Raw genomic sequence first — 57,671 nt, 5'->3', positions numbered from 1 at the left:
CTCCGTGTCATTGGCGCGGCGGATCACTTCCTCTTCATCGTCAAAGGTGAGCAGCGACAGGATCGGGCCGAAGATCTCCTCGCGGACGATGCGCATGTCATCGTCGCAGTCGGTGTAGACGGTCGGCGCGATCCAGGCGCCCTTGGCGAACTCACCCTCTTTCATACGTTGACCGCCGACCAGCAGACGCGCGCCATCCTGCCGCGCGATCTCCAGATAGCTTTCGACCTTCTCCAGATGCTCGAAGCTGACCAGGGGACCGAAATTCGTCTCCGGTGCCAGCGGGTCGCCCGCCTTGACGCGTTCGACGCGTTCGACGAGTTTCTTCTCGAACGCCGTCTTCACCGAGCGGTGCACGAATACGCGCGTGCCGTTAGTACAGACCTGCCCGCTGGAGTAGAAGTTGGCCATCATCGCGGCATCGGCGGCGCGGTCGAGATCGGCATCGTCGAAGACGATCAGCGGAGACTTGCCGCCAAGCTCCATGGTGACGTCCTTGAGCGTCGAGCCGGCAGCGGCGGACATCACCTTCTTGCCGGTGCCGACTTCGCCGGTGAAGCTGATCTTGGCGATGCCGGCGTGCTCGGTCAGCATCGCGCCCACCCGGCCGTCGCCGTGGACGACGTTGAAAAGGCCGTCCGGCAGCCCGGCTTCGGTGAAAATCTCTGCCAGCTTCATGGCGGTCAGCGGCGTGACTTCGCTGGGTTTGAAGACGACGGCGTTACCTGCCGCCAGTGCCGGCGCCGCCTTCCAGCAAGCGATCTGCACGGGGTAGTTCCAGGCGCCGATGGCGCCAACGACCCCCAGCGGTTCGCGCCGGGTATAGACGAAGGAGTCTTCGCGCAGCGGAATCTGGGTGCCCTCGATCGCGGGGGCCAGGCCGGCGAAGTACTCGAGCGCATCCGCGCCGGTGACGATGTCGACGCTCGCGGTTTCGCTGAACGGCTTTCCGGTGTTGAGCGTCTCCAGCTCGGCGAGCTCGTTGTTGCGCTCGCGTAGCAGCGCGACCGCCTTGAGCAGGATGCGCGAGCGTTCCATGCCGCTCATCGCGGCCCACTGGCGCTGGGCGCGGCTGGCGCTTTCGACCGCGGCGTCGATATCGGCGGCGCTCGCCTGCTGAATACTCGCCAGCGTCTCACCATTGGCTGGATTGACCACATCGAAGGTTTCATCGCTGGTCGCCGGCTGGCGGCGGCCGTCGATGTAAAGCGTCTGGGTCTCGAGTCGTGCCATGGTGCTTCTCCTTGAATAGCCGGTTGAACGCGCGGCTGTCGTCATTGCGCCGCCATTGAAATCGGTTCGCGCGGGTCAGAGCGCCCTTATAGGCGCCGGGCGGCCCTCAGTGGGACTGGGCGCCGCTGCGTTGTCGTGGGGCCGCCTGGGCTGACCGCTCCTCCGGGGTTTCGACCCGGGCCAGCTGTTCGCGCACGTAGTCGTAGGCCAGTCGCCGCGCCCGTTCCACATTGAGCCCTTCCGGTGCCAGCGCTCCTCGCAGCCACAGGCCGTCGATCAACGCTGCCAGTCCGCGTGCCGCATCGCGCGCCTGATGCTTGGGCATCACGCGATGAAACTGGGCGCACAGGTTCGAGTAGAGTCGCCGGTCGTTGACCCGCTGCAGCGTCTGCAGCGGCCGGTGATGCATGCTGCTGGCCCAGAACGCGAGCCAGGTCTTCATCACCGAGCGACTGGTCTGACTGCGATCGAAGTTGCCGTCGATGATCGCGTGCAGATGCGCTCGGGGCGGCGCATCGCCCAGCAGGGTACGGCGCTCGCTCACGGCCGTGCCCAGGTCCGTCAGAATGTGACGCATAGTCGCTTCCAGCAGGCCGTCGCGACCGTTGAAATAGTGGCTGATGATGCCGGTGGAAACGCCGGCACGCTTGGCGATGCGCGAGATGGTGGCGTCCGCCAGGCCGAACTCGTCGATAGTCGCCAGCGTCGCTTCGATGAGCTGGCGGCGGCGGATGGGTTGCATGCCGACCTTGGGCAAAGCGCGACTCCTTAATCTTGCTGTGATCCCGCGAGGGATCTTCTGTCTACCGGGCATTTCGCCGGGTCGCCCCGGGGGCCCGCTAACCAATGGTTGAATCTCACGCCCGATGTCGCAGCGCGTGCTCACCGTCTTATCGTAGTCGTTGCCTGGCACGCGTGACGATTGACGACAGGGCACTTGGCATCATCCTCAGCCTAGTCTTATTATGTAAATTCTTTATTGAACGGTCAATCAATAAAGAATCGATCATTTCTGTGTAAGATGCGAAAGGGGTTTTGAGATAACCCAGGTTTATTCTCGCGCCGATCGCTGGTGTGATCGGACGTGCCATCAACGACAAACAACCACAGGCGATATCGAGATGATGCAACGACAGGACAATCAATCCGTAGCCCCGAAGCGCCACGCGACCCCACGCCTGGGCTCGGGTGTCATGGGCACCACACTGCTTGGCGCCTCGCTGGCGATCGGCGTCGTCGGCTCGGCGCAGGCTGACGTGCCGGAAAGCTGCCGCACGGTGCATTTCGCCGAGGTCGGCTGGACCGATATCCAGTCGACCACGGCGCTGACCAGCGTGGTTCTCGAGGGGCTGGGCTACGAGGTGGATTCCGACACGGTATCCGTGCCGGTCGCCTACGCCGGGATGAAAAACGGTGACTTCGATGTGTTTCTGGGTAACTGGATGCCCTCCATGGCGTCGATCAGTGATCCCTACATCGAAGAGGGCGTCGTGGATCGCCCGCGGGCCAATCTCGAAGGTGCCAAGTACACGCTCGCCGTTCCCCAGTACGTGCTCGATGCTGGCGTGACGTCCGTGGCCGACCTCGACGACCACGCCGAAGAGTTCGAGCACAAGCTGTTCGGCATCGAAGCGGGTAACGATGGCAACATGATCATTCAACAGATGATCGACGACGACGCCTTTGGCCTCGGCGACTGGACGTTGGTGGACTCCAGCGAAGCGGGCATGCTTTCCGAAGCCAAGGCTCGCACCCGCGGTGATCAAAAGTGGATGGTGTTCCTGGGCTGGGCGCCGCACCCGATGAACACCGACCTGGACATGGGGTATCTCTCCGGCGCAGACGACTACTTCGGCCCGGATTTCGGGGGGGCTACGGTCTATACCAACACCCGCGCAGGCTATGTCGACGAGTGCGGCAACGTCGGCGGACTGCTCGAGAACCTCACCTTCACCCTGGATATGGAAAACGAAGTGATGGCCGCCATCATGAACGACGGGGAGGACGCCAAGCCCGCCGCTCGAGCCTGGCTCTCCAATCACCCCGAGACGCTGGATGCCTGGCTTGAGGGTGTTGAGACCGTCGATGGGGAACCCGGGCTGACCGCCGTGCGCGATTCGCTCGATCTCTAACGAGAAAAACTGTCTGGCGGGCTTGTGGTAGCACGAGCCCGTCGGTATAGTGCGCCCCCGTTGCCCTGGTGGTTCTCCCCGAACCCTCTCTTCAGGCATCGCTGGATGGCTACGTAGCTCAGCTGGTTAGAGCACATCACTCATAATGATGGGGTCCCCTGTTCGAATCAGGGCGTAGCCACCAATCCAGAGTTTTCCCCTCGCTTCCCGGTTCTTGCCGCTTGCCAGCATGCGTCTTCGATACAACGTTTCTCGTCGGTGTGTTGCGTTCCATGCGCAAAAATCGCTCAGATCGAACCCTCGTTGCTTGACGCCTTTTCGGCGTCCCGCTCGCGCAATCGACGCACGCTAGGCCGCCGTCCTAGGCTGGCGCTTCCACGACGCCGGATTGCTGTCGAGGTTCGTGCGGCAAGGACTATTCAGCGGTACCGCTTCTCGATCCCTAAGCGTGACTCGAAACGCGGGCGGGCTGATCGACTTGTGCAGCCCAGGGCCCGCGACTGGCGCGCGTTCGCCAGACCAGGGCGGCGCAGTGCATTGATTGTGGGCGAGATTTTGGCATGCGTTCAGAAATTGAAATGCCGTTGGGGCTTGACGCCTGAAAACGAGTACGTATAATTCGCCGCGTGTTGAAGACGGTCCCCGATAGCTCAGTTGGTAGAGCAAATGACTGTTAATCATTGGGTCACAGGTTCGAGTCCTGTTCGGGGAGCCAACGAATTCAACACACGGTGAGTCCGATCCCCGATAGCTCAGTTGGTAGAGCAAATGACTGTTAATCATTGGGTCACAGGTTCGAGTCCTGTTCGGGGAGCCATCGTTATCATCGTGACGAGAGATCGCTGCATCGATCCCTGATAGCTCAGTTGGTAGAGCAAGCGACTGTTAATCGCTGGGTCGCAGGTTCGAGTCCTGCTCAGGGAGCCAGTGACAGTCCAACGAAATTTTCATGCTCGATAGTCGCAGCCTCTGCACTCATTCCATTCACTATTGGATGAGGTGCAGCTATGCGTGTTTCAGCAACGGTTTGCTCCAAGGGCGGCGTCGGCAAGACGACTACGACAGCCAACCTGGGCGGCCTCCTGGCAGATGCCGGTCTTCGAGTCCTTCTCATAGATCTGGATTCACAGCCAACCCTTTCTTCCTATTATGAGCTGTCGCAGCCGGCCCCCGGCGGCGTGTACGAGCTACTCGCGACAGAGCTGGTCGACCTCGACCAGATCATCTCCCACACCGTTGTTCCTAGCCTCGATATCATTGTCTCCAACGACTATCGGAATCAGTTACAGCAGCTGCTGCTCAACGCTCCGAATGGTCGCTTCCGCCTGATCGATCTCCTTGATCGCTTCGCCGACCGATACGACGCCATCCTCATTGATACCCAGGGCGCGCGCTCCGTCGTCCTGGAGATGGCCGTGATGGCCGCCGATCAACTGATCTCTCCTATCGTTCCCGAACTGCTCACCGCCCGCGAATTCGTGCGTGGCACCCAGGGCATGCTCAACGAGCTACGCGAGCTGGCACGTTATACCCGTTTCGAGGTGCCGCCGGTCTCCATCCTGCTCAACAAGATGACCGACCAGCTTCGCGACGCCCGCGACATCGCCGACAGCATTCGCACCATGTATGCCGAGGTCGAAGATCATGGCATCAGCGTGCTCAAGACCCCACTGGTCAATCTCTCCGCCTATCGTTCGGCTGCGCTGCAGGGCTTGCCCGTCCATCGGGTCGAGCCGCGCAAGCCATACAGTCGCAAGGCACCGGCCTGTGCCGACCAACTCAAGGCCGTGGCCATCGATCTCTATCCCGAGTGGGTCGATGCCATCCGCGCAGTAGGCACGGTCACGCCTAACGGCAAACCGGGCACAGGTAAATCGGGGGCGGGTCATGTCCATTGAGGCCGCATCCCCGGCATCCGCAGACGCAGAGACCATGGGGCTTCTGCCACCGCATAGCATCGAGGCCGAGCAGTCCACGCTGGGCGCGTTGATGCTCGACAACACAAAGTGGGATGACATCTGCGAAATCGTCGATGCCGGCGCGTTTTATCACTACCCGCATCGGCTGATCTTCAAGGCGATGGAAGCGCTATCCCTTGACGAAAAGCCGCTGGATGTGGTGACGCTCTCCGAGGTGTTGGAGCGCGATGGTAATCTCGAGACCTGCGGCGGCTTGTCCTACCTGGCCGAGCTGGCCCGTAACACGCCGTCGGTAACCAATGTGGTCGCCTATGCCGGCATCGTTCGCGAGCATCAGCGTCGCCGGCAGCTGGTCAACATGGGGCGTGATCTCAGTCAGCGGGCGCTGGATGGACAGCAGCTCAGTCAGGCGTTGGTCGAAGCCACCGAGCGTCAACTGTTTGAGCTGGCCGAAAATCGGCAGAGCAAGGAAACCGGCATACGTCCAGCGTTGACCGCAGCGATCGATACTATTGATCGTGCCTTCAACGCCAAGGATGGCATTACCGGCACACCCACCGGTTACCAGGACCTCGACGCGCTCACCTGTGGCTGGCAGGCCTCGGACCTGATCGTCATCGCCGGTCGCCCATCGATGGGCAAGACCACGCTGGGGATGAACCTCGTCGAGAATGCGCTGGTTGCCACGGCGGGTCGCACCGAATTGGCCACCGCACCGATCTTCGTCTTCTCGCTCGAGATGCCCGAGGAGCAGCTGATGCTGCGTCTGATGGCGAGCATGGGGCGGCTGGACCTGAGCAAACTCCGCTCTGGCCAGTTGGACGACGGGGGCTGGGAGAAGCTGACCTCCGCCACGAATCGCATATCACCCATCTGCATGGCGACCATTCCGGTGGCTTGATCGTCGATGACAAGAAAGTGTTCCCGAACGCCGAAGTTTACGCAAGCCAGGCGGATTTTGATTACTTCCTGGATCCCGACAATGGCGCGGAGAGCGAAGGGCTCGAGGCCGTGAATTTTTCGGCCGCGAAGAAGACATTTTCGATTTACGAGGATCGAATCGAATCGTTCGAGGCGCCAGCTCAAATCATGCCTGGGATCCGTGCGATTCCGGCATCCGGCCACTCACCGGGGCATACCGTATTCATGGTCGAAAGCGAAGGCCAGAAACTATTGCTGATGGGCGATCTGGTGCACGTTCCTCAAATGCAGTTCGCGCACCCGGAGTACTCGATGGAGTTCGACCTTAATGAGGACCAAGGTGAAGTTACGCGTAAGACTCTGCTAGATGATGCCGCCGAGCAGCATTTTTGGGTAGCAGGCGCGCATCTGCCCTTCCCAGCGACTGGCCACATTCAGTCGAAGGGAACAGGCTTCGTGTATCTGCCGGCCGAGTCTGCCGCCAGTAAACCGTAGCCGGGCATCCACTTCATTCGTGCGGTCCAGACTCATGGTCTCGACCGCACATGTTTCTCTAAAAGTTTTTTTCCAAATGACGCTCGAAGCGTCCGAGATCCGCCTCGATATCGGGGTTCTTCAGCACGTCGTAGATCACGTAGGTCGGCATCGGCTCAAGGCCGATCCACTTGAAGTTGAGATGCATCGGGCGCATGAGCTCGTCTTCGCTCAATCCATCGAAGAACGTTTCTTGCGGATTGCTGAACGCCTCGCGTGGGGCATTGGCTGTCAGGGACATCATGTATTTGCCGCTGAGCTTCGGCCCCAGTCCGTAGTTGGACTTGGGATTCCTGGATGACCGGCCATCGCCGTCTGACAGATCGCCCCTCATGCCAGCGGTCCATACGTCATCGATATACTTCTTCATTCCCCAGCTCACGCCCATCCAGTTGATCGGCGACTGCAAGAGCACGACATCCGCCCACTTCAGCTTTTCGATCTCAGCGTCGATATTGTAATCGTCGGCGGTTGCCGTCTTGCGGACGTCATCACCGCGGCGCTGGAAGAAAGCCTCTGCGCGCTCCACGAAAGTCGCGTTGAGCGTGCCGGGGGAAACGGGGTGCGGTTGATGACCGTTGATCAAAAAGACGTTAGCCATATCTGATTCCTGCTGAGTGACTGAAGGTGACATCGTGGCGCTTCGTCAACCAGGCCGATGTGCTCAAACCCAGATGCGAGTTCTGAACCCCAGTATGAGACCCAATGCCTGGCGCACGCTTGCTAAAAGCGCTTCAATGATTGCCTGATTCGATCGGCTGCGATCGGTATTAGATCCGATCATTCGTCGGCCATGATAGGCTGAAATCTCGTCAATCAGGGCCTTGAGGCGAATTTTACGCAGTCTTCTGGAGGGTGTGCGGCAATGGCTCGACGACATTCCATGCTTGATGAGCTCGCGACGCTGGTCGCGGAAATTGCCCAAAACGATGGCGATTGCAGCACTCCGATTCCGGCGTTGAAGCTGAGCCGTTGCAGCACGACGACGGATCCCGTGCCTTGTATCTATGACATGGGCCTTGGGCTGATCGTTCAGGGAGGCAAGCAGGTCTCATTGGGCGACGAGATCCACGACTACGGCGCCGGACACTCGTTGATAACGACCCTGGATTTACCCGTTGTCTCCTATATCACGCATGCCAGCCATGAGGTGCCATATCTTGGCGTATGGCTGGCACTGGATGCACATGATATTGCCCAGTTGGCTGTCGAGCCCGCGCCCGCGGCTTTACCTCCGACGGCAGCGTTGAGAGCGATGTCAGTCGAGACCCTGGACGAAGGTACGATACTGGCACTCACTCGACTGCTTCGGCTGTCGTTCGAACCACAGCTGATGCCCCAGCTCGCCCCCTTGATTCACAAAGAAATCGTTATCCGCTTGCTGAATGGCGATCATGGCCCCTACTTGCGCCGGCTCGTGGCGACCGGCTCCCCGAACCAGCATATCGCCAAGGTCGTCGCCTGGCTGAAGCGCCACTACGCGCAGGACCTCTCCATGAGCGAGCTCGCGGCCAAGGCCCATATGAGCCCATCGACCTTTCGCCGCCATTTCCGGACAGTCGCCGGCATGAGTCCCCTGCAGTACGTAAAGAATCTGCGATTGCAGGATGCTCGCCAATTGATGCTCCACGACGATCTGGATGCTGGCAGCGCCGCGTTACGTGTCGGGTACGAAAGTGCCTCGCAGTTCAGCCGGGAGTACAGCCGGCTCTTTGGTGTGCCGCCGAGTCGCGACCGCAGAGAGATGAGGCAATCGATACAGGGAGGGAAAGGGCACCGCTACTGATGGGCCAGAGCGCCTGTCCAAGCACTGCGGGCACTGCCGATGCTCGACGAGGTGACTCTCTTACCGGCAGCATGCCGCGCCGGTTAGCAGTACACGGCAATCAGGTGACGACCTATGGTTATAGTCACCATTCGGGCTATGCTAAGCTGACTGGTTTTCAGAACCCGCACTCGGAAGGCGCTTTGCCCATGTCTCAGCCAATTTCTCCCGACGCGGCGCGTGGCCCGGCGGAACACGACGTCCGCGATCAGATCGTAGCAGCAGCGCAGGCGCACTTCAGCCGGCATGGCTATGACCGGACGACCGTCTCGGAGCTGGCCAAGGTGATCGGCATATCCAAGGCGTACATCTACAAGTTCTTTGCTTCCAAGCGTGCCATTGGCGAGGTGATCTGCAGCGAGTGTCTGCAGCAGATCGATCGGGATATCAGCGCCGCGGTGACTTCCACCGATCACCCGCCGGAACAGCTCCGGCGCCTGTTCCAGACGTTGGTGCACTCGAGTCTGCGGCTCTTCTCCGAAGACCGAAACCTCTACGAGATCGCCGCCGCTGCGGCATCCGAGCAGTGGCTGCCGGTCGAACGCTACGAGGCTCGCGTCAGGACGCTGGTCGAAGCGATTCTCGTCGCCGGGCGACGAAGCGGCGACTTCGAGCGCAAGACGCCGCTCGACGAAGTCACGGCGTCGGTTTGTCTGGTCATCCGCCCCTACATGCATCCCGTCATCCTGAAGCAAAGCCTCGAACACGTCGGCTCGGCTCCCGGCCTGCTCTCCAGTTTCATCCTACGCAGTCTCGCCCCCTGATTGCTTGCGGGTGTGGCCCTCTCGCTTGCAGGTCTGACTCTCTCGATTGTGGCTGTGATCATATCGATTGTGGCTGTGACTATTTTGCAATATAGTCACGCCAACATAATTTGGATGTAGCGATCACCATGACGGGTCTGCGACGAATGACCAGGCGCTCCAGGGTTTTGACGACGGCGGCCGCGTTTCTGCTGCTGACGACCACCGGCTGTCAACGGGACGAGCTCGCGGACCCGCGAACCGAGCCGCCGCTGGTGCGCGTGGCGACGGTCACGCCGGCCGAGCCCGGCGTGCGAGTCTTCACTGGCATCATCGCGGCGAGGGTCGAGAGCAACATCGGCTTTCGGGTCGATGGCAAGGTCCTGTCACGGCTGGTGGACGTGGGCGAGCAGGTCAAGCAGGGCGAACCGTTGGCGCGGCTCGATCCCGTGGATTTGACCCTGAGCGCGGAATCGGCGGCTCAGGCGGTGTCCGCCGCTCGGGCGCGTGCCAAGCAGACCGAGGATGACGAGCGTCGTTATCGCACGCTGCGCGATCGTGGTGTCATTGCGGTATCACGCTACGATGAAGCCAAGGCGGCGGCCGACGCGGCGCAGGCCGATCTCGAGGCGGCCATCGCGCAAGCGGAGGTCGCCCGCAACGCGACTCTGTATTCGACCCTCTTGGCCGACGCCGACGGCGTGATCACGGAGACGCTCGCCGAGCCCGGCCAGGTCGTCGCCGCCGGGCAGACCGTGATCCGACTCGCCCACGCAGGCCCTCGTGAAGCGCTCATCGCGCTGCCCGAAACACGACGCCCGCCGCTCGGGTCGATGGCGCAGGCCACCCTCTACGGCGAGACGGCCAGCGGGCCCGCCACGCTGCGCGAACTATCGGCCTCCTCGAATACGCTCACGCGCACGTTCGATGCCCGCTACGTGCTGGGCGATGAATTTGCCAGCGCGCCGCTGGGCGCGACGGTCAGCGTTCGGTTGACGACGAACCAGGCCAAGGAGGGGGGGCTGAAGGTTCCCCTCGGCGCCATTCATGACGCCGGTGCCGGTGCCGGCGCCGGCGTCTGGGTCGTCGATGGCGAGCCTGCCACGGTGCGCTGGCAGCCCGTCGACCTTCTCAGCGTCAGTGACGAGCAGGCCCGCGTGCAGGGTGCGCTCGAGCCCGGCGCGCGTGTCGTGGCGATGGGAGCACACCTGCTGCGCGAAGGAGAGACGGTGCGTCCCGCTGCAACGGGCTCTGCGGCAGGGCAGGAGTCGCTGCCATGAGCCGATCCCGCTTCAATCTCTCGGCGCTCGCGGTGCGCGAGAAATCCGTCACCCTATTCCTCATCGTGCTGATCTCGCTGGGTGGCGCACTGGCGTTCGTCGATCTCGGGCGCGAGGAAGATCCCGCCTTCACGGTCAAGGTCATGACGGTCATCACCGCCTGGCCCGGGGCGACGGCCCAGGAGATGCAGGATCAGGTCGCCGATAAAATCGAGAAGCGCATGCAGGAGCTGCGCTGGTACGACAACACCGAGACCTACACGCGACCTGGGTTGGCCTTCACCAAAGTGACGCTGATGGACAGCACCCCTCCCTCCCAGGTCCAGGAGCAGTTCTATCAAGCACGCAAAAAGATTGATGATGAAACGCCCAATCTACCCAGCGGCGTCATCGGCCCCATGGTCAACGATGAATATTCGGATGTGACCTTCGCGCTCTATGCGCTCAAGTCCCGCGATGAAGCGCAGCGGGTTCTGGTCCGAGATGCTGAGAAGCTGCGTCAACGAATGCTTCAGGTGCCGGGCGTCAAGAAGATCAACATCATCGGCGAACAGCCCGAGCGCATCTTCGTCGAGTTCTCCCACGAGCGCCTGGCAACGCTCGGTATCGGCACGGCGCAGATTTTTGAAGCGCTCGATGGCCAGAACGCCTTGACGCCGGCGGGGTCGGTCGAAACCGACGGGCCGCAGATCGTGATTCGCCTCGACGGCGGGTTCGATTCACTGGCGGCGATTCGCGACACGCCGATCACCGCGCAGGGGAATGCGCTGAAGCTTTCGGATATCGCGACCATCAGGCGCGGCTACGAAGACCCGGCAACCTTTCTGGTTCGCCACGATGGCGAGCCCGCGCTGCTGCTGGGCGTGATCATGCGCGAAGGGTGGAACGGTCTCGACCTCGGCGAGGCGCTCGAGCAGGAGGTCGGTGCGATTAATGACGCGCTGCCGCTGGGCATCAGTCTGAGCAAGGTCTCGGACCAGGCCGTGATTATCGATGCCGCCGTCGGCGAGTTCATGATGAAATTCTTCGCGGCGCTGCTGGTGGTGATGCTGGTGAGCTTCGTCAGCATGGGCTGGCGCGCCGGTATCGTCGTCGCGGCCGCCGTACCGCTGACACTGGCGCTGGTGTTCATTGTCATGCAGGCCACCGGCAAAAACTTCGATCGCATCACGCTGGGCTCGTTGATTCTGGCGCTGGGGCTTCTGGTCGATGACGCCATCATCGCCATCGAGATGATGGTGGTGAAGATGGAAGAGGGCTACAAGCGTGCCGCCGCCGCGGCCTACGCCTGGAGCCATACCGCGGCACCGATGCTGTCGGGAACGCTGGTCACCGCGATTGGCTTCATGCCCAACGGTTTCGCCCAATCTGCCGCGGGCGAGTACACCAGCAACATGTTCTGGATCGTCGGCATCGCGCTGATCGCCTCCTGGATCGTGGCGGTGGTGTTCACACCCTATCTCGGCGTCAAGCTCTTGCCTGAGATGGAGACGCTCGAGGGTGGCCAGGCCTCGATCTACGACACGCCGCGCTATCATCGCCTGCGGCGTGCGCTGGCCTGGGTCATCGCGCGCAAGTGGTGGGTCGGCGGGGGCGTCGTGGCGTCATTCGTCGTCGCCGTCATGGGCATGGGGCTGGTCAAGAAGCAGTTCTTCCCGATATCCGATCGTCCCGAAGTCCTGGTCGAGGTCCAAATGCCCTATGGCACCTCGATCGAGCGAACCAGCGACGCCACGGCGAAAGTGGAGCGCTGGCTGGCCGAGCAGCCCGAAGCCGATAGTGTCACCACCTATATTGGCCAGGGAGCGCCGCGCTTTTACTTCGCGATGGGGCAGGAGCTACCTGATCCCTCCTTTGCCAAGATGGTCGTGCTCACCGATGACCAGCAGGCCCGCGATGCGCTGCAGCACCGGCTGAGACAGGCGATCGCCGACGGTCTCGCGCCCGAGGCGAGAGTTCGAGCGACGCACCTAGTCTTCGGACCCTATTCCCCATTCCCCGTGGCCTATCGCGTTTCCGGCCCCGACCCCGACACGCTTCGCGATCTCGCCCGCCAGGTGGAAGACATCATGGTCGCAAGCCCACTGACGCGTACGGTGAATACCGACTGGGGCGAGCGCGTACCGACGCTGCATCTCGAACTGAATCAGGACCGGCTGCGTGCTATGGGGCTCTCGTCGCGCTCGGCATCCCAGCAGCTGCAGTTTATGCTCAGTGGCGTCTCGATGACCGAAGTGCGCGAAGACATTCGCACCGTGCAAGTCATGGGCCGCGCCGCAGGGGATGTGCGGCTCGACCCCGCGAAAGTGGCCGATCTCACCCTCATCGGCGAGCAGGGTCAGCGGATACCGCTGTCTCAGGTCGGCGAGATAGACGTGCGCATGGAGGATCCGATACTGCGTCGCCGCGATCGTACGCCGACCATTACAGTAGGGAGCGACGTCGCTCCTGGGCTGCAGCCGCCGGATGTCTCGACGGCCATCACCGCCGAGCTCCAGCCGCTCATCGACTCGCTCCCGCCCGGTTACCAAGTCGACGAGGGCGGCTCGATCGAAGAGTCCGGCAAGGCCCTGCAGGCGATGCTGCCGCTGTTCCCCATAATGATCGCACTGACCCTGCTGGTCATCATCCTGCAGGTGCGTTCGATCTCGGCGATGATCATGGTCTTTCTGACCAGCCCGCTGGGGCTGATCGGCGTCGTGCCGACGCTGCTGCTGTTCAATCAGCCGTTCGGCATCAATGCGCTGGTCGGGCTGATCGCGCTTTCCGGCATCCTGATGCGCAATACGCTGATTCTCATCGGGCAGATCAGTCAGAACCGCAAGGAGGGACTGGCGCCATTCGATGCCGTGATCGAGGCGACGGTTCAGCGCTCACGTCCCGTGCTGCTGACGGCGCTGGCGGCGGTGCTGGCGTTCATCCCGCTCACGTTCTCGGTGTTCTGGGGCACCCTCGCCTACACGTTGATTGGCGGAACCATCGCTGGGACGTTGCTGACGCTGCTGTTTTTGCCGGCTATGTACGCGATCTGGTACAAAATCACGCCCCGTGGAGCGGAGTCTGTCGTGCTTGAGAGGGAAGGTTAATCGTGATCAATGCTCAACTGTAAAAACCTACGTGGTTGGCCTTAACGTTTCGGCTTCCTCTTTTTGGGATCTCCTGTCAAACCTGATATCTGGACAACGCGACAGGAACCCCGAATGCTACGACGCTTCTTTACGCGATCGAGCCAGAAAATCAGGCAATCGGAATTCTTTACGCACCCTATTCCTAGTAAAGAACTGCTCGATACTCCGCGCCGCCAGCAGATGGTCAAGATGCTGTGGGACACGACGTCGCTGACCCACAGCGTTTTCGATGAGTTCTTATTGGGCCCTATCAGACGTTATGCAGAGCTAGTTCAGCTGCTCCCGGCATCGGAATCACATCACCACGCCTATTTGGGTGGCATGCTGGATCATGCGCTCGAGACAGCCTGCTACGGATTGCGCCTGCGTCAACAGCATCTCCTGCCTCCCAATGCAAAGCCCGAAGACCAAAGTTCAGCAGGTGAGCTTTGGAGTGCTGCAGTTATTTATGGAGCACTTATGCACGACGCCGCCAAAACGCTGGTCGACGTTGAGATTCATCTCGAGGGTGGGCGTGAGTGGAGGCTGTGGCACGGTCCTATCCCAGCTCCCTATCGTGTTCGGTACCGATCGGGTCGGGAGTATCACCTCCACTCTGTGATCAACCCATTACTGTGCGAGCGCGTCCTTGGGGTCAGTGTTCTCGACTGGATGATGACTCAACCCAAGCTCTTCTCACTGTTCATGTACACCATCTCTGGACACAGCGAGCGTGGCGGGATTATTGCTGAACTTGTCCATCAGGCGGACCGCGCTAGCGTCGCGAAGGCGCTGGGCGGAGATCCAGTGCGAGCACTATCGGCTCCTGTGGAATCAATACAGCGCAAGCTGTCCGAGGGGCTGAGGTACATGGTCAAGGAGCACTTCAAACTCAATCAGAAGGGCGGCGTCGCGTGGCTAACAGACGAATCTCTCTGGCTTGTGTCACCAAGAGCGGTCAATGAGCTAAAGACCCATCTGTACGCTCAAGGTATCAAGAGCATTCCCGCTGATCTCAATCGACTCTACGGCGAGCTAATGGCACACGGGTTGATCGAGGAAATTAGCGAGGGCAAGTCTGTCTGGAAATGTGAGATATCGGAGGGTGATTGGAAGCAGAGCTTCAATATGATCAAAGTGCTACCGACGCTGGTATGGGGGATGGAGGATAGACCAGCCTCATTCAGCGGCAAGCTTGTCATTCAGGAAGAACGGGCGCCGGATAAAGATGAATCGGTAGCCGACATGTTGGCACTTGAGAAGGAGGCTCTTCAATCTGACGGTCAGGCGGGCCAGCGCAACGCAAATCTTTCTAGTGAAAAGCCCGCACAGCCGCAGACGAAGGCAGCAGGCCCTACGCGCGGTGAGACTATCGACGAAGATATCATTGCTTTATTTCCTGAAGTAGAGGCCAAACAGCCGTCTGAATCTCAATTTAAACGTTTTGTTACGCCCGGGTTGCAAAATACACATACTTCTACTTTAGTTGTATCTGATAAAAAGGAGGGCGCGCGACAAAAGTCGGGCACGCATGAAATAAATAATAATTCGGATCTCGGGAAACGGTTCTGGCATTGGTTGAAGTTGGGTCTCGCTGATCATTCCATCGTAATCAATGACACCAAAGCGCCCGTTCATGTCGTGGGTGGCACTTATTTCCTTGTCAGCCCTGGCATCTTCAAACGCTTCAGCACGGAAGTGCTGAGTAATGAAGACCAATGGAAAGTGGTTCAAAAGCGCTTTCAGAAACTGGATATGCACATCAGAACGCAGGGACAAAATATCCATAGCGTTTCCGTCGAAGGGCCAAGCAAGACTGGGCTGTTGAAGGGCTATTTGGTCAAAGACCCGTACGAAGTGAGTCAAGAAATACCTCCTGACAATTGGGTGTTGACTCTTCTAAAAACCCAAAGTGAGAAGGATCATTCTGATGAATGATGTGTCATTTATGGAGTTGCTTAGTCGGTATTGCGCCGATACACATCTGCAGCCTAAATCGGTTGATAGCTACGCTGCTGCGGTCAGAGCGGCGCGTAGATATTTCGGCAAAGATGCGTTCCCTAGCATGATATCCCGTGAGAGCGTGTGCGCGTGGCGAAAAAGGGTCCTTCGCTCAAAAGATAACCCGAAAGGCATCGTCGAAGTAAGCTGGAATAATTATGTGAGGCATCTGGCTGCGCTATATAATTTTGGTATCAAGCATAGACTCATAATGGTTGAAGAGAATCCATTCAATGAAGTGCGTGTCAGGGAGCCTCGAAAACCGAAAAAAAACTTTGCAGCCGCTTGCTGTAAGGTATGTACGTGAAGTCATGGGCGTATGTCGTAGATTTGAAACCGCGCAAGATGACCCGTCGAAGCTCTATCCAGCATGGTTTTGGGAGGCAGTAATTGAGACCTTCTATTTCACAGGTATTAGGCTAAATCAATTGCTACACATTAAAGCTAAGGACGTTGATCTTAAAAGAATGATCCTGGTAACTTCGTTTGAAGGATCCAAAACTTATTCTGAGTCCGTGGTGCCGATCGCAGATGGATTGTATCCTTACATTGCAAAACTGATGCTTGCAGCTCATCGTGGAGGTTTCAAACGTGAAGATCAGCTGTTTAATGTAAACCGCTTTTCACGTAGGCATCGACGCAAGGAGATGGACATAAATCAGGTCGAGCATTTCTTTAAGAGGCTGTCAGGGTTTTGTGGCACGCGGGTCACACCTCATCGATTCAGGCACACTCTCGGGACCGATCTCATGGAAGATCCTGATCGTAACATCCGAGTCACACAAATGATCCTTGACCACTCAAGTATGCGTACAACTATGGAATACGTTCATCCTAGCGTTGACTCCATGAGGAAGGCGCTGAATCAACGTCGATGCCCCTAGATTTTAGGCGAGCGATGGGCGGCCAAGAGGCGGCCGCTCATTCTCGCTACGGCCAGCTTGACAATGATGATCTCGGAATTCAAGATCATGCATGCCAATGTAGTGCAGGTGCGGTAGGCAATAAGCCAGCACATCATATCAGGCATGTTTTTTTCTTAAGCGGCTGAAATTAGGGTGGTTTTCCGACTCAAATAGTCCAACTGACTGTTAATCATTGGGTCACAGGTTCGAGTCCTGTTCGGGGAGCCAACGATGTCCTGCCTCTCGGCCGACCGGCCAATCGTTACGATAAAATCTGAGCCAAGTCATCAAATCGCCGCTGGCGGTTTTTTTTGTGTCTGCGACATGTGCAGCGCCTTTGTCCCGCTTCCGGGCCATTTGAGTGTGGCGACGTATTCCGCCGCTTCGGTCCCAGTTTCCTCTAGCTGTATAGCATCGACATCGCCGACATCATGTAGGGGTAGAGCACTAAGCGCAGGGGGCGACTGGAGTTTTCGAAAAGGCTCTGCGTAGAATGCCGCACTCGATCCCGAGGATACACAGGTTCTTCGGGATCCTTCATGCGCTCAGTCAGGAACGAGCGCCGTGGCACACGTCAGGGATGATCATGGGAATCGACGCTTGGCTGAGTATGGCGACTGTCGTCGCTGTTTTGGGCACGCTGGTGATGACGCGCATCGCTCCCGACGCCGTCGTCGTTGCCGCGATGGTGTTTCTCATATTCACCGGTGTGCTGACCCCTAGTGAGGCGCTGGCGGGGTTCTCCAACACCGGTGTGATGACCATCGCTGCCCTCTACGTTGTCGCCGCCGCTCTCAAGGAAACGGGCGCCATCAAGTGGGTTGCGGGGCGCCTGCTCGGTCAGCCTGCAACGCTCCGTCGCGCGCAGTGGCGGGTGATGCTACCAGCGTCACTACTCAGCGCGTTCATGAACAACACCGCCGTCGTCGCCATGTTCATTCCGGCGATTCAGGACTGGTCGAAACGCCTGCGGCTTCCGCCTTCCAAATTACTGCTACCGCTCAGCTACATTTCTATTCTTGGGGGCACCTGCACCCTGATCGGCACCAGCACGAACCTGGTGGTCGATGGGTTGCTACGTGATCGCTTGGGCGTGTCGCTCGGCATGTTCGAGCTCGCCTGGGTCGGTCTGCCGCTGGTGATCATCGGCGGAGGCTTTATCCTCCTCTTGGCTAAATGGTTACTTCCTCGGCGTGACGCCATCGATGCCCGGCTAGAAGAAACGCGCGAATATCGCGTCGAAGTGATCGTCGAGTCGGGTGGGCCACTGGTTGGGCGTCGCATCGATGACGCCGGTCTTCGTAACCTGCAGTTCGGTCATCTCGCCGCCATTGAGAGTAGTCAGAATGTCGACGACGAGATTCCCGTCGAGACCCGTCTGAATGGCGGCGATACCCTCATCTTCGTAGGGACGCCGGAGTGTGCGAGAGAGTTGCGTGAGATGCGGGGCTTGAGTCCGGCCAACGGCAACGTTGGTAAGCTCGGTGTCGCGCCGCAGCATCGTTGCCTGGTCGAAGCCGTGATCAGTCCAGACTTCACTGGTATCGGTACCACGGTGCGAGAAAGCCGCTTTCGCTCGCGTTTTCAAGCCAACATTCTTTCGATTTCTCGGCGGGGTCGCCGGCTCGACGGTAAAGTCGGTGATATCGAGCTTCAGATGGGCGACACGTTGCTGCTGGAGACGGACCGCGACTTTGTCGATCAGTACCGCTACCGCAAGGATTTTCTGCTGGTCAGTCAGCTTAATGACTCCACGCCGCCCAACTTCGAGAAAGCACCGCTGTCGCTGGGTATTCTGGGCGTCATGGTCGTGTTGAGCGCCTCTAATCTGCTTTCGATCCTCGAGGCCGCCTTTCTTGCTGCTGGACTGATGCTGATGACTCGTTGTCTAAGCATGAGTACCGCGCGGCGCTATATCGATCTCTCTGTGCTGGTGGTGATCGCCGCCTCTTTCTCACTCGGTGCGGCGATGACTCAGTCCGGTGCGGCCCAAGCTATCGCCGAGCTTGTCGTTCTGCACATTGACTCACCTTGGGTGGCACTGGCATTCGTCTACGCGATGACGGTGCTGTTTACCGAGATGATCACCAATAACGCTGCCGCCGTGCTCATGTTCCCCATTGCGCTCGCCGTCGCTGGCCAGCTCGATGTGGACTACATGCCGTACGTCATCGCTATTGCGGTCGCAGCGTCGGCGAGCTTCATGACTGCGCTGGGTTACCAGACCAACTTGATGGTGATGGGGCCGGGGGGATACCGCATGCACGACTATTTCAAACTCGGTGCGCCGCTGAGTGTGATTGTCGGCATGATCGCGGTGTCGCTGATTCCTCAGATTTGGCCGTTCTAATCTACTGTTCGGCGTTGTTGACGAGGCCTCCGCGATCGACGGTGGGGCCAGTTGTCGTCAAGCGAAGCTCACTTCCTGAATGTGGGCGTTGGGAGGGGGCGCATCGCGACTCGCCCAAGCTAAAACCACGGATTCCGTAGGAAATTTGCCATTACGGGATCAAATTCCTAATGTGTGAAATGTTACGTACGTTAACCATTTCGAGCGCGCCGCTTGCCATATCCGTGGTGTGAAAGGTAGGCATCTCGCGGAGAGCACCATACAATCGTTGTGTTTCACACCATCGATTCAGCCGAATCAAGGTACCACCATGACAGCGCTCGAGGGTCTCTGCCGTCTTCTCCCTTCCTCTCGTCTTCCGTACCGATTCGAAGTCCACGGCGTCACGCCATTGGCGGGTATGTCAGTCCGCTCGGCGTCGAGGTGCACACGTCGGGCGTCGCCATTTGGCCTCCGGGGTTGCTACGGTTCATGGACAAAAGAGCAAGGTCGGCGTGCTTTTTTCACCCATCAGGTTGAACAAACAGATCAGGTTGAATACACAAGATGTCTAACGTTCTCGACGGGGTTTCCGGCAGTGTTGGCCGGCTTACGAAGTGGCTCCAGATGGGCCTTGTTGTCGCAGCCGTGACCGGCTGTGCATCTCAGAATCATTATGGCGGTAACAATGTCGGTGCCATGCCCGGTGCCGCGGCTGTCGGCCCGGAGATCTCCTCTTTTCTGGACAATGCCACGCCCGGCACCATCGGCGCTTTCCCCAAGAGCCCATGGGGCTCCAATGTCTCAGTCATCGTCAATGAGCGTTACTTCGCCGGCAGTGGGCGACTCTGCGCCCATCTGGACGTCTCGCGCAGCATCGGCGCTCAGGATGTGAGCCAAGCCAAGGTCGCCTGTCTGGTCGAAGGTCAGGGTTGGTACTCCCAGCGTCTCGTTACGCAAGTGCTGACGGGTCCCAGCAATCCGTAACCAAATTCGGATCCTTTTTTGACCCGCGCTGCGTGTAGAGTTTCTGGCGGCGAGGGTCGCGCTGGAGTCGAAGGGGGCCTTGCGCTTTTTTACCCTTGGCTCGTTTGGCGCGCTTCATTGGAACTGCCACATTCACTTTGTAGTTGGCCCACGTGGTGGCGCCAGTCGCGATAACACAACAGGAAGTCTTGCATGAAACATGCAGCATCGTTCTTCCGGGCCGGGTGCCTGGTGGCGGTAGCGTGCCTGAACGCGCCCTTGGCAGGCGCGCAGACCTTCGGCGGCAGTATCTTGCCCCAGGATCAGCAGGCCCAATCGATGACCAGCCAAACACAGGAGCAGGGCGCGAGCGGCGAGCAAACGGGGCAGGGTGTTGACGATACCCCCCGGGCCAACTGGAACAGTGCCAATTATGGGCCTATTGACCCCAACGTGGCGCCTATCGATCCCAACAGGCTGCCGCCGTTCGGCGCGAGTCTCTTCTCCGGTGGTTTTCGCGGTGTGATGGCAGACGGCCTGAACCCCGGATACACCATCAAGCCGGGCGATCAGGTCAACCTTCGCGTCTGGGGCGGCACCGAGCTGCAGAGCGTGCTCACCGTCGATTCCCAGGGGAACATTTTCCTGCCGGGGATCGGCCCTCTCAACGTACAGGGCACCTCCAACAGCGAGCTCAATTCCCGGGTGACCTCAGCGATCAAAACGGTCTATCCGGAGAACGTGGAGGTTTACACCAATCTGCAGGGCGTGCAGCCCGTGGGCGTTTTCGTCACGGGGTATGTCACCAACCCCGGGCGCTATTCGGGGACGCCTAGCGACTCGGTACTCTACTTTCTCGACCAGGCCGGCGGCATCGATCAGGCGCTCGGCAGCTATCGCCAGATCGTGGTCAAGCGTAACGGCCGCACAATCGAGACCGTCGATCTCTACGACTTCCTGATCAACGGCGACATGCCGCAGACCCAGTTCCGCGATGGCGACACCGTCGTCGTCGAAGAGCGTGGCCCGGCAATTGCCGTGGTCGGTGACGTCCAGAAGCCGTTCCGCTACGAGCTGGCCGGCGAACGTCTTACCGGCGGTGATGTCAGCGATCTCGCTCGCCTGCGTTCCGGCGTTTCTCACGTGTTGCTGCGCGGCGACCGCCCCGAAGGCCCGGTAGCGCGATATCTCACGTTGAACGAGTTTCGTGACGCCGATGTGCAGCGCGGCGATGAAGTCGTCTACAGCTCGGATCAGCGCAGCGAAAGCATCGTCGTCCAGGTCGAAGGCAGCTATTACGGCCCGTCTCGCTACGTACTGCCAAGGGATGCGCATCTCGGCGAGTTCCTCAACGCTATTAGCGTGCCCAGCAACATGACTAGCTACCAGGACGTCTCGATTCGCCGCGACAGCGTTGCCGAGCAGCAGCAAGAATCGCTCAATGAGAGTCTGGACCGGCTGGAACAGACCTATCTGGGCTATCCCTCGCGTACCGCTAAAGAGGGTGAAATTCAGGTGCGTCAGGCTGAGCTGATCCAGCAGTTCGTTCAGAAAGCGCGCCAGACCCAACCGACCGGCCGGCTGGTCGTTGCTCGCGGTGACAGCGTTGCCGATATCCGTCTGCAGGATGGCGACGTGGTCACTATTCCGGAAAGCTCGGATTCCGTGCTGCTGAGCGGCGAAGTGACGATCCCTCAAGCGATGGTCTTTACCCCGGGAATGAGCGCAGAGGATTACATTCGGTCTGCCGGTGGCTTTACTCCGCGAGCCGACGACGATCAGGTGCTGGTGGTCCACCGGAATGGCGCCGTCATTCGCGCAGGTGATACCGATGTTCGCGCCGGTGATGAGATCCTCGTGTTGCCCGCCGCGCCAACCAGCAACATCGAACTGGCGACCAGCATCACGCAGATTCTTTATCAGGTAGCGGTGGCGACCAAGGTCGCGCTGGACCTGTAAGTGTCTCTTCAAGTCAAGCAGTGTATGAGCGCCTGCCCGGCTAAGTGTCGGCAGGCGCGGGAACGTTAAATGGCGCCAAATACGGAACACATTCATGATTCCACCCGTCATCCCATGCGGGTCGCTTGGGATGTTTGGTCAGCGATGTATCTCCGAGAAATGATTGCGAGAACCATGGCGGATCGCATGGCCTGGTTCTGGATGATCTTCGAACCGGTTGCGACGATCGCCGTGATGATTTTTATCCGTGCCTACATTCGGGGTGGCCAAAACATTACAGGGGCAGAATTTATTCCCTGGATGATTGTTGGGTTAATGGGTTTCTATTTGTTCAGAGAAGCCATGATTCGACCTATGGGCGCAGTGGAATCTAATAAGGGGCTCTTTACCTATCGTCAAATCTTACCAATTGATCCTGTGTTGATACGGTGCTTTGTAGAGGGGATGATTCGCAGTTTTATTTTTCTACTATTCATAGTTATTGGCTCTTTGCTAAAGATCAATATGATTCCGGATCACGCTTTTGGGGTGATGATGGACTGGCTCTCGCTCTGGATGCTGGGTGTCGGGCTTGGCGTTTTGCTTTCAGTCGCCTCAGGTTTGATTCCAGAAGTTGGACGTATCGTGAAAATCATCACTTTGCCGCTACTGCTGATATCCGGTGTCATCTTCCCGGTCACTTATGTGCCCGCACAGTATCAGCAGTACCTGCTCTGGAACCCGATCGTGCATGGCATCGAGAGCATGCGGTTGAGTTTCTTCGATAGCTACCACTCGATCCCCGGAATCGACATGACCTATCTCTGGTTCTGGGCGCTTTCGACACTCTCATTAGGACTGGTCATGCATGTCCGTTTTGCATCGCGTTTGAAGGCAATATGAGCTCATGATCGAAATCCGGAATCTCTACAAACGCTACCACGGGCCTCACGGTGGTGACTGGGTACTAAAGGACGTCAATCTGGTCATTCCCAATGGGGTTAGCGTCGGCGTGGTGGGCCGAAACGGGGCGGGAAAGTCAACGCTGCTACGCCTGATCGGCGGTATGGATACACCGGATAAGGGCCGCGTTATTCGTAAGGGACGCGTCTCCTGGCCAATCGGCTTGGCTGGCGGCTTCAAGGGCTCCATGACCGGCCGCCAGAACGTCAAGTTCGTCGCTCGCGTTCACGGCATCAAGAAAAGCCTTCAAAAGTTGATCCAAGAGGTCCAGGACTTCGCCGACATCGGTAAGGCTTTTGATGACCCTGTCACGACCTATTCTTCAGGCATGCGAGCGCGTCTCGCCTTTGGGCTCTCGCTTGCGTTCGATTTCGATATCTATATATCGGACGAGGCGACCGCCGTGGGTGATCGTGCGTTCAAGGCGAAGGCGAGGGAGGCATTTCAGCAGCGTGTGGATCATGCCAGCCTCATCATGGTCTCTCACGGTGAAGGCACCCTGAAACAGATGTGCCAAGCCGGCATCTTCGTCGATCAGGGCCATGCCCAGTGGTTTGATCGCATAGAAGACGCCATTGGCGCATACCATCTCTCTACGGGCGTGATGACTGATGTTGCAGACGAAGACGACGAAGAAGAAACACCAGTCGAGCAATTGGATGCCACCAGCCTTAAAGCTCAGCTTCGCTCCCTTAGGCAAGAAATAACCACACTTCACAAGCAGCACATTATCTCGGAGTATCGGCTGGAGACGGCCACTGACGAAGATGAGGCGGCCATCTTGCAGGAAGAAACCGAATTGCTGCATCGCAAACATCGATTGGCGAGAAAGCGGTTCTCAGAGCTTAAACAGCATGAGCAAGCATCGGCCGGAAGATAAGGCCAGTACTTAGCTCCGGATTTAAAGAAGCGAATTTAATGAAATTTTTAGTAAAGCAAAAGTTGAAAAGGCATCTTCACTGGGTTCTCTGCCTAGTCGCTATCGTGCTCGTTAGTCTCTACTGGGCCGTATGGGCCAGTGACCGCTACGTATCGCATGCCCACGTGGTATTGGAAAGCCCACAGCTCTCATCGCCGGACTTGAGCTTCAGCAGTCTGCTTTCTGGCGGCGGAGGTGCCAACAACGCGGATATGCTGCTGCTGAGGGACTATCTCCGTTCGGTCGACATGCTGCAGTACCTGGTGGAGAATGCCAATTTCCGCGAGCACTACGCCGACGGTGGTGGTGACTTCTTCAGCCGCCTGAGCGATGAAGCGGCACCGTTAGAAGAGCTGCACGACTATTACCTCAAGCGTGTCTCGGTCGAGCTCGACGAATATGCCGGCGTTCTGCGTGTCGACGTCGAGGCGTTCAACCCAAAAGAGGCCAACTTGATCGCCAATCTTCTGCTTGAGCGTGGTGAGCAGCATATGAACGATATGGGCCGGCGCTTGGCAGAAGAGCAAGTTAAGTTTCTCCAGCAGCAGGTCGATCAGCTCCAGACGACTTTCGAGCAGACTCGTCAAGCGCTGGTGAATTACCAGAACGAAAACGGGCTGGTATCGCCTACGGGGACTGTCGAGAGTTTGAGCAGTGTCGTGTCGACGCTAGAAGGCCAGCTAGCAAGCCTGAAAGCGCAGAGAACCGCATTGAGCAGTTTCCAGAGCGCGAGCTCTCCGGAAGTCGTGCGGGTCAAGAGCCAGATCAATGCACTGGAAGGCCAGATTGAGGAAGAAAAGCAGCGGCTGGCGGCTCAGTCAGGGGATGCGCTGAACTCGCTCTCCTCGGAATATCAGCGATTACAGTTGCAGGCAAAATTCGCCCAGGAAAGCTACTCCGGCGCGTTGGCTGCATTGCAGAGCACGCAGGTCGAGGCGGCGCGGAAACTCAAGCAGCTCTCTACGCTGCAATCCCCGACGATGCCGCAGTATCCGGAACAGCCGGAACGTCTGTACAACATTGTCGTGTTTGCCGTTATTGCGCTATTTATCGCGTTAATCGCCAACATGCTCATTTTGATTGTCAAAGATCATAGAGATTAAAACCGAGACGAATATGGAAGCTCAAATACACTCTGACAAGGATCAGTCATTGGAAGTGGCTCGCAACGTGTTCTGGGAGCAGGCCAAATCGTTACAAACCATTGGCGAATCGCTGAATGGCGAAGTCTCGTTAGCAGTCAATCTCATGCACAAGTGCACTGGGAAGGTCATTATCTCGGGAATGGGAAAATCCGGGATTATCGGAAAAAAAATCGCCGCTACGTTGGCATCGACCGGTACTCCTAGCTTTTTCGTACATCCGGGTGAAGCTTACCATGGCGATCTCGGCATGATCGGGGCAGACGATCTAGTCGTACTGATCTCCTATAGTGGTGAAACCGACGAGGTGGTGAAGCTGCTGCCTTACATTCGCCACATTCAGGCAAAGAGCATCGCGATCACGGGCAATAGTGACTCGACGCTTGCCATTGCCGCAGACGTCCATCTCGATGTCTCCGTGGAACGTGAAGCCTGTCCTAACAATCTAGCGCCGACCACTTCAACCACTGCAACGCTGGTGATGGGAGATGCGCTTGCCGTTGCGTTGATGGATCGCAGAGGCTTCATGCCGGTCGATTTCGCCCGATTCCACCCGGGCGGGTCGCTGGGCCGTAAACTGTTGACCCAGGTCCAGGAAGTCATGCACCCCGTGCCCTCCATCCAGGAGGACGCTTCGTTTGCGAATGTGGTTCACCAGATCAGCGAGGGTGGTAAAGGTATCGTCTGCATTCTTTCTCAGGCCGGTGATTTGGTAGGGGTCGTTACCGATGGTGACTTGCGTCGAGCCATAGAAAAGCACGGGAATACCGAATCTCTCATTGCCCAGGACATCATGGGCAAAATGCCAACGACCGTACCCAAAGGCGCCAATCTCTATGAGTGTGAGGGATTGATGCGTGAAAAAAGATTGACCTCGCTAGTTGTCGTAAACGATCAGCTAAAACCGGCTGGCGTTATCAAAAGTTTCGATGCTTGATAGTTAAGGAATAAACGAATGAGCAAGGTCACCAAGTTAATCAAGCATCCAGTCAAGTTTTTTGAAGATGCCGCAAAGAAAAAAAAAGAGATTGCTAAATTGTCCGGCGTAAAGAATCCGGTCTTTGCGTTTAGGATAAACGATTGGAAAAGGCCAATAATTGAGGCCTGGATGCCGGATAAGACCTTTATCTATGTTCCCTTCAAAGCCAACCAAGTCGAGCTGGAAAAAAAATGGTTGCCACTCATTGAAAAAACAACAGATGCAGAAATACTTGTTTGGGGCATGAATCTCCCTAAAGCAATTTCAAATACTACCAAGCCTATAAAGTATGTCGAAGACGGATTTATACGTTCAGTAGAGTTGGGGTCCAAGCATACTCCACCATTGTCGCTGAATTTTGATTCTAAAACTCCATATTTTGATGCGACGAAAGAGTCTGACTTAGAGTGTATTCTTTCCAGCTACGATTTTGAGTCAGATGCAGAGTTAATGGCTCGCGCAGAAAAAAACATCCAAAATATTCTGACGCTGGGTATAAGCAAATATAATAATGGGCGTCGAAAATCTCCTGAAGATATTTACCCTACTAAAGGCGGCAAGAAAAGAATTCTTGTGATTGGGCAGGTAGAAGATGATGCTTCAATTATCTATGGCTGCTCGGAAAATTATAACAACAATGATCTGGTAAAACTAGCTGCTTATGAAAATCCTGAAGCGGATATTTATTATAAGCCACATCCAGATGTGCTACATAATCGTCGGGAAATGCTCTCAAACCCGAATGAAGTTAAGAATATCTGCGAGTTAATCACAGATAATATTGCAATAGCTGATGTTCTTTCAAGCGTTGATCATGTATATACCATTACTTCTCAAGTTGGTTTTGAGGCTCTCTTGAGGGGTATAAAGGTTACAACCTTGGGCTGCCCATTTTATGCCGGTTGGGGGTTGACCGATGATAGACAGAAAAACAAGAGACGCACGCGGAAATTAACAGTAGAGCAAGTGTTCGCAGCTTCATATATTTTATATCCTCAGTATTTTGATCCAATACACAAGAAATATACTACTTTAGAGAAGACTGTTGAATATATACAAAAGCTGATCGAAATCGCTGAGCATCGAAAACCTGTTAAAAGTATTAAAAAGGATAAAAGCGCCAGTGCTAGCACTGGTGCTGAGAAAAAAATTACTGCATCGAAGTTAACCGGTCCTTCCGTACCGGATTGGTACAATGCTGAAATGGGATACGAGTTGGCGAAAGCGTTTGAGTCTCCTAAGCCAATGTATTTGTTTATTCCATGGATCTCTGAACACTCCAACTCTTTAATCAAAAATATATCTTCCGATGACTACGATATAGCACCACTTGACTTCGTAAAAGATTTGTCTTCCAATCGCAGAAATGTATTAAAGTTCGCCAGAGAAAATCCAGATGTATATAGGCGAATGATTGTGAGGAGACTTATACCACTTCGGCATAAGTTGGTGGGAGTAATTTTTACTTTTGACTGGGCACCAGTTATGAGGATAATCTCGCATGTTTGCGAGGAGCTAAATATTCCTCGTATTCTTATACCCCACGAATCAGTGTTTGTAGATCAGAATAAGTATTACTGGGATCCAAAGTCATTTGCTTCTCAACCTTTGGCTGATATCACGCTTGGTTGGGGAGGGTTGCAGAAAGCTATTTTCACAAGTCGCGGTTATCCACAAGATAGGTTTGTTAGCGTTGGTGCGCCTAAGTTTGACAAGTATGTTGACTACAAACCTAAGCTAGAAAGGGCTCAGTTTTATCGGTTGTTTGGTTTGGATCCGGGTGTTAAAACTATCCTTTTTGCTTCTCAACCCTTGGATTCCCAGCTAGATATGCGCATCGCTCGTGAATCTCAGCGTAAAGCAATATCAGATTTGTTACTACTCTGCGAAGACCTGGAGTTGCAATTAATTGTGCGCCTCCCGCCATCCAAAGATAATATCTTAGGAGAAGATCTTGATAGTAAGCTAAAAGTGTCAAGTGTCTCTGCTATAGACGATGCGTTGTGCTACATGGTCGCTCCGGAAGAAGCTATTTATCATTGTGACATTGTTTCCTCTGTGAATAGTACTATGCTTTTTGAAGGCTTTTTGATGGGGAGGATGCCTCTTTCTACTAAATACGTTGAATTTGATCAAATTTGGGATAATTGCAACTTTCCGATTGCTAAAAATCATAAAGAAGTAAGACTGTGCCTTGAGGAATATTTAAATAACGGTTTTATTCCTGATCCAAAGGGTTTGGCTTGGGCGGCAGATATGTTTTCTAATGGCGCCTTTGATGGCCAGTCAAATGTTAGAATTAAAAACTATCTGATGTCCTGGTCAACTTTAAGCAATAGATCACTTCAAAGTTCCTCCCTTGAAAAAATCTTTAACCAAGAAAGGGTGGATATTGTTGGCATTCCTTCGGGCGAAAGTACTTGGACTGGTACCCAAAAATATTTATTACCCATGTTGAACGCAAACCAGCGTGTACAATCCGCTAAAGGATTAGAAACAATTTCGGAGCTAGCCTCGGTAGACGTTTTTGTTCAATGGGGAATTACAGAACGTACGGAAAAGAAAAAACAGGTTGAGGTTAAGAAAGCTTTAGGAAGACACCTGATTTATGTCGAGGACGGGTTTATTCGATCATTAAGGTTAGGTTTGTCTGGGGAGCCAGGATTATCGATTATACTTGATGATACAACATCTTATTATGACGCGACCAAAATATCTCGCTTAGAGCGACTGCTGGAGCATGGGCCAGATTTAGACCCTGTGGAGTTGGAGCGGTCTAAAGACTTAATTGACAATATTATAGTTAACCGCATTTCAAAATATAATCATGCGCCAGATCTTAAGTTGGATATAGGCAGCCCAGATAGACCTAAACTTCTCTTGATCGATCAACGTTATGGAGATCAGTCAGTAATATCGGGGATGGCTGACGAAACAAGTTTCAGCAAGATGCTTCATGATGCAATAAACGACTATCCGGATTACGATATACTGATCAAACAGCATCCGGATGCTATAACCGGAGGGAAAACGAGCTATTTCAACAATGACTTTTTGTCTTGTACTAAGTTCTGTGACAATGTCTATATTGTTGACTTTGATGTAAACCCTCATGTCTTATTTGATACTGTGGACGAGGTGTTCGTTGCCACTTCCGGGATGGGTTTTGAAGCACTGATGAGAGGTAAAAAAGTTCACTGTTACGGAGTTCCTTTTTACTCTGGTTGGGGGATAACAGAAGATAAAAAAACAATAGCGCGTAGGACACGCCGAAGATCGGTATATGAGATCTTTCATTTCGCCTATGTCGTTTTAAGTAGATACTACGACCCAAGCCAAAATAAAAGATGCGAAATTGAATCTTTAATAAAATACATATCAAATAATAGGTAGTGACTATGGACTGGCAGAAAAATCCTATTAAATATAACCCCAGATTGATCAAAGGGGTCGTAACCTCCGAAGCGCCTTGTTCAATCGCAGGTGCTATGCATGGAACTTGCAAACTTGGTTACATGTCATACGTGGGGAGAGGTTCGGAAATCTATAATACGACCATCGACCGCTATTGTTCTATAGCTCCAAACGTATGTGTGGGCCCTACCGATCATCCAACTGATAGATTATCCACTCATCTTTTTGCTTTTAATAACAGTGGTCCTTTCACGGGTAACCCGTTATTTGAAAATATCAGATCAAAGAAGGGGTTGGAGAACAGGGCGGCGAGGAACCACATTGGTAACGACGTCTGGATAGGTCGTAATGTTATAATTCGTAGAGGAATTACCATCGGGGATGGCGCTATTATTGGATCCGGATCTGTGGTGGTTAAAGATGTCGAACCTTATTCTATAGTCGGTGGAGTGCCGGCGACGCTTATAAAATATCGTTTTTCCCCGGCTCTAATAGTTGAGTTGAGTGAGGTTAAGTGGTGGGATTACGATTTTTCATCTTTGATTCAAGAGAAAAATGATCTGAGTGACGTGGCCTCTTGCTGTCGAATTATTAAAGAAAAACGGCTGCCGCAGCTTAAACCTCGAGTTTTTGAACTGACCATGGAAGCTATTAACGAAATTGGGTGATGGAGATTATGTACGATTCAAAGCGAATAGCAGTTTGTTTGTCAGGGCATCCCCGAACATTTAATGAAACTGCTGTTGAGTTTGAAAAATTATTCGGCAGTAGAGTCGATTTTTATTTTTCTACGTGGTCTCACCCTGAGGCCTTTGGGCTCGAAAAAATTTTTAGCGAGAATGGTCTCAGGCTGGTTGGATACGAGTATGTCGCCGAACCTGATTATTCGCGTAGTGAAAGGTTGATTCTCGAAAAATTTTGTGACACTTATCCAGATTTTTTTATCTTTAATCAATGGTTTGGTGTTAAACGTGCCATCCAGTTGATGGCCAATTACGAAGAAGTAATTGGACGGAAATATGATATTGTTTTTCGTGCAAGATTCGATCTGTCTTTCGATACTTCTATTGAGTCGATTTTCAAGAAGTCGGATCAAGAGTCTATAAATTATCTTGAGGCCGTTTCAAAGGGCAGTGATCAATTCATGTTTTCTACGAGAGACAACATGATGATTTTTACCAAGTTTGAGGAGTGGTTGCAAAACTATCCCAATAAATATGGTGCGAAATATGGTTTTTATGCTAGCCCTCTAGTTAAAGCCTTTGCTTTAGATTCTGGTTTTTCGATAAACAAAATTGATGAAAAAATGACTGTGGTCAGAGATAAACCTGGCTCTGCGAGATTGCGCCGTGAACAAAGAAGTAAAGATTATATCGCGGCTAAATTTCCAGATTTGTCAGGCCGAGTATGGACAGGAGACAGAGCAGTCAAGGGTCTGGCCTCGCCGGCACCATGGGATCAAGGATACTATGCAAATCCTGAAGCTTTATTTTTGTTAAACGGGTTAAGGTCTAAATGAAAAGATTGATTGTTGATCTGGATGATACGGTTTCATTTACCACAAAGGGTGATTATGTTAACTCCAGTCCCAATCAACCTTTGATAAGGAGGTTAAAAGATTATAAAAAGGTTGGTTTCGAAATTGTCATAAATACTAGCCGAAATGTGAGGACCTATTCGGGAAATCTTGGCAAGATAAACGCCAATACATTGCCTGTTATTATTGAATGGCTTGACAAACATGACGTTCCATACGATGAGGTTTATGTTGGCAAGCCATGGTGCGGTCATGAAGGATTTCATGTCGACGACAAAGCTGTCAGGCCAGACGAATTTATTAATCTATCTTACGAAGAACTCAGAGCGTTGACGAGTAAGCCTAATGATCCTGATTAACTCAGCGGGCTACGTCGTTCCAGAATTACAGGTCGAGTATGGAAAAGTACCAGCTTGCATGCTGCCTCTTGGCAATCGGTTATTGCTACAACACCAATTACAAATTGTCGAAGAAAGCGCGCTAAGTGATCAACGAATTATCCTGTCTTTGCCAGCCAGCTATTCTATCAGCAGCCCGGATAGAGCGTTTTTTGATTCCAAAAATATACTTGTCGTTCGCGTTCCTGACGAATTCACTCTTGGTGAATCCGTTCTTTATGTTTTGAACTCGTCGGGTACTGTGGATGAAGAGTTGTATATGCTTCATGGCGACACCTATTTGCAACATTTTCCTGATGATCTGGACGTTGTCGGTGTCAGTCAAACTACGGAGAACTATAATTGGCAATTGGAAGAGATTAGCGAGGATAGCGAGCTGATGGCTGTCGAGGACGACGGCGAAAATGATGTAAGTTATAGTTTGGAATACCTGACGCTTCCTCCGCTTAATGAAGTTTATGTTTACGGGCTCAATCCGTCGTTTTATTGGAAAAAAATATTCTCATTGGTAGGTACTATACTCACGGATTTTCGTAGTCAAATGCCTGACTCGGAAGTGCTTCATAATTCGGTAAAATCGGATTTTGAAGTACTCATTCGAGATAAAACCTTCAAGAGGCTATCTCAATTTGCTCAATCCGGAATCTATACTCTGGACACTCCGGTACGCTATAATAACGAGCCTCTTGGCACTTTGAAAGAAATAGCCTCACGCTGTATTGATAAGACGCTTTTATTGCCTCGGCTACCCGCTTGGATCCACGGCGATATGTGCTTCAGTAACATGCTGTTTGATTCTCGTGCCGATAATTTAAAGCTCATTGACCCGCGGGGGATCAATGACCGGGGCGAGCTTACCGTATATGGTGATCAGTGCTACGACTTGGCTAAACTCTTTCATTCGGTCGTAGGCATGTACGATTATATTATTGCCGGGCGGTACCGTCTTGAGATGCTCGATGCCTTCAACATGAATATCGAATTCGATGTTAGCGATCGTCTGCGTACTATACAGAAGCTTTTTTTAGATGCCGAGTTTATCCCCGGTTTATCCACTCGTGACGTTCAGCCGCTTGTCGTTTTGTTGTTTCTATCAATGTTGCCTTTGCATTCCGACAGGCCGGACCGTCAAGAGGCGATGCTCGCGAATGCACTACGGCTGTATGCAGAGATCAAGGAGACGCATTCATGATTGTCATTCCTATGGTAGGTGCCAGTAGTCGTTTTTTTAAAGCGGGATACGACAAGCCTAAGTATCAGCTCCCACTTTGGGGCGAGACCGTTTTCTATTGGGTAATGCGCTCATTTTCCAGGTATTTTAATCAGCAACCTTTTTTATTTATTCTCCGGGATGATTACCAGGCTAGGGAGTTTGTCCAGGCTGAAGCTTCGCGGCTGGGGATTTCCGATTTTTCGATTGTCGTCCTCGAGGCTATGACACAAGGCCAAGCAGATACCGTCGCGCAGGGCCTGCGTGAAGTTGCTGACGAAGAACCAATTACTATTTTTAATATAGATACACTACGGTATGAATTTGACCTGCCTGACTTCGTCAAAGATAGTGACGGCTACTTGGAAGTCTTTCACGGGGAAGGTGATCATTGGTCTTTCGTGAGGCCGGGAGATGACTTCACAGTTTTGCAGACCACGGAGAAAGATAGAATTTCCGATTTGTGCAGCAATGGACTCTACCATTTTGCGTCAAAGAAGTTGTTTTTATCAGCCTTTGAAAACGCCATCGACAACGACATCAAATCAAAAGGGGAGTTTTATGTCGCTCCTTTGTACAACTTTTTAGTTCAAGACGGCAAAGATATTCGCTATTTAGAAGTGTCTTTGCTCAATATCGATTTCTGCGGTACGCCAGAAGAGTATCAGGCGCTCGTTGATCGTGGGCCTGTAGTAGACTAAGAGGAAGTGAAGTTGAGCAACGAACTCATGATTGACCGTTTAAATAACCGTTCACCATTCACACTGTTCGGTGGCATCAACGTTCTCGAATCTCGCGATATGGCCCTGAAGGCCTGCGAGCATTACGTCGAGGTCACCAACAAGCTCTCCATCCCCTACGTATTCAAGGCGAGCTTCGACAAGGCCAATCGCTCTTCGATTCATTCCTACCGCGGTCCGGGCATGGAAGAGGGGCTCCGGATTTTTGAAGCCGTCAAATCCGAATTCGGCGTTCCCGTCATTACCGATGTCCATGAAACGTGGCAGGCCGCACCAGTGGCCGAAGTGGCGGATATTATCCAGTTGCCGGCGTTCCTGGCGCGTCAGACGGATCTGGTCGTTGCCATGGCAAAGACCGGCAAGCCGGTCAATATCAAGAAGCCGCAGTTCCTGAGCCCGGCACAGGTGCTGAACATCGTCGAGAAGTTCAAGGAAGCAGGCAATTCCCAGCTGATGCTGTGTGATCGCGGCACTTGTTTCGGCTATGACAACCTGGTGGTCGATATGCTGGGCTTCGGTGTCATGAAGAAGGTCTCTGGCGATCTGCCTATCATCTTCGACGTGACTCACGCTCTGCAGCAGCGTGACCCCGGTGGTGCCGCGTCCGGTGGTCGCCGACAGCAGGTCGTCGAGTTGGCAAGTGCCGGCATGGCGACTGGGCTTGCCGGGTTGTTCCTGGAAGCGCATCCCGATCCCGATAACGCCAAGTGCGATGGCCCAAGTGCATTACCGTTGCATCTACTCGAACCGTTTTTGACGCACATCAAGGCGATCGATGACACGGTGAAGTCACTGCCCAAACTTCAAATTGACTGAACCGGTTGTCTCCCATGAAAACTGTCATTGTGATTCCTGCCCGTTACGGCTCCAGCCGCTTGCCGGGCAAGCCGCTCGCCGATATCGTCGGCAAGCCAATGATCCAGCACGTCTACGAGCGTGCCAGCGCTGTAAGCAACGTGGATGCGGTATGGGTCGCCACTGACGACCAGCGGGTCATGGATTGTGTTGCCGGCTTCGGCGGAAATGCGGTCATGACCTCTCCCGATCATGTTTCGGGCACCGACCGTCTGGTCGAGGTGATGCAACAGGTCGAGGCCGATCTCTACATCAACGTGCAGGGCGACGAGCCTTTGATTCGCTCGGGCGACCTCGAAAATCTGGCTGCGACGATGCAAGACGTCGGGCCGGACGTTCACGTCGGTACGCTATGCCATCCGATCTCTCATGAGGAAGCGCAGAGCCCGAACAGCGTCAAGGTCGTGCTCAAGGAAAACGGTGACGCGCTCTATTTCAGCCGCTCGCCGATTCCGTTTCCTCGAGAGCCGGCCGAAGCGAGCTTTTTGAAGCACGTCGGCGTTTACGCCTATCGTCGCGACGTGCTGGAGCAGTACGGTCGTCTTGCTTCACCGATGCTGGAGCGATCCGAGGTGCTGGAGCAGTTGCGCCTGCTATACGCGGGCATGACGATCCGCGCCGTCACAGTCGAACCGACGGGGCCGGGTGTGGATACGCCGGAGTGTCTCGAGCGCGTGCGCGCCCATTTCCTGGGCCAGGAGTACGCGCCGGCGAATCCGCTGGCCGGTGTCCGGCTGGTCATTACCGATGTCGATGGCATCCTGACCGATGGCCGTTTGCACTACACCGAAGCCGGTGAGACGACGAAGACGTTCCATGTCCGCGATGGCTTGGGTATCAAGATGTTGATGGCGTGTGGTGTGCAGGTGGCCATACTGTCCGGTCGTGATTCCCAGACATTGAGAAAGCGTGCCGCGGACCTGGGTATCGAGCACGTGCTTTTCGGGGTCAAGGACAAGGCGGCCGCCTGTCGCGCCCTGCAGGAGCAAGCCGGGGTTTCCCGCAAAGAGACCGCATGTCTCGGGGACGATTCGATAGATCTACCCGCGTTTGGCGCGTGTGGATTGAGTTTCACGGTGAGCGATGCCCCGGACTATATCGCCAGCGCGGCCACCGGCGTGCTGCCGGTCGCGGGGGGAGCGGGCGCCTTACGCTGTCTGAGTGACAGAATTCTGGAAGCTCAAGGGAATGCTGATGTGTTCCGATCCATAGAGGGCTACAGTCGGGTCATGAACGTGATGGCGCAGTAACGGGAAACGGCGTAGTTAAAACTAACAGGGGAGAGCCGCCATGAAGCGAGTGTTTCAATATCCTATTTGGCTGGGCGAGCTTTTCACCGGTGCCAAGTCTTTCAAGGCTAACCCGCTGCTGGGTAGCGAGCGGCTCAATCGCTACGGCTTGCATGCAGCTCGCGTTTGGTCGGCGTACTGGATGACTCGGTTGCGTATGGTGACGCTGGCTCCTGGCGTGCCCAAGGCCGATCGTGAACAGTTCCAGCGTTACGGTTACGTACTCAAGGAAAACTATCTTTCCGATCAGCAGTTTCAAGCGCTGGTCGGGGAGATTGGTGCCTTTGAGGGCGAGATCCGCGAGTGTTGCCAGGGCGATACCAACACGCACCGGATTCTTCTTGCGCCGAAGGTCATCGATCAACTGCCGACCGTCAAAGCAGTACTGGAAGATTCCAAATTGAAGCGGCTGTTCCGTTACTGCGCAGGGCATGCCCGCTTACCGATCTGTCATATCGAGAACGTGCACAACGGTAGCCGAGATAGCATGACGGAGCGCGATCCGCAGAAGAACCTGCACGTCGATACGTTCCAGCCGACCATGAAGTTCTGGCTCTACCTCGAAGATGTCACAGACGACAATGGCCCATTCGTGTTCGTGCCCGGTTCCAATCATCCCCATCGCGAGCGTTTGAAGTGGGAATATCAGATGAGCCTGCGGGCGAAGGAACATGCGGATCGCTACACGGCGCGGGGCTCGTTTCGGGTAAGCCAGGAAGAGGCTGAGCGATTGGGCGAGGGCGGGCCAAAGCCGTTTCGGGTCAAGGCCAATACGTTGCTGATCGCCAATACCTTTGGCGTGCACGCTCGGGGCAACGCTGAACCGGGGAGTTCTCGCCTGGCACTATGGGGTATGAGCCGGACTAATCCTTTCCTCCCGTTACCGGGGTTGGGGTTCGGTTACTTCAACCGACTGCAGTATCGCGTGCTTCAGCGCATGCGTCAGCAGGAAGATGCCAAGGCTGCAGCCAAGGGTGGGCAGTCATCCTGGCATGTGATCGATAGAAAGAAACTGTAGCCCTCATTCCACTGGCTTGTCGGGTGCAATTGAAAAGGCAGTGGAGTCCTGATTTGGTTTTTAGATAGATGGATATGTTGTCTTAAATGAAAAAACGGTTTTTAACATTTTTGCGCTCGATGATTTCCAGCGATATTAAAACACCTGTTCAGAATGCTAGAGAAGCAAGCCCTCTCCCTGACGGTGCCATTAGCCGCTCTACGGGATTGCCAAATTTCAAGATTGAAGCCGATGCCGAATCCAATATCATCAACTTGGAGGGTCTTGATAAGGCACGTGGGAGCCTAAGGATCGGTGGGGTGGGTAATGAGATTTCAGTTGGTAAGCGCGTCTCCCTGAATTGTCACATCCGGATTCAGGGTAAAGGGAATCGCCTCCATATTGGTGATGACTGCAACCTGAGGGGCCAGATACTGATCAAAGGAAATTCCCAAACGGTGAGTATTGGCGATTCGACGACCTTCCAGACGGTTTATCTGCTTTGTCAGGAAGGGTGCAATATTACAGTTGGCCGACATTGCATGTTTTCACGAGAAATCGAAGTTCGGACCACTGATGCTCACTCACTCGTAGACATATCATCGGGAGCCCGTCTCAATAAGCCTCAGTCGATAGTCATCGGTGATCACGTGTGGGTGGGACTGCGTGCTTTGATCAATAAAGGGGCATTCATCCCGGATGACTCGATCGTAGGTGCGGCTGCCTTCGTCAACTCGGCTCACGAGGAATCGCATACCGTGCTGGCAGGGGTTCCTGCAAAAGTCGTGAGGCGGGGTGTCACTTGGAATCGTGGTCGTAAAGAGAGTTTTACCGAAGCAGAGCTATTAGATTGGTGATGGCCGGGTCAATCGAACGAGGATTGTGTCTCCTGAATTCACGACCAATTATTGTCCAGTCGTCGATCGATGTGGTGGTTGATATGTAATATTTAGATGTATTTTATTTATTAAAGAAATATTTGTTGTTAGCTTTGATTCTCCTTGGTTGACTCGCCGTAAGCTTCGATTTGACTTGAAGTGTCGACACTGTATTAGGCTTCCCTACTGCGCTTAGACCAAAATACTCAAAGTATGCTTAAAACGACCTAGTGCTTCCTCCAAGCTTGGTTTTGGTAGCTCAAGACCAACTCTAGACGAGTCTGTTAGAATGGTGCATCGTTCAAAATGCGCTTGGTCCAGAAAGCGCGACTAAATGAATCAGGTCGTAAGGCGGGAAGTGGTGCGCCCGCTACAATTACATGGAGAGGCGTGAGTATGAAAATTGCAGTCGCCGGGACGGGCTACGTTGGACTCTCCAACGCCATGCTGTTGGCCCAGCATCACGAAGTGGTCGCTGTCGATATCGTCGCTGCGAAAGTGCAGATGCTCAACGACGGCATGGCGCCTATCGAGGATGCTGAGATTTCGGCCTTCCTGGCACGAGAGGATCTTCGGTTTTCGGCGACACTGGATGCAGAGTCCGCCTATCGTGACGCCGAGTTTGTCATCATCGCCACACCGACGGACTATGACCCGGTAACCAATTATTTCAATACGACAAGTGTTGAAGCGGTCATACAGCAGGTCATGGATGTCAATCCCGTGGCCACGATGGTCATCAAATCGACGGTGCCCGTGGGTTATACGGTGGAAGCGTCGACTCGTTTTGGGACAGAAAACCTCATTTTTTCTCCTGAGTTTCTTCGGGAGGGGAAGGCGCTATATGACAACTTGCATCCTTCTCGCATTATCGTGGGTGAGCGCTCTGCACGTGCCGAAACTTTTGCGGAGATGCTGAAGCAGGGGGCAGTCAAGCAGGAGATTGATGTTCTTCTAACCAATAGTACTGAAGCCGAAGCCATCAAGTTGTTTGCCAATACCTACCTTGCCATGCGGGTGGCGTACTTCAATGAGCTGGATACGTATTCTCAGACGCTAGGGCTGGATGCCAAGCAGATCATTCAGGGGGTCGGGCTGGACCCGCGTATTGGTCAGCACTACAACAATCCCAGCTTCGGGTACGGCGGCTATTGCCTGCCGAAGGACACCAAGCAGCTTCTCGCCAATTACGAAAACGTCCCCAACAATCTGATTGGGGCCATCGTCGATGCCAACCGAACACGTAAGGATTTCATCGCGGAAACGGTAGTCGCTCGCAACCCCAAGGTGGTGGGCGTTTACCGTTTGATTATGAAATCGGGGTCCGATAATTTTCGAGCCAGCGCCATGCAGGGTGTCATGAAGCGCATCAAGGCCAAGGGCATTGAGGTCGTCGTCTACGAACCGGTGCTCAAGGCGTCGCACTTCTTCAACTCCGAGGTTTTCGCGGATCTTGAAGCCTTCAAGAATCGCTGTGATGTCATTCTCGCTAACCGGTTGACCGAAGAGCTGGCCGATGTCAGTGACAAGGTCTATACGCGAGATCTGTTTGGCGGTGATTGATCGTTTATACGCTCGCTATAGCGACTGAAAAGCCACCTTCGGGTGGTTTTTTTGTTTATTGGCAAGCTCTTTCTATCGACGCAGTGGTGACTACGACGTCGTCCTCTGCGCTTGGAGAGTCGGTGGTGCCGGTAAGTCCGAAGCAGATAGGAGGTAAATCGAAGGAGTGGCCGTGGAAGAACGCATGGTAAACGGCTGCTTTGGTATGCACCGAAGAAGGTACTTGAACCTGCCGAGAAGCCGGGTGCCGACCGCTTGGGTACCGGCGAGACGACTCAGATTAACTCTGAGCTTGTCGTTATGAGCCATCATGGACGGCTATGGCGATCTCTCCAGGCAAGCGATGATACGCCGCTATCCCCAGCGGGCTGCTTCTGGGCCGCTACGAATTCTGTGCTGCGATGACTCGGCCGACACTGGCCACACGGTAGGGGGATGAGTCTGCCGACAACGCCCTCCTCGGTGCCACGCATAGCCAAAAAAACCGCCCGGAGAGGCGGTTTTCTATGTCGGGGTGATCATCCGATCGAGGGCCGGCTCACTGCGTGCGTGCTTGCCACTCGGTCTCCAGCGCATTCAGCACGTGGTCGACTTGCAGTCGGGTGTGGTCGCAATTGAGGAAAAAGCGCAGCCGCGCACTCTTTTCCGGCACCGCCGGATGCAGTATCGGCTGGACGTTGATGTCGTGCGACAGCAGCGCATCCGATAGCCCCGCGGCGAGTACGGAGCTGCCCACGATGATTGGCACCACGGCGACGCCGATGCTGTCGCCGACGTCGAAGCCGCGGGCCTTGGCCTGTTCGAGGAAGTAGCCGGAGATCGCGTGCAGCCGGTGTAGTCGCTCCGGCTCGTCTTTCATCACCGCCAGTGCGGCCAGCGAGGGGCCGGCGACTTGAGCCGGCATGCCAACGCTGTAGAGAAAGCCCGGCGCGAAGTAACGCAGCATCTCGATCAGCTCGCGGCAGCCGGCGATGTAACCGCCGCACCCCGACATCGTCTTCGACAACGTTCCCATCCAGATATCGACATCCGTTGACGGCACATTGCAGTGTTCACGAAGACCCAGCCCGCGCTCGCCGAGCACGGCGAACGAGTGCGCCTCGTCCACCATCAACCAAGCCTGATGGCGCGACTTGATTTCGACAAATCGCCCGAGGTCTGGGGCATCGCCATCCATGCTGTAGAGCCCTTCGATGACCACGAGAACCCGCTCGAACTGATGGCGGTGCCTGGCCAGCAGGGCGTCTAGCGCCTCCGGGTCGTTGTGCGAGAAGCTCATCCGGCGCGCGCCGGAAAGCTGGGCGCCGACCACGGTGCTGTTGTGGATGTACTCGTCGTGAAGCAGCAGGTCCTTCGGTCCGAGCAGATACCCTAGCGTCGAAACGTTCGTCGCGTGGCCGCTGACGAATACCACCGCCTCTTCAACCTCGTAGGTATCGGCGAGAGATCGCTCCAGCGCCTGATGAATCGGACGTTCACCGGAGACGGGGCGGCTGGCGGAGACCGAGCTGCCATAGCGGTTGAGTGCGTCGATGCCGGCCTGAACCACTCGTGGATGGTGCGCCAGGCTCAGATAGTTGTAGCTGGCGAAGTTGAGCCGCTCACGCCCCGCGATCGTCGTAGTGGCGCCCGCGGTGCCCTCATGGACCTTGAAGAACGGATCGGGAATACCGAGTCGCTGGCCGCCTTCGCGCATCATCTTGAGCTGCTGGTAGCCAGGGTGGCGATCGAACCGCGTGAACCGCTCATCGACGCCCGGCCCGGCAGGGCTCGGGGTTTGTGACTCGTCTGGGCGATCTTGACGCCGCTGGCGGGCCTGCTGGAGCAGGCGTTGCTTTAGCGTCTCTCTGGATTGACTCAAGACCGGGCCTCCCCGGTCGGATTACCGCTTGGCAATTCGTTGACTCCATGTTGGGCCGCGAGGTTCTCGAGCGCGTCGTCCTCGCCGTGCTCCTCGCCGTCGCCGCCGAGCTTGAGCATCAGGTAGTCGCAGAGCTTGGCGAGCGTTCCCGCTTCGCTCAGCACCATGACCGGTACCTGGATGCCGAGTCGAGACTCCAGCGCTGTGACCAGCTCCACGCCCATCAGCGAATCGAAGCCCATGTCATAAACCGACTTGTGGATGTCGATCTTCTCCTCGTCGATCAGCAGGATCTTCGCCAGTTCCTTGCGCAGCACGCTGATCAGTGTGTCGAACAGCGCCTCCGGGGCGAGACTGGCCAGCAGACGCTGCAGATCGTCGTCGCCTTCGTCGCCGCCATCGTCTGGCGCCGTCCGCGCGATCTCGCGATACCGCGGGGCGCTCGCTGTCGGCAAGAACTTCGCGAGCGCTCGCCAGTCGAGCTCGAGCACGCCGAGCGAGGGAACGTCGGCAACCAGCATACGCTCGAGCACATCGAGGGCATCGGCGGCGGTGAGGGCCTGGCCACCAAGCCGCTCCTGCAGGCTGTCGCGGGTCTGGGCGTTGCGCGCGAGGAAACCGACATCCTCGATCGCGCCCCAGCGGACAACCGTCCCCGGGCGACCGACAGCGCGCCGCCGCGCGCCGAAGGCTTCCAGCCAGTGGTTGGCGGCGACGTAGCTTGCCTGTCCAGGGTTACCGAACAGCGTCGTCGCCGAGGAGTAGACGACGAAGAAGTCGAGCGTGTCATCGGCGGTGAGCGCATCCAGGTGGCGAGCGCCGTCGATCTTTGGCGCCATGGCGCTGCGAATTCGCGCCTCGTCGAGATTGCGGATGAGACCGTCATCGATGACCGTGGCGGCGTGGACGATGCCCTTGACCGGCCCCGCAGCGCGAGCCTCGGCCAGCACGGTTTCCAGTGCGGCGGGATCGGTGACGTCGCAGGCACGGGCAAGTACGTCGACGCCCTGTGCCTCGAGCCGCGCAACGCCCTCGCGTGCCTCTTCGGTGGTGGCACCGCGGCGCCCCACCAGCAGGAGGTGGCGCGCGCCCTTGGCCGCGAGCCACTCGGCGGTGGCCAGCCCGAAGCCACCGAGGCCGCCGGTGACGACGTAGCTCGCCTCACTGTCCAGCGTCAGTGCCTGCGGCGCTGTTGGCGCCGGCGCCACCTGGGGCGGGCGCTCGTACGTCACCACCACCTTGCCGATCTGACGAGCCTGCTGCATATAGCGGAAGGCTTCGACCACGCGGTCGCTGCCGAAGGCCGTGTACGGCAGCGGCGAGAGCGTGCCATCGGCGAATAGCGCCATCATCTCGCCAAAGAGTGTGCCGGTGAGGCGGGGTAGCTCTCGCATCAGCTGGTCGGAGTCGACACCGAAGTAGCTCAGGTTATTGCGGAACGGACGCAGCCCGACGCGTGTGTTCTCGTAGAAATCGCGCTTGCCCAGCTCGACGAAACGGCCGAACGGGTTGAGCACGCGGAGGTTCTGATTGATCGCTTCGCCGGCCAGTGAGTTGAGAATGACGTCGACCCCGTCGCGGCCATCGTCGGCTCCGCCAAGGGCGTGTCGCTCGCTGGCGAAATCGTGAAGGATCTCTTCGGCGAAGGTGAGACTCCGTGAGTCGTAGAGGCGCTCGACACCCATCAGCCGCAGGAAGTCGCGCTTCTCCGACGAGCCGACGGTAGCGACGATATCGGCGCCCAGCCAACGGCCGATCTGGATCGCCGCCAGGCCCACGCCGCCGGCAGCGCCGTGAATCAGCAGTCGCTCGCCAGGCTGTAGCCGCGCCAGATGCTTGAGCGAGTAGTAGACGGTAAAGAAAGTCGTCGGAATCGTTGCCGCCGCTGCAAAGCCGATCTCCGCCGGAATAGGGGCGACAGCGTTGATATCGGCGATGAGCCGGTCGCTGAAGCTGGCCGGACCGAAGCCAACGACCGCATCGCCGGGTTTGAGCGTGGAATCGCCGTCGCCGACGCGGACCACCTCACCGGCGAACTCCAGACCCAGCGTCGGGCCGGCGAAGCCGTTCTCGATCGCTTCGTCGGAAAGCAGACCGAGCGCGTACATGACGTCCCGGAAGTTGAGACCGGTCGCCTTGACGGCGATCTCGACCTGACCCGCCTGCGGCGCTGCCAGATCGTGGGCCATCCAGCGCAGATGCCGGAGCTGGCCCGGCAGTTCGAAGCCAAGACTGACGGCACGGCCCTCAGCGCTTTCGAACGACTCGTGACGTGTCGGTGCGGCAACCCCCGGTGCGGCCTCGAGCCCCAGACGCGGCACCCAGCGGTGGCCGGCGGTATCGAGCACGATCTCCGTTTCGCTATCCGGGGCGCCCAGCTCGAGCGTTAGCGCCTCGAGCAGCGCCGCGGTGGGCTCGCCCATCGGCAGATCGAGCAGCGTGACGCGACGCGCGCCCGCCTCATTCTGCAGCGAGCGGCCGAAGCCCCATACGGCGGCGTCCTCGGAGAGCGAAGTGAGAGCCGCGACGTTCTCGGGTAAGGATTGGGCCGACGCGGTGTCGTCATTCGCCGACGACGAGGTCAGCGCGTGGCTACCGAGTGCACCCACCGCGGCGGCACCGACGGAGAGGGCAACGACATCGACGGTCTCATCGGCCAGTGTGGCGGCGACACCCTGAGTGAGAATCCAGAGCGCCGCATCGCTACCGGTGGTGTCGAGCTGTTGCAGCCACTCGGCCGCCAGCACACAGCGCGACTCCGCATCCTGCCCGAGACCGCGGAGGTCGATGACGTGGCTCGCGCTAGGCGTCTCTGCCTCGGGCCCGACAAGCGCAGCGGGCCGCATGGCGCCTTTGACCGTTCGGCAGGTCTCGCCGAGCTGTTCCAGGTGTTCGCAGAGTGTCCTGGTGAGGGCCTGCGTGGCATCATCACCCACCAGCAACCAGTGACCTGCCTCGATCGAGCCGTCGTCTTCGTGTTCGCGGCGCGCCCCTACGGGAGCCTCGGTGGTGATCAGTTTGAGACCGCCATGATCGCTCTCCAGGTCGTGGATGACGGTCTGACGGTATCCCAGCGCCTCCAGCTGGCGTTGGGTGGCGCCGAGCGTCGCCGGGACGCATTCAGGCGCCGCTGCCAGCGTCAGGAAACGCTGCCAGTCGGCGCGGCTCGGCGCCAGTAGCGCAATCTGCGCATCGGCGGCGAGACGTTCCGGCAGCCAGCGGAGCAGCGAGTCGATCTCCTGCTGGGTGGCATCGAGGGTGATCAAGGCCACGTTGGCGCCCATCGTAGCTGCAGCGTCGTCAGTCGGCGTTACCAGTTCGACGCGGGCATCGTCCTCGGCGAGCGACTGAGCTTCGTGTAGCGCTCCGGGACGCAGTCCGACGAAGGCGAGCGCTGTACGATCGCCCTCCAGCTCGCCCATCAACCGCTCGCCAAGCTGCGGGCGATAGGCCGAGGCCTCCAGGACTCTGAGTCGCTGATGCGGCGCTAGCAGATCCAGGGTGAGACGGTATTGGCCGCGCCAGGTGTCGGCGAGGGCGTACCAGCCACGTTCACCCACCGTGGCCTGGGTCAGTCGGGTAAACCGCTCGGCGTCCAGGCCGAGAGCGTCGCTCTCCAGCGCGTCATCCAGCCAGTCATCGAGGTGCAGCCCCAAACGACCGACACTGTGTGTCAGAGCGGCGTAGTCCGGGTAGTCGCGAATCAGCAGATTCCAGACGGTGGCGGCATCGATCTCCGGCGGTGCATTGAGCTGCCAGCCGGCGTCGGTCGCCTCGACGATATCGATGGCGTCGGCCAGCTCCACCAGCGCGCGACGGCGTTGGCGCTGCTCGACGCTGCCACCCTCGAATTGACCGGCGGCAATCTGACCATCGGCGTCCGCATGGGCGCGCAGCGACTGGTCGATGAACGCGCCGATGAGGGTATCCAGCAGCGGTTCGACCTCGTCGGCGTAGCGGCTGCCGGTCACCTCGCGGTAGTGCGAGACCAGCTCACTCAGGGCGATTTCCGCGGTGGCGTCATCGAGGGCGAGCTCGGCGTCCTCGCGCGGGGCCGGCACCAATCGATGATCCAGATAGCTCAGGCGATGCTGGGGTGCGTGGCGCAGTCGGGCAGCCTTGAAACGCGCGCCTTCGACGACGGCGATGGCGTTGCCATCGGCATCGAAGATCGCAACGTCCGCGCACAGAGAATGCGGGGCTCGGCTGGTCAGGCGGACTTCCATCGTCGCCGGTTGGCCGGTGTCGGGGCGAACCTGCAGTCGCTCGAGCCTGACGGGGACAAAAGCGAGACCGCCGGCCGCCTTGAGCTCGTCGGCAAGTAACGGAATGAAGAGCTGGAAGGCGCTGTCCAGAATTCCCGGCGCCAACAGGCAGTCGCGCTGATCCTCGGCGATGGCATCGGGCAGGGCGATACGGCCGATGGCACTGTCGCCTTCGATCCAGATATCGCTGACTGCCTGGAAGCCGGGGCCGTACTCGAGCCCGACGTGGGCAGCCATGGCCAGGTGCGTCTCACGGTCGAAGTCCGCCGGACGGGAGGGCAGACCGGCACCGCGGCGGGTGAGTAACAGCCCGCGGCTCTGGGTGGCGACCCGTGCGCGGGCGTTGAGCGACCAGGGGTCGTCACTTGCCGGCTCGCGGGTCTTGATGGCCACGCTGCCGTCGCTGTCATCGAGGGTGAGTCGCAGTTTCTTGCCGTGTACGGCGTCGAGCAGCAGCGGGCTCAGAATCTCCAGCGCTTCGATATCGAGTAACGGCGCTTGCTTCCAGGCGCTGGCCGCGGCCAGCGTCAGCTCGGCGAAACCGGCGCCGGGGAACACGGTGGCGCCGCCGACTCGGTGGTCGGCAAGCCAGGGTAGCCGATGAGCGTCCAGCTGGCTCTCCCACGCCAATCCCTGTTGCGCCAGGCGATAGCCGAGCAGCGGATGTTCGTAGTGCCGAGCCATCAGGCCCTGGGCGTCGCCGGTGGCCGAGGTCCAAAAGCGTTCATGCTGCCACGGGTAGTGGGGCAGATCGACGAAACGTCCGGTGACCGGGAACCATGCCGCGGGCGATACCGCACCGCTGACCAGGGTGGCGGCGAGCGTGTGCTCGACGGCATCGAGTCCCGAATTGTCACGCGCGAGCGTGCCGGTCACGCTGCCTTCGACGTTCTGGGACGCGAGGGCTTCGGTCAGATAGCGGCGCAGAATCGGCTGGGCACCGAGTTCCACGAAGGTGCGAGCGCCTGCTGTGATCAGAGCGTCGACCGCGGGGGCGAACTGTACCGGCTCGCGGATATTGAGCCACCAGTACTCGGCGCCGAGCTCGGTGCCGGCGATTTCCTGTCCGGCAACGGTCGAGTAAAACGGAATGTCGCTCGGGCGCGGCTGTAGATGGGCTAGCGCGTCGATCACCGGTTCGTGGATCGCGTCCATCGCCGGGCTGTGGAAGGCGTAGTCGAGCGCGAGACGCTTGGCGAAGACCCGCGCGTCCTGTAGCGCTTGCTCGAGCTGGGTAAGCGCCTCCACGGGGCCCGCCAGCGTGACGCCCTTGTCGCTATTGACGCCCGCCACGACGATGGCCGAGTAGGCCGGGTCGTCGAGCCAGGTGCGCATCGCTTCGTTACCGAGGCCGACGGCGGTCATGCCACCACTGCCGCGGGTGCGACCCTGACCGGCGCTGCGGTGAAAAATCACGCTGACAGCGTCGTCGAGGGTCAGCGCGCCGCAGGCCCAGGCGGCAGCGACTTCGCCGACGCTGTGGCCGGTAACGGCAGCGGGGCGAACGCCCTCGGCGGCAAGCAGACGGGTCAGGCCGACCTGCAGCGCGAAGAGCGCAGGCTGAGCGATCTCGGTGCGTTGCAGCCGGTCGCCGCTGCTCGCCTGCTCGAACCGCTGGTTGGCGCCGGCGAGTTCGTCCCGCAGGGAGAAGTCGGCGTGACGCTGAAACAGCGCATCGACCTCGTCGACGGCAGCAGCGAACACTGGCGAAGTCTCGAGCAGCGCTTCGCCCATGGCGGTCCACTGACAGCCGTTACCGGTGTAGACGAAGACGGGGCCCAGGCCGTGAGCGTCTTCCTTTTCATGATGTCGTTCTACGCCCTCACCGATGGCAGCGCCGGCGACGGTTTCACCGGCTGCCAGGGCATCAAGGCGCGTGATCGCCTCCGCCGAGCTATCGCTGAAGAGCACGGCCCGGTGGGGGTGGGTGTCACGGCGAAAGACCAGGCTGTAGGCCGTATCAAACAGGGAGGCATCGCCTTCGGTCAGGCGGTGGCTGATACGCCCTGCGAGCTCGCGCAGCGCGTCCGGCGAGCGGGCGCTCAGCATCAGCGGCAGACGCTCGCCGGATGCTTGTGAATCGGGTGACGTGGTCGTTGCCGTAACGGGCGGCGCCGATTGGAGCAGCACGTGGGCATTGGCCCCGCCAAAGCCAAACGAGTTGACCCCTACGTTGAGCGTGCCCTCGGTCTTGAGAGGGCGGGCGCTGTCGACGATATCCAGATTCCAGCCGTCAAGATCGATCCGAGGATTGATCTTGCGAATGCCGATGGTCGCTGGCACCTCGCGCTCTCGCAGCGCATAGAGCGCCTTGGCGAGGCCGGCGACGCCAGAGGCGGTTTCGAGGTGGCCGAGGTTCGACTTGACCGACCCGATGGGCAGACGGTCTTTGCGCTTTTGTCCGAGCGCCTCGCCAATGGCGCGTGTCTCGAGGGGATCACCGACCGCGGTGCCGGTGCCATGGGCCTCGAGATAGTCGAGATCGTCAGGCGTCAGACCTGCACGCTCAAGGGTCTGCGTCATCAGCGCGACCTGGGCGTCGGCATTGGGGACGGTCAGGCCTTTCTTGTGGCCGTCGGTGTTGACCCCGCTGCCGGTCACGACGGCAAGAATGCGGTCGCCGTCGGCGACCGCCTTGTCGTAATCCTTGAGCAGGAAGACGCCGCCGCCCTCGGAGCGTACGTAGCCGTCGCCGTCGGCGTCGAAGACGCGGCAGCGACCGTTGGGCGAGAGCATGCTCGCCTTGGAGAAAATGATGAAGCCAAAGGGGTGCAGATGGAGGCTGATGCCGCCGGCCAGCGCCATTTCCGTCTCGCCGCTGCGGATCGACTGGCACGCCTGATGGAAGGCCACCAGTGAAGATGAGCAGGCGGTATCCATCGACATGCTAGGGCCGTGCAGATCGAACACGTATGAGATGCGGTTGGAGACGATGCTGGAGGTATTGCCGGTGGCCGTCGAGGTGTCGATCGAGGCCATGTCGTCGGCCATGCGATAGGAGTAGTCAAGACTGGCGACACCGATGTAGACGCCACAATGGCTCCCGCGAAGCGTCTGCGGCGGAACGCCGGCGTCTTCCATCGCTTCCCAGGTCATTTCCAGCATCAGGCGCTGCTGGGGATCCATTTGCGCGGCTTCACGCGGCGAGATGCCAAAAAAGGCGGCATCGAACCCGGAGATGTCGCCAAGGCTGCCGGCGGCGAACGTGTAGCTGGTCCCTGGATGCTGCTTGTCCGGATGGCCGAAGGCGTCATGCCCCCAGCGGTCCTCGGCGACCGAGGTGACGAGGTCCTCTCCGGTCTTGAGCGCTTGCCAGAAACGTTGAGAAGTCGGGGCGCTCGGAAACCGGTGAGCCGCACCGATGATGGCAACGCGTTGGGTCATTGGGACTCCTTGCTCCGTAGCTCAAGGGCTACGCCTTGCTTTGTTCGCATCGTATTCAGAGGGAGCTCGTCCAGAATTCAGGGGAGGGAGCGGGACAGCGCCCGAATCCGCGGTCGGACGCCATGCAAGGCCGTCCTCGGCTGTTGCTCTCTATCCACCTGTCTCTTGAATCGCCTCTCACGCTCGGCCGATGATTCTGTCGTAAATGGTTGTGCCCAGCTTATCGGCTGACAGGGTCCTGCGCACGTTATCGCCGCAAAGCGAGTGGCTCTGCCAGATGAAATAATTGGTGAGACCGTCCGGCTCACCGTGACGGGCATAGACTTTCGGCATGATTGGCACGTGGTCGCCGTAAAACGCCAGTATCCCATCGCGGTCGCTCGCCAGCAGGGAGGTCTTGAGCGCTGCCAGCATACTATCGGTATTGCCTAGATGCCTCAGATAAACCGTGAGGTCTTCGCAACCCTCGGTAACGCCGCCTTCCAGCCACCGCTCGGCGACCGCCGGATCGGGTGTTTCCAGATGCAGCGGTCCATGGTTTTCCATGCTGATGACGAAGACGAACAGTGGCGCATCGGTTGCCTCCAACTGTTCGTGAACCTTCCTGGCGAGCGCGAGATCGCCAATGTACTGTCCATCCCGGTCCTTGTCGTCGAAAGCGGCAATGTCGATGAATTCGTCGAAGCCGAGTCGGGGGTAGACCCTGTCCCGCAAATAGAACGTGCCGGGATAAGGATGCAGGCAGACAGTGCGATAGCCAAGTGACTTCAGCGCGCGCGCGAGGTTGTTGACCTCTAGCTGCGAGAGCTGATGGTACGGATTGAAACGATGGGCGCCCAGCGCCTGGGCGGTGAGGCCGGTGAGCACGGCGGACTCGGTACGCACCGTGTTCGCCCCCCAGGCGGGGACTTCGAGACGGCCGCTTTGAACCGAGTCGGCCATCATGGCATCGAAGGTTTCCAGCACGTCGTGCCGAATCGACGAAAGCCATTCTCGGGGGTCGAAGAATGACTCGCTCTGCACCAATACCAGGTGAGGCAGTGCCGTCGGCGTCGTGAAGGGCGTCGGGAACGCTTCGCGATTATCGGAAAGATCGATGGGCGCGCGGGTCATCAACCCGTAGGCCCACAGGTAAGGATAGAGGCCGAAGCGTTCGAGGTCGGTGAACGGCTCCAGCGTGCAGCGAGGCAGGCGCGGCAGGCAGAGTGCCAACGTCGTCACGGCGCTCGCGACAATGGCGAACGTGACAAAAAGACTCCACGGTCCTTGCTCGCGCCCGAAGAGCGAGGGTTCGAGCCAGAATCCGATACCGATCGCGATGGCTCCGGCAATCAGCGAAGCGATGGTCAGTCCCACGCCAAAGAAAGGAATGTAGAGCCTCGGATGGCGCACCGCATCGAGGAAATACTCGAAGTCCTGGCACAGGAAGGGCTCGCGCAGTGACGCCGACTTGGTGTTGTTGACCTGGATGACCACCATCTGCAACGAGGCCGCGATGACCACGGCGAACCCCGGGCGCTGAACGATCAGCAGCCAGAAGGCGAAGTGCAGCACGGTGGTCGCCAGATGCACCGCGATCGCCGGGCGCTCGCGTCGCCAGAGCAGGCGAGGGCGAGGTTTGAGCAGCGTCTCGAACAGGGTCGTCACTGCGAGTGTGGCGACGATAGCCATTAGCAGGTCAGTCATGTGGGCGCTCTTGCCGTGGAGACGAGGCGTCGCGTGTTGCCGCCGGCGGTGCGTAATCAAGCCAGGCCAGCAGGCGTTGCGACACTGCGGCGGGCAGGACCGCCAGCCACCAGCAGCCGAAGTCCAGTGGAAACGGGAAGCTCACCCGGGCACGGTTGCGCGCTGCACCCGCGGCGATGCGCCGGGCGGCACGTGCCGGCTGCCACAGGAAGGGCTTGGGCCCCGGCATGTCGTGGCACATCTTCGAACTCACATACCCGGGCATGACCACCGTGACGCCGACACCGCTGGGGGCGAGCCAACCGCGTAGCCCCTCGGCGTAGGCTTTGACGCCGGCCTTGCTGGCGCTGTAGCTCGGCGTCAGCGCCAGGCCGTGGTAGGCGGCGAGTGAACTCATGAAGACCAGCTGACCGTGGCCCGTTGCCCGCATGCGCTTGCCGAGTTGGTTGCCCATCGCCATCGGCACGCGCAGGTTGATCTCGAGCAGACGGCTCGCATCATCCCACGCTTCGCCTTCGCCGAACTCGCCGATGTTGATGTTCATCCCCGCGTTGACGATCACCAGATCCGGTGGTGAAGGCTCGCACAGTGTATCGAGCCAAGCGTGCAGCGAGACGTCGTCGGTGAGATCGACACACGAGAGCGTAACGTCGGCACCCCGCTCACGGCACTGGCTGGCGACATCGTCCAGCACCGCCTCGCGGCGGCCGTGCAGCGTCAGATGATTACCCGGCACGGCGTAGTGCTGGGCCAATGCGGCACCAATGGCACCGGTTGCCCCGGTGATCACGATTCTTGTCATGAAGTCATGTCAGCCATGCGGTTCCCGGTGTGAGTCATGAAGGTGTGCGGTGTCATCGGTGCAACGTTCCTATTTCGTCCATGAGCTGCTCCAGCGGCGAGCGGTCGCGCTGCATCGACTGCAGCGCGTTCTCGGCGGCAAGCTCGATACCCGGCCGGCAGTAGAAACCGCCATTGATCTGCACGGTCTGCGCGACCGTGCGCCGGTAGGCCCGGAAGAGTTCCGGATCGGGTTTTGAGGCATTCTGCCAGAATGTGTCGAGCTTGCCTTGATGCGTCAGGCCCGGCATGTCGTAGATCGGTGATGCGAGCGTGTACGTGGGGCAGTTGAAGCCGAGCGCTACGTTGCCCGCGGTGCTGTTGACCGTGACCAGGCCGCTGGCGCGTTGGAGCATCTGTTCCAGGTTGCCGCCCTCGAGATAGACCAGGCGGTCGCCCAGATCGTACTCGCGGTTGAGTACCTCGATCAGCCGTGCATAGTGCGCAAGGCCCATGTCGAGCGGGTGGTTCTTGATCACCAGCCGCGCGTTGGCGGGGGCGTGGAAGGCGAACGAGGCCGCTACCTTGCCAATCACCTCCTGCATGTTCTTGAAGTCGGAGTGATAACGAATCTGGGCGTCGCTCTTGAGCTGCAGCGGCAGTAGGTAAAACGGCGCGTCGTCGGCGAGCAGCGCTTCCATCCGCCGTTGATCGCGACGTCTGAGATACGGCATGCGCGCCTCGCGCAGCAAAAAACCCGCGTACTCCAGAGGGGCGGTGACCAGCGCGTGGTTACGATAGTAGGGGTGCAGAAAGGGGTTGGCCGCGCCGGCGAGATGGTAGAGCACATCGTGGCGAGCGCGGGTCTTGAACTGGTTGGGGAACGCCTGCGGGCGGCCCACGCTCGGCAGCCGCTTGCCTGCCTCGCGGTACCAATCCGGGTCTTTGGGCAGCAGTGAGTGGGCGTTGACGCCTTCCCGCTCCAGCGTGACCCAGTAAGGGCGAAAGTAGCCCTCCTCGAAGACATGATTGCGAATGCCTCGCTGGCGCGCCGCGACGACCGCACGTCGGTGAACCGGGCGGCGATCACCGAACACCACCTGGTCGGTGATGCCCTCACGCTCCCAGAGTCTTGCCAGGTAGCCTGGGATGTCCTCGATATGGCCGCGATAGGTCCGCGTGCCGCCGAGATGCCAGTAAAGGCTGTCGCCAGCAGTGAAATTGACCTTAGTGACCCGATGCCCAGCCGCGATCAGACGCTCGCCCAGACGGTTGAAAAACGGCGAGCAGACGCCCTGCAGCAGCAGGAAATGCTTGCGCGATGATGATGGCGTTTGGGCAGTAGCAACCACTCACACCCTCCCTGAAAACAGGTTGCGGTAAAGCCGGTAGAAGCGAACGCGTGCGGACAGCCCGCGCCGGCGTGAACGCTGCTGATGAACGAGCTCGATGGCGGTGTCGGCGTTGCAGAATTCGCCGCTGGTCGGGTCGACGTAGGTCGGGTAGAGCAGCAGGGCCCCGGCGATGAGCGCATCCAGCGAGAGTGTGCGTTGACGGCGGGGCGCTTTGAGGCGGTCACTGGTCAGCCCCCAGCCGGCATAGAAAGGCAAGCCGTGGGTGTGGACTTCGACACCGCGCATCAGGCCCTCGAAGCCAGTCAGAGAGCACATGGTGTGGATCTCGTCGGCCGCGTCGATGAGATCGATGATATCCGCATCCCTGGCCTCGCGATCGAAGAGTCGGCGGGCGTCGTCATCGATCACGCCGACCCGCGCGCCGGAAACGACGTCCGGATGCGGCTTGTAAATGATGAAGGCATCGGGGCGCTCGGCGCGTACCGCTTCCAGCAGCGCGCGGTTCGTGCGCACCACCGGCGACCCCTGAGCGATGGAGGCGTCGGTTTCCACCTGGCCTGGCACCAGCACGACTCGCCGCGCGCCGAGGGTCTCGCGGCTAGGCAGACTCGCGCCGGCGGCGGCCACGTTGTACTTGGAGAGCTTGAGCGCGATCAGTCGTTCCCGGAGCGTAGCGGCGCGAGCCAACAGGGCCGTGTCGAACTCGGCGTTACCGAGTAGCCACTCGAGATCGCTTTCGTGATTGGCATCGTAGTAGAGCCCGCGGGCGTCAAATGCCAGCGATAGCGGCCGGGTCAGATCCACGCCCAGGCCCACCGAGCGGATGAAGCCATCCTCCATCCGCCAGAGGCGCAGGTTGTGCCGTCGACAGTAGTGCCGTAGGGCGTCGTCCGCTTTCTGTCCCCACACGACCAGACTGTCGCACGCCTGAGCTTCTTCATCGGTGGGGCAGGCGTGGGAGGTGAAGCGCACGCTGGACGCTGGGCCCAGAAAATCGCGAATGAAAGCCCGCTTCCAGCTCGAGAAACCCACCGCGAGCCAGTGGCCGGCGAGTCGATCGCGCTGGCGCTTCTGGTCGCCGATCAGGTCGATCGTTGCCTCGAGCGTCGAGACTTGGCCGGTATAGGGGTTGGCGTAGCGGCAGTATCGCAGATAAGCCGCGGCGAAGAGCTCGTCGCGGCTACGCGTTCGCCGTCGACGTTCGCATGTCTGGGTGTCTCGTGTCAGCCCCCAGCCGGCGTAAAACGGCAGGCCAAAGCATGAGACCGGTTTGTCAGCCATCAGCGCCTCGAAGCCAAGCTGACTGGTCACGACATAGACTGCATCGACCGCGTCTATCAAGGCCCAGGGGTTGAGGTCCTCGCCGATGAGGCGACAGCGCGGGTGGGCTGCGGCATCGGTGAGATAGCCCTGCTTGCGCCCGGCGATGACGTCCGGATGGGTCTTGATCAGAATCTCGGCGTCGGGGTGCTCATCGATCGCGCGGTCGAGCATCGTCTGGAATGCCGCAGCGTCGGCAAGACCGTGGGTGATCGACGCGTCGTCCCGGGTCTGGTCCACGACCAGCACTCGCGAGTGCTCTGCGGTTGCCAATGGCCGGTCGGGCGCATGGTTGTACTTCGACAGTCTCAGCGCACGAATGCGCGCGATGGCGGCGGCGGCGCGCTCGAGCTCGGCGTCATCGAAGATCGCTTCGTTAAGCAGTTGCTCGAGGTCGGACGGACGCGTGGCATCGTAATAGATTCCGCTATGGTCGACCACCAGACTCTGCGGCTGAGAGTAGTGAACGCCGAGGCCGAGCGAGCGCAGAAAGCCGTCTTCAATGGCGACATAGGGTACACGGCGCTGGGTCGCCAGACGCCGGGCCTTGACCGAGGTAGGTTTGAGGCCCCAGCCGAGAATGGCATCGACAGCGTGCTTTCGGCCCGGGGTCAGGCGGACCTGACGATCGAACTCCGGCAGCAGGCAGGCAATGATATGCCAGCGTTCCAGGCCCTTCGATAGATAGCCGGCCACACGGGGGGATGACGATCGCGGCGCGGTCGAGTCGTTAGGCATGGGAGAAGAGGCGGCGTTGTCCGGTCGGTCGGCGAAAGGGATGGCTAAGCTACTCAAGTTCAGGGTTTTAGGCAATCGGCCTTCCAGTATACCGCACGCGGGCCGACCGGTTTTAGCGTCCTGGACGCGCGTCGCCACAAGTCGTTTTGCATTGCGTTACGTCGAAGACCCTCCGTGGCTGCCAATGTAAGCAATCATTTCTTTGTAGCAACTTCGCAAGCTCGGGTATGACAAAGCTGCGACTCGGGACCCGTTGAGACGAGGATTTAAATCAGGGTCCTAACGACTCCCGCATGATGAATCCCCGCAATCGCAGTGGGCCAATTCTCCACGTGAGGGTTGAGTTTGCCGCATCCCCGATACGTCTGCACGCCCGCCATTTCGTCGTTTTGGCGAATAAAAAGCCTTCATTTCAGCGATTTGCCGGCCATCAGGATTTTCATGACGTGATGCGCCGCAAGACTGACGGCGTTCCCTTTCGAAGCAGCAACGCCGGGCGAATGATGAGTTACAAAAAGACACAAACGACGAATTTAGCGTTTGACTCACCGACCCGAACCAGTCGAAAAAGAGCCTCGAGAGCACCGGTCGGCGCTTCAGCAAGCTCGTGCACAGTGGTCGTGACTCGAACTTGTTGGCTTTTGGTTAAGCGCCAAAAAAACACGCCAATCCCGTCAGCATGAGCGGCGTCACGCTGGCGGGTGGGCGATACGTTTTGGCCAGGCCATCGGTTTTCGGGACAGGCCATAGGTTTCAGGGAAACAGGGGGCGCGATGGAGTCGGCAACGATGACGATGGGGATGGACGCTTGGCTTAGCGTGGCATGTGTGTTCGCCGTGCTCGCCGCGCTGATGCTCACGCGCATCGCCTCCGACGCCATTCTGATGGCCGCAATGACCTTCCTGATCGCGACGCAGGTGCTCACGCCCGGCGAGGCGCTAGCGGGCTTCGCCAATACCGGGGTCATGACCATCGCCGCGCTTTACGTGGTCGCTGCCGCGTTGAAAGAGACCGGTGCGATCAACTGGGTGGCGACGCAGCTGCTCGGCCAGCCCGGCACGTTGCGCCGTGCCTACTGGCGGGTACTGCTGCCGGTATCGTTTCTGAGCGCGTTTCTCAACAACACGACCGTGGTCGCGATGTTTATTCCTGCGATTCAGGACTGGTCGAAGCGGCTCAAACTGTCGCCGTCGAAGCTGTTACTGCCCCTGAGCTACGTCGCGATCCTCGGCGGCACCTGCACACTGATCGGCACCAGTACCAATCTGGTGGTGGACGGACTGCTGCAGAGTCAGTGGAATCGCTCGCTAGGGATGTTCGAGCTTACCGCGATCGGACTGCCGCTGTTGCTCGTGGGCGGCGCCTTTCTGCTGCTGTTTGCCGACCGGCTGCTCCCCAAGCGCGAAGGCGTGGCCGAGCAGCTCGACCAGGTGCGCGAATACGGTGTCGAGGTAATGGTCGACAGCGGCGGCCCGCTGGTCGGCAAGCGCATTGCCGACGCGGGGTTGCGCCATCTTCAGTACGGCTATCTCGCCGACATCCAGCGTGGACACGATCTACTGACCGCTGTGCCACCGGAGACGCGATTGGAAGCCGGTGACATTCTGGTCTTTATCGGTGCGCCGGCCTGCGCTCGTGAGCTTCGGCAGATTCGCGGTCTGACGCCAGCCAACGGCAGCGTCGACAAGCTCGCGGTGGCGACACACCGCCGTTGTCTTGTCGAGGCCGTGATCGGTCCTGACTTCGCCGGTATCAATCAAAGCGTGCGCGACAGCCGCTTCCGGTCGCGCTTTCAGGCGGTGATCCTGTCGATCTCACGAGGCGGGCGGCGTCTCTCCGGCAAGCTGGGCGATGTCCGTCTGCAGATCGGCGATACGCTGCTGCTGGAAACCGGTGAGGCGTTCGTGGCGCAGTACCGCTATCGCAAGGATTTTCTGCTGGTCAGCGCGCTCAACGACTCCACTCCGCCGAACTTTCACAAGGCGCCGCTGGCCATCGCCATTCTCTGCCTGATGGTCGGCGTCAATACCCTGGGGCTCGTCTCGATTCTCGAAGCCGCGCTTGGCGCCGCTGGTGCGATGCTCGCTACCGGCTGCCTCACCATGGGCAAGGCCAGACGCTATCTGGACCTCTCCGTACTGATCGTCATCGCCTCGTCGTTCGCGCTGGGGATCGCCATGACCAAGACCGGCGCCGCTGAGCAGATAGCGGTTTGGCTGGTCGGCGGGGTGGTCTCGCCGGTCGTCGGGCTCGCCCTGGTCTACGGCCTCACCGTCTTCTTCACCGAAGTCATAACCAACAATGCTGCCGCGGTGCTGATGTTTCCCATCGCGATCTCCGTCTCGCAGCAGCTCGGTGTGGATCTGATGCCCTTCGTGATCGCGGTCACCATTGCCGCCTCTGCCAGCTTCATTACCCCGCTGGGGTATCAGACGAATCTGATGGTGCTTGGCCCTGGGGGCTATCGCATCACTGACTACCTGCGTCTGGGGCTGCCGCTGAGCCTGCTGACTGCGGTGACCACGCTCTCGCTGGTGCCGCTGATCTGGCCCTTTCATCCATGACAGGCAGCCCGGTTCGCCAGGCCACCGAGCGTGCCCGCTCTCGACCTACGACAGGAATCCGACATGTGGAATGACGCAACGCGACAGACGCTGCTCGACGGTGTGAAAACCGCGGGGGACATCGTGCTCGACATCTATCACCGCGACTTCGATGTCGAGACCAAGGCCGACGCCAGCCCATTGACCGAGGCGGATCTCGCCGCGCATCGCGCACTGGTGACACTGCTCGAGACGGTCGAGCCGTCGCTGCCGCTGCTGTCGGAAGAGTCGGAAAGCGTCGATTACGCCGAGCGCGCCAGCTGGTCGCGCTACTGGCTGATCGATCCGCTCGATGGCACCAAGGAGTTCATCAAGCGCAACGGTGAATTCACCCTCAACGTGGCGCTGATCGAGGACGGCGTGCCGATCTTTGGCATCGTGCACGCGCCGGTGCTCGGCATCACCTGGTGGGGTGAGCAGGGCGTGGGGGCCTGGAAATCCATTGACGGTGAACGCCTGCCGATCGCGCCGCGGCCGCTACCCGTAGCGGACGGTGATACCTGGCGCGTGGTAGGTAGCCGTTCCCACGGCTCCGAGGCGTTCGAGGCGTTCTGCGCTGGGCTGCCGGCCCATGAGCGGGTGTCGATGGGCAGCTCGATCAAGCTCTGTCTGGTGGCCGAGGGGCAGGCGGACCTCTACCCGCGGCTGGCCCCCACCTGTGAGTGGGATACGGCTGCCGCGCAGGCGGTGGTGACCGCCTCGGGTGGCGAGGTGCTCGATGCCAACACCCTGGCCCCGCTTCGCTGCAACCGCGGCGAAAGCCTGCTCAACCCGTTTTTCATCGTCTGCTCACGGCGCGACTCGCGTTGGGAGTCGGCGCTTGCCTCGGCGCTGAACTGATGTCGATGGCGCGAAATTCCCCTGACCTTTCATTCGGAGACTGCGGCATGTCGGAACTCGTTCCCACCCGTCAGACCCACCTCAAACAGCTCGAGGCGGAGTCGATTCATATCATCCGCGAG

General features: G+C 58.0%; 39 protein-coding genes and 4 tRNA genes (1 of these 43 running past the window's edge). 34 read left to right on the top strand and 9 right to left on the bottom strand.

Translation table 11 applies throughout. From position 1 onward, the window contains the following. Together betB and betI are read right to left on the bottom strand one after the other, a co-directional pair. A protein-coding gene (betB, locus tag DOM41_RS15650; RefSeq protein WP_110687788.1) for a betaine-aldehyde dehydrogenase crosses the window boundary here: on the bottom strand, positions 1–1,233 show its 5' portion. Its footprint begins 237 nt before the window's first position; the window shows 1,233 of its 1,470 coding nt (coding positions 1–1,233); the start codon lies at positions 1,231–1,233; its stop codon lies off the left edge, out of view. A gap of 106 nt (positions 1,234–1,339) precedes the next feature. Next, a complete protein-coding gene (betI, locus tag DOM41_RS15645; protein WP_110687787.1) occupies positions 1,340–1,990 on the bottom strand; it encodes a transcriptional regulator BetI in 651 nt (216 codons plus the stop codon). Positions 1,991–2,426: 436 nt separating this feature from the next. On the opposite strand from betI, the gene DOM41_RS15640 reads away from it, so the two are divergent. From DOM41_RS15640 to DOM41_RS17595, 8 genes are all read left to right on the top strand, one after another. Continuing rightward, positions 2,427–3,365 carry a choline ABC transporter substrate-binding protein gene (locus DOM41_RS15640; RefSeq protein ID WP_110688041.1) on the top strand — a complete coding sequence of 313 codons (939 nt, stop codon included), beginning with the start codon at positions 2,427–2,429 and terminating at the stop codon, positions 3,363–3,365. A gap of 107 nt (positions 3,366–3,472) precedes the next feature. Continuing rightward, positions 3,473–3,549, top strand: a tRNA-Met gene (locus DOM41_RS15635). A 455-nt stretch (positions 3,550–4,004) separates the two neighbouring features. Continuing rightward, a tRNA-Asn gene (locus DOM41_RS15630) sits at positions 4,005–4,080 on the top strand. Positions 4,081–4,106: 26 nt separating this feature from the next. Continuing rightward, a tRNA-Asn gene (locus tag DOM41_RS15625) sits at positions 4,107–4,182 on the top strand. Between the two features lie 34 nt (positions 4,183–4,216). After that, positions 4,217–4,292: transfer RNA gene (locus DOM41_RS15620), tRNA-Asn, on the top strand. A gap of 80 nt (positions 4,293–4,372) precedes the next feature. Next, positions 4,373–5,263 carry a ParA family protein gene (locus DOM41_RS15615; protein WP_110687786.1) on the top strand — a complete coding sequence of 297 codons (891 nt, stop codon included), beginning with the start codon at positions 4,373–4,375 and terminating at the stop codon, positions 5,261–5,263. After that, entirely contained in the window at positions 5,253–6,185 is a 933-nt protein-coding gene (locus DOM41_RS15610) for a DnaB-like helicase N-terminal domain-containing protein (RefSeq protein ID WP_110687785.1), read from the top strand. Before DOM41_RS15615 ends, DOM41_RS15610 begins: the two co-directional genes overlap by 11 nt. Then, the gene (locus DOM41_RS17595) at positions 6,182–6,700 is read left to right on the top strand and encodes an MBL fold metallo-hydrolase (protein WP_157956959.1); all 519 of its coding nucleotides are present in this window, start codon (positions 6,182–6,184) and stop codon (positions 6,698–6,700) included. The genes DOM41_RS15610 and DOM41_RS17595 overlap by 4 nt, the downstream gene beginning before the upstream one ends. 58 nt (positions 6,701–6,758) lie before the next feature. Here the strand turns inward: DOM41_RS17595 and DOM41_RS15600 are convergent, their stop codons facing one another. Then, the gene (locus tag DOM41_RS15600; RefSeq protein ID WP_245391876.1) at positions 6,759–7,373 is read right to left on the bottom strand and encodes an NAD(P)H-dependent oxidoreductase; all 615 of its coding nucleotides are present in this window, start codon (positions 7,371–7,373) and stop codon (positions 6,759–6,761) included. A 249-nt stretch (positions 7,374–7,622) separates the two neighbouring features. Between DOM41_RS15600 and DOM41_RS15595 the strand changes: the two genes are divergently transcribed. The 24 genes from DOM41_RS15595 (at position 7,623) to DOM41_RS15490 (ending at position 38,717) form a co-directional block, all read left to right on the top strand. Further along, positions 7,623–8,525, top strand: a complete 903-nt coding sequence (locus DOM41_RS15595; RefSeq protein ID WP_198651180.1) for an AraC family transcriptional regulator — start codon at positions 7,623–7,625, stop codon at positions 8,523–8,525. A gap of 188 nt (positions 8,526–8,713) precedes the next feature. Beyond that, positions 8,714–9,328, top strand: a complete 615-nt coding sequence (locus DOM41_RS15590; RefSeq protein ID WP_110641155.1) for a TetR/AcrR family transcriptional regulator — start codon at positions 8,714–8,716, stop codon at positions 9,326–9,328. Positions 9,329–9,474: 146 nt separating this feature from the next. Next, positions 9,475–10,587 (top strand): efflux RND transporter periplasmic adaptor subunit, encoded by a 1,113-nt coding sequence (locus DOM41_RS15585; protein WP_110688040.1) that lies wholly within the window; start codon positions 9,475–9,477, stop codon positions 10,585–10,587. Further along, the gene (locus DOM41_RS15580; protein ID WP_110687782.1) at positions 10,584–13,673 is read left to right on the top strand and encodes an efflux RND transporter permease subunit; all 3,090 of its coding nucleotides are present in this window, start codon (positions 10,584–10,586) and stop codon (positions 13,671–13,673) included. The genes DOM41_RS15585 and DOM41_RS15580 overlap by 4 nt, the downstream gene beginning before the upstream one ends. A 114-nt stretch (positions 13,674–13,787) precedes the next feature. Further along, positions 13,788–15,632 carry a MobH family relaxase gene (gene mobH / locus DOM41_RS15575; protein ID WP_110687781.1) on the top strand — a complete coding sequence of 615 codons (1,845 nt, stop codon included), beginning with the start codon at positions 13,788–13,790 and terminating at the stop codon, positions 15,630–15,632. 296 nt (positions 15,633–15,928) lie between these two features. After that, positions 15,929–16,579 (top strand): site-specific integrase, encoded by a 651-nt coding sequence (locus tag DOM41_RS17975; RefSeq protein WP_110687780.1) that lies wholly within the window; start codon positions 15,929–15,931, stop codon positions 16,577–16,579. Positions 16,580–17,186: 607 nt separating this feature from the next. After that, entirely contained in the window at positions 17,187–18,950 is a 1,764-nt protein-coding gene (locus DOM41_RS15565) for an SLC13 family permease (protein WP_110688039.1), read from the top strand. A 546-nt stretch (positions 18,951–19,496) separates the two neighbouring features. Further along, positions 19,497–19,916: a DVU3141 family protein gene (locus DOM41_RS15560; protein WP_110687779.1), complete on the top strand. Its 420-nt coding sequence runs from the start codon at positions 19,497–19,499 to the stop codon at positions 19,914–19,916. A 192-nt stretch (positions 19,917–20,108) separates the two neighbouring features. Further along, positions 20,109–21,854 (top strand): polysaccharide biosynthesis/export family protein, encoded by a 1,746-nt coding sequence (locus DOM41_RS15555; RefSeq protein WP_110687778.1) that lies wholly within the window; start codon positions 20,109–20,111, stop codon positions 21,852–21,854. Positions 21,855–21,923: 69 nt separating this feature from the next. Next, a complete protein-coding gene (locus DOM41_RS15550) occupies positions 21,924–22,736 on the top strand; it encodes an ABC transporter permease (protein WP_188112420.1) in 813 nt (270 codons plus the stop codon). Between the two features lie 4 nt (positions 22,737–22,740). Continuing rightward, positions 22,741–23,676: an ABC transporter ATP-binding protein gene (locus DOM41_RS15545; RefSeq protein ID WP_110687776.1), complete on the top strand. Its 936-nt coding sequence runs from the start codon at positions 22,741–22,743 to the stop codon at positions 23,674–23,676. 38 nt (positions 23,677–23,714) lie between these two features. Then, on the top strand, positions 23,715–24,818 hold the full coding sequence (locus tag DOM41_RS15540) for a KpsE/RkpR family capsule polysaccharide export protein (protein WP_110687775.1): 1,104 nt from the start codon (positions 23,715–23,717) through the stop codon (positions 24,816–24,818). Positions 24,819–24,831: 13 nt separating this feature from the next. Then, positions 24,832–25,794 (top strand): KpsF/GutQ family sugar-phosphate isomerase, encoded by a 963-nt coding sequence (locus tag DOM41_RS15535; protein ID WP_110687774.1) that lies wholly within the window; start codon positions 24,832–24,834, stop codon positions 25,792–25,794. Positions 25,795–25,812: 18 nt separating this feature from the next. Continuing rightward, on the top strand, positions 25,813–29,229 hold the full coding sequence (locus DOM41_RS15530; protein ID WP_110687773.1) for a capsular polysaccharide export protein, LipB/KpsS family: 3,417 nt from the start codon (positions 25,813–25,815) through the stop codon (positions 29,227–29,229). Between the two features lie 5 nt (positions 29,230–29,234). Then, a complete protein-coding gene (locus tag DOM41_RS17970; protein WP_110687772.1) occupies positions 29,235–29,918 on the top strand; it encodes a CatB-related O-acetyltransferase in 684 nt (227 codons plus the stop codon). After that, positions 29,918–30,769, top strand: coding sequence for a hypothetical protein (locus tag DOM41_RS17590; RefSeq protein WP_157956957.1), 852 nt, complete (start codon positions 29,918–29,920; stop codon positions 30,767–30,769). Before DOM41_RS17970 ends, DOM41_RS17590 begins: the two co-directional genes overlap by 1 nt. Continuing rightward, positions 30,766–31,146, top strand: a complete 381-nt coding sequence (locus tag DOM41_RS15520; protein ID WP_110687771.1) for an HAD family hydrolase — start codon at positions 30,766–30,768, stop codon at positions 31,144–31,146. The genes DOM41_RS17590 and DOM41_RS15520 overlap by 4 nt, the downstream gene beginning before the upstream one ends. Next, positions 31,133–32,377 carry a hypothetical protein gene (locus DOM41_RS15515; RefSeq protein ID WP_157956956.1) on the top strand — a complete coding sequence of 415 codons (1,245 nt, stop codon included), beginning with the start codon at positions 31,133–31,135 and terminating at the stop codon, positions 32,375–32,377. Before DOM41_RS15520 ends, DOM41_RS15515 begins: the two co-directional genes overlap by 14 nt. Next, entirely contained in the window at positions 32,374–33,096 is a 723-nt protein-coding gene (locus DOM41_RS15510) for a glycosyltransferase family 2 protein (RefSeq protein WP_110687769.1), read from the top strand. The genes DOM41_RS15515 and DOM41_RS15510 overlap by 4 nt, the downstream gene beginning before the upstream one ends. Before the next feature lie 27 nt (positions 33,097–33,123). Then, on the top strand, positions 33,124–33,951 hold the full coding sequence (gene kdsA, locus DOM41_RS15505; RefSeq protein ID WP_110688038.1) for a 3-deoxy-8-phosphooctulonate synthase: 828 nt from the start codon (positions 33,124–33,126) through the stop codon (positions 33,949–33,951). 14 nt (positions 33,952–33,965) lie between these two features. Then, entirely contained in the window at positions 33,966–35,240 is a 1,275-nt protein-coding gene (gene kdsB / locus DOM41_RS15500) for a 3-deoxy-manno-octulosonate cytidylyltransferase (RefSeq protein ID WP_110687768.1), read from the top strand. Between the two features lie 40 nt (positions 35,241–35,280). Continuing rightward, positions 35,281–36,297, top strand: a complete 1,017-nt coding sequence (locus DOM41_RS15495) for a phytanoyl-CoA dioxygenase family protein (protein WP_110687767.1) — start codon at positions 35,281–35,283, stop codon at positions 36,295–36,297. Between the two features lie 86 nt (positions 36,298–36,383). Then, positions 36,384–37,133 carry an acyltransferase gene (locus DOM41_RS17585; protein ID WP_157956955.1) on the top strand — a complete coding sequence of 250 codons (750 nt, stop codon included), beginning with the start codon at positions 36,384–36,386 and terminating at the stop codon, positions 37,131–37,133. Positions 37,134–37,550: 417 nt separating this feature from the next. Then, positions 37,551–38,717, top strand: a complete 1,167-nt coding sequence (locus DOM41_RS15490; RefSeq protein WP_110687766.1) for a nucleotide sugar dehydrogenase — start codon at positions 37,551–37,553, stop codon at positions 38,715–38,717. 538 nt (positions 38,718–39,255) lie between these two features. On the opposite strand, the gene DOM41_RS15485 is transcribed toward DOM41_RS15490, so the two are convergent. From DOM41_RS15485 to DOM41_RS15455, 6 genes are all read right to left on the bottom strand, one after another. After that, positions 39,256–40,578 carry an aminotransferase class I/II-fold pyridoxal phosphate-dependent enzyme gene (locus tag DOM41_RS15485; RefSeq protein ID WP_110687765.1) on the bottom strand — a complete coding sequence of 441 codons (1,323 nt, stop codon included), beginning with the start codon at positions 40,576–40,578 and terminating at the stop codon, positions 39,256–39,258. After that, complete coding sequence (locus tag DOM41_RS17820; protein WP_245391875.1) at positions 40,575–48,227, bottom strand: type I polyketide synthase; 7,653 nt, start codon at positions 48,225–48,227, stop codon at positions 40,575–40,577. Before DOM41_RS17820 ends, DOM41_RS15485 begins: the two co-directional genes overlap by 4 nt. A gap of 177 nt (positions 48,228–48,404) precedes the next feature. Further along, entirely contained in the window at positions 48,405–49,913 is a 1,509-nt protein-coding gene (locus DOM41_RS15470) for an LTA synthase family protein (protein ID WP_110687764.1), read from the bottom strand. After that, entirely contained in the window at positions 49,906–50,715 is an 810-nt protein-coding gene (locus tag DOM41_RS15465; RefSeq protein ID WP_110687763.1) for an SDR family NAD(P)-dependent oxidoreductase, read from the bottom strand. Before DOM41_RS15465 ends, DOM41_RS15470 begins: the two co-directional genes overlap by 8 nt. Positions 50,716–50,767: 52 nt before the next feature. After that, positions 50,768–52,045, bottom strand: coding sequence for a capsule biosynthesis protein (locus DOM41_RS15460; RefSeq protein WP_110687762.1), 1,278 nt, complete (start codon positions 52,043–52,045; stop codon positions 50,768–50,770). Next, positions 52,046–54,106 (bottom strand): capsular polysaccharide biosynthesis protein, encoded by a 2,061-nt coding sequence (locus tag DOM41_RS15455; RefSeq protein WP_110687761.1) that lies wholly within the window; start codon positions 54,104–54,106, stop codon positions 52,046–52,048. It abuts the gene before it with no gap. A 788-nt stretch (positions 54,107–54,894) separates the two neighbouring features. Here DOM41_RS15455 and DOM41_RS15450 point away from each other — a divergent pair. Further along, entirely contained in the window at positions 54,895–56,670 is a 1,776-nt protein-coding gene (locus tag DOM41_RS15450) for an SLC13 family permease (RefSeq protein WP_342588159.1), read from the top strand. A gap of 63 nt (positions 56,671–56,733) precedes the next feature. Beyond that, positions 56,734–57,549, top strand: coding sequence for a 3'(2'),5'-bisphosphate nucleotidase CysQ (cysQ, locus tag DOM41_RS15445; protein WP_110687760.1), 816 nt, complete (start codon positions 56,734–56,736; stop codon positions 57,547–57,549). Positions 57,550–57,671: the final 122 nt, after the last annotated feature.

This window comes from Salinicola aestuarinus (assembly GCF_003206645.1).
In the GTDB taxonomy this organism is placed as follows: Bacteria; Pseudomonadota; Gammaproteobacteria; order Pseudomonadales; family Halomonadaceae; genus Salinicola; species Salinicola aestuarinus.
The sequence above is the reverse complement of the archived record's forward strand: the minus strand, read 5'-3'. Positions and strand labels throughout refer to the sequence as shown.

Excerpts from the sequence above, each read along its gene's own strand:
- DOM41_RS15640 (WP_110688041.1), top strand. The coding sequence starts at position 2,427 with ATGGGCACCACACTGCTTGGCGCCTCGCTGGCGATCGGCGTCGTCGGC.
- DOM41_RS15615 (WP_110687786.1), top strand. The coding sequence starts at position 4,373 with ATGCGTGTTTCAGCAACGGTTTGCTCCAAGGGCGGCGTCGGCAAGACG.
- DOM41_RS15610 (WP_110687785.1), top strand. The coding sequence starts at position 5,253 with ATGTCCATTGAGGCCGCATCCCCGGCATCCGCAGACGCAGAGACCATG.
- DOM41_RS15600 (WP_245391876.1), bottom strand. The coding sequence starts at position 7,373 with ATGTCACCTTCAGTCACTCAGCAGGAATCAGATATGGCTAACGTCTTT.
- DOM41_RS15595 (WP_198651180.1), top strand. The coding sequence starts at position 7,623 with ATGCTTGATGAGCTCGCGACGCTGGTCGCGGAAATTGCCCAAAACGAT.
- DOM41_RS15590 (WP_110641155.1), top strand. The coding sequence starts at position 8,714 with ATGTCTCAGCCAATTTCTCCCGACGCGGCGCGTGGCCCGGCGGAACAC.
- DOM41_RS15585 (WP_110688040.1), top strand. The coding sequence starts at position 9,475 with ATGACCAGGCGCTCCAGGGTTTTGACGACGGCGGCCGCGTTTCTGCTG.
- DOM41_RS15580 (WP_110687782.1), top strand. The coding sequence starts at position 10,584 with ATGAGCCGATCCCGCTTCAATCTCTCGGCGCTCGCGGTGCGCGAGAAA.
- mobH (WP_110687781.1), top strand. The coding sequence starts at position 13,788 with ATGCTACGACGCTTCTTTACGCGATCGAGCCAGAAAATCAGGCAATCG.
- DOM41_RS17975 (WP_110687780.1), top strand. The coding sequence starts at position 15,929 with ATGAAGTGCGTGTCAGGGAGCCTCGAAAACCGAAAAAAAACTTTGCAG.
- DOM41_RS15565 (WP_110688039.1), top strand. The coding sequence starts at position 17,187 with ATGGGAATCGACGCTTGGCTGAGTATGGCGACTGTCGTCGCTGTTTTG.
- DOM41_RS15560 (WP_110687779.1), top strand. The coding sequence starts at position 19,497 with ATGTCTAACGTTCTCGACGGGGTTTCCGGCAGTGTTGGCCGGCTTACG.
- DOM41_RS15555 (WP_110687778.1), top strand. The coding sequence starts at position 20,109 with ATGAAACATGCAGCATCGTTCTTCCGGGCCGGGTGCCTGGTGGCGGTA.
- DOM41_RS15550 (WP_188112420.1), top strand. The coding sequence starts at position 21,924 with ATGGCGCCAAATACGGAACACATTCATGATTCCACCCGTCATCCCATG.
- DOM41_RS15545 (WP_110687776.1), top strand. The coding sequence starts at position 22,741 with ATGATCGAAATCCGGAATCTCTACAAACGCTACCACGGGCCTCACGGT.
- DOM41_RS15540 (WP_110687775.1), top strand. The coding sequence starts at position 23,715 with ATGAAATTTTTAGTAAAGCAAAAGTTGAAAAGGCATCTTCACTGGGTT.
- DOM41_RS15535 (WP_110687774.1), top strand. The coding sequence starts at position 24,832 with ATGGAAGCTCAAATACACTCTGACAAGGATCAGTCATTGGAAGTGGCT.
- DOM41_RS15530 (WP_110687773.1), top strand. The coding sequence starts at position 25,813 with ATGAGCAAGGTCACCAAGTTAATCAAGCATCCAGTCAAGTTTTTTGAA.
- DOM41_RS17970 (WP_110687772.1), top strand. The coding sequence starts at position 29,235 with ATGGACTGGCAGAAAAATCCTATTAAATATAACCCCAGATTGATCAAA.
- DOM41_RS17590 (WP_157956957.1), top strand. The coding sequence starts at position 29,918 with ATGGAGATTATGTACGATTCAAAGCGAATAGCAGTTTGTTTGTCAGGG.
- DOM41_RS15520 (WP_110687771.1), top strand. The coding sequence starts at position 30,766 with ATGAAAAGATTGATTGTTGATCTGGATGATACGGTTTCATTTACCACA.
- DOM41_RS15515 (WP_157956956.1), top strand. The coding sequence starts at position 31,133 with ATGATCCTGATTAACTCAGCGGGCTACGTCGTTCCAGAATTACAGGTC.
- DOM41_RS15510 (WP_110687769.1), top strand. The coding sequence starts at position 32,374 with ATGATTGTCATTCCTATGGTAGGTGCCAGTAGTCGTTTTTTTAAAGCG.
- kdsA (WP_110688038.1), top strand. The coding sequence starts at position 33,124 with ATGATTGACCGTTTAAATAACCGTTCACCATTCACACTGTTCGGTGGC.
- kdsB (WP_110687768.1), top strand. The coding sequence starts at position 33,966 with ATGAAAACTGTCATTGTGATTCCTGCCCGTTACGGCTCCAGCCGCTTG.
- DOM41_RS15495 (WP_110687767.1), top strand. The coding sequence starts at position 35,281 with ATGAAGCGAGTGTTTCAATATCCTATTTGGCTGGGCGAGCTTTTCACC.
- DOM41_RS17585 (WP_157956955.1), top strand. The coding sequence starts at position 36,384 with ATGAAAAAACGGTTTTTAACATTTTTGCGCTCGATGATTTCCAGCGAT.
- DOM41_RS15490 (WP_110687766.1), top strand. The coding sequence starts at position 37,551 with ATGAAAATTGCAGTCGCCGGGACGGGCTACGTTGGACTCTCCAACGCC.
- DOM41_RS17820 (WP_245391875.1), bottom strand. The coding sequence starts at position 48,227 with ATGACCCAACGCGTTGCCATCATCGGTGCGGCTCACCGGTTTCCGAGC.
- DOM41_RS15470 (WP_110687764.1), bottom strand. The coding sequence starts at position 49,913 with ATGACTGACCTGCTAATGGCTATCGTCGCCACACTCGCAGTGACGACC.
- DOM41_RS15465 (WP_110687763.1), bottom strand. The coding sequence starts at position 50,715 with ATGACAAGAATCGTGATCACCGGGGCAACCGGTGCCATTGGTGCCGCA.
- DOM41_RS15455 (WP_110687761.1), bottom strand. The coding sequence starts at position 54,106 with ATGCCTAACGACTCGACCGCGCCGCGATCGTCATCCCCCCGTGTGGCC.
- DOM41_RS15450 (WP_342588159.1), top strand. The coding sequence starts at position 54,895 with ATGACGATGGGGATGGACGCTTGGCTTAGCGTGGCATGTGTGTTCGCC.
- cysQ (WP_110687760.1), top strand. The coding sequence starts at position 56,734 with ATGTGGAATGACGCAACGCGACAGACGCTGCTCGACGGTGTGAAAACC.